This window comes from Shewanella marina JCM 15074 (assembly GCF_000614975.1).
Classification (GTDB): Bacteria; Pseudomonadota; Gammaproteobacteria; order Enterobacterales; family Shewanellaceae; genus Shewanella; species Shewanella marina.
In genome coordinates this window covers 1-57671 of record NZ_BALM01000025.1, presented here as the reverse complement: position 1 = coordinate 57671, position 57671 = coordinate 1, and the positions used below count along the sequence as shown (strand labels likewise).

The window sequence follows — 57671 nt, the reverse complement described above, 5'->3', positions numbered from 1 at the left end:
CATATTTTCACGGCACCCGCATTTGGGGTATATCAGATTGATGCTCGCTACGCGCAGCTCGCATGTGGTGTAAAATATTTACTGAGAATTGGTATTTCAATGCCAAATGCGACACCTCCTGGCGGAAATGCATCATTAGGACCGGTTAATTTTGTCAATGTTGATACAGGCTGTGCTATTCCAGGTATTGCCGCAATAAATGGCATGATGGAGTTAGAGCAAGGCGATCAAATATTTATTCAAGCCCGTTATCAACGCGCAATGTATGATATTTCACGTTGGAACTATAAAAATGAATATCAAAATCGCTTGGTTATCACCTACCTAGGTGAACCCACTTTCTATTAAATATAGTCATTAATAATAACGCCAGTATGCTTTCATACTGCGTTATTATTGTAAATTTCAGCGACGAACAATATTGCAATAATTAAACCCAATCACCGCCATATCACAACAAATCCAAAACCATTTCGCCACACATGATTAGATTTTACTCAATTAGTAGATAATTATAAAAAATAACCTTAATCCATTGTTAATGTGAAGCAGATCTCTATATACTCCGCCTCCGGCCAGAACATGTAATTAAATTTATATTTAGTTCAGCCACCTTATTTACAAGCTGTCACCTGGATAAGTGAACGACCCACGGAGTTGGACCGGCGTTAATATTAGCTTGTTAATTTAGGTGACTCGTATGTTGTTTCATTGGGCGGAACCCTCCCTACAGACTAAGCTCACGCGCTTAGCGACTTCCTATTTGCTTTATCCCCTAAAGCAGTTATCTCCAATGGCAACACACAGCAAAACCTTCATTATTCGACATTTATTTAATCAAATAGCAGGACGAAATAATGCAGTTGTTAGTTAGTTTGGCCGGTATTGTGGTACTGGTTCTTATCGCCATGGCTTTTTCAGAAAACCGTAAAGCGATTAATTGGAGAACCGTTGGCGGAGCCTTGTTAATTCAGGCGTGCTTCGCGGCTTGGTATTATATATTCCAGTTGGGCAAAAGATATTAGGTTCAATGAGTAATGGTATATCGAGTCTATTAAGTTTTGCCAATGTCGGTATTGAATTCCTATTTGGTAACCTCGTAAAAAATAATTTTATTTTCGCCTTCAAAGTATTACCGCTTATTATTTTTATTAGTGCTTTAATCGCCCTGCTTTATCACCTTGGTATTATGCAATGGGTTATTAAGATCATTGGCGGTGCACTACAGCGCATGCTTGGTACTAGCCGCGCAGAATCATTAGTGGTAACAGGTAATATTTTCCTTTCTCAGGCAGAATCTCCTTTATTAGTGCGCCCATTTTTATCAAGAATGACACGTTCAGAACTGTTTATGGTGATGACAGGTGGTATGGCATCCGTCGCAGGCTCAGTACTGGGTGGTTATGTCGGTTTAGGAGTTGAATTAAAATATCTGATTGCAGCGAGCTTTATGGCGGCGCCGGGCAGTATTTTAATGGCTAAAATCTTAATTCCTGAAACTCACAAAGCAGAAGAAACGACTGCTGAGGGGCATCTTGATCATATCGAATTAGAGAAGAGTGAATACAGCAACTCAATTGATGCCCTAGCGGCTGGCGCGATGAACGGTATGAAAGTCGCTGTCGCGATTGGTACCATGCTACTTGCCTTTGTCAGTGTGATTGCTGTTGCTAACGCAGGCCTAGAAACCGTTGGTCACTGGTTTGGTCATTTAGCTGGCGAGCTCGGCATGACTTCAACTGCGGATTGGTTTAAACACAATGCCTTTAGCATGCAATTAATCCTAGGTTATTTATTCTCACCAATTGCTTACATTATTGGTGTACCAACCCATGAAATGCTGCAAGCAGGTTCATTCATTGGTCAAAAGCTAGTATTAAATGAGTTTGTTGCTTTCCAAGAATTTGGGGCAATTAAAGATACACTATCGTCTCATACCCAAGTGATTGTGACATTTGCACTATGTGGTTTTGCTAACATTGGTTCAATTGCAATTCAAATTGGCTCAATTGGTGCAATGGCGCCAGAACGTCGTAAAGACGTTGCTAATATGGGTTTTAAAGCGGTATTAGCAGCAACACTGGCTAACTTAATGAGTGCTGCATTAGCAGGTATTTTCGTTACCCTTTAAGCTTATACATAAACTGGTGTATATATTGGTACACCAGTTTATCTCCTCCCATACCAACAATCCCCTCACTTATGCTTCCGACCTATTTCTCTTAAAGACTGTGTACTGTGTCAAACTTAACCAACCAGCAACGGCGTATGATAAATTGCTCAATGCACACTTTGGATGACCAACTTGGATCTCACACTCTATCTCACCTGCCTCGCTATATTTGCCTGCGCTTGTTTTTTACAAGGCTTAGTGGGATTTGGCATGGGCGTCATCGCCAGTCCATTACTACTGATTGTTGAGCCACGATTAATGCCCGGCGGCGTTATTTTTATTGGCGTGGTATTAGCGCTAATTACCACAATCCAATATCGAACCTCGCTGTCTCTCGCCATGCTCAAATCTGCATTTGTAGGGCGCATCTTAGGCACATTTCTAGCCGCTTACATCCTCATGATTATTTCACAGGCACATTTGGCCATCATTCTTGGGTTGAGTGTGCTGTTTGTCGTGATGTTAACCCTCACTAAATGGCAGTTAATGCCCACCCAAATTAATTTATTCTTTGGCGGTATGCTCTCTGGCATCATGGGCACAGCAACAGGTATTGGTGGGCCGCCATTAGCCATTTTATTGCAAAATGAAAATCCTGATGTTCTCAAAGCGAATCTTGCTGCATTCTTTACCATCACAGGGCTAATCTCTTTAGCCGCGCTCTATTTTGCAGGTCGCTTTAGTTTAGCTGATGTACAAGTGAGTTTGACTATGCTTCCAGCCCCTATTGTTGCCACCTATTTTGCCTATAAATGGCATTCAAAAGTGAAGCCACAATATATCCGCTATGCGGTCTTAATCTTATGTTCTATTTCGGCCATTATCTCTTTATCTGAAGGGATACATATGCTGTAGTCATTATGCTCAACATAGTTAAATATGACTTGCTTAGTTTAAGTACCTGACTAAAATACTCGGATAAATTATTGGAGCATCCGATGTATAAAAATACTCACGCGGCGACTCATTCTTCATGCTTGCCGTTCACGACACTTATAACTCTATTTGCTATTATTTTTTTAGGCTCGGCGGGATTCTTTATTACAATTCCGGCCTATGTTAGCTTATTTTTAACTGACCACTCTTTGCAAATTGCGCAAAATATGCCGATAGAAGAGCGCCGTACCTTGTTTGGTACCGTCATGTCTGCTGCACCATTTATCTCGATGTTTTTCACGCCATTTATCGCCCGCTTTGCCGATAGATTTAGTCGTAAATTGATCATTTCATTATGTTTAATTGTTGCTGCCATTGGTTTATTATGCCAGTGTATGCCATTGTCATTGGCTCAGTAGCACTGCTATTTGCAGGCAATATGATCAATAGTTTAGGCTCTGCCAGTCAACCCATTGCCCAAGCGATATTAGCCGATAATAGCCAAGGTAAAACCAAAGCTACGTTAATGAGTTTAGTGGCGGTGGTGATGACGGCTGCGATGTCATTTGGGCCAGCATTAGGCAGTAAATTAACCGAGATATATGGCCCACAAGCTCCTTTTTACGCTTGCTTATTAATTGCCATAAGCTGTTTATTACTACTCAACAAAGTCAAGCTACCAGCGCAACAGGCAAGCAAACAGGAAAACCCGTTATCATTTATTGAGCCAATAGCGCGTACTCAACCCGGCTTTATCGCGTGCTTAGCAATTGTTTTTATTTGCCAATTTAGTTGGAGTTTATACTTTCAAAATATCTCATTTATTTTGCCGCAAAAATGGGATATAGCAGTAGAAAGCCACTTCTACCAATACTTTATGATGGCCATTGGCGTTGTGATGATCACATCACTGTTGTTATTGCCACGATTGATTTTAGCTTATATGAATTTGCAACAAGCACTACGTGTTGTCACCTTGCTCGCAGCGCTAGGGATGGTAATGCTAGCCATTACCTCAACCCCAACAACCCATGTTATTGCCATGATCTTTACCGCGGTAATGGTGGCTATTTCATTTCCATTTTATATTACGGCACTGTCAAATCGAGCCAGTGATATAGACCAAGGCTGGGCGATGGCATTATCGAGTGCCATGGTTGGATTGGCATGGACATTAACAGGTTATCTCACTGCAGTATTAGTCAATATTCAACTGATATTACCAACGGTCATAGCGGCTTTTGGCTATCTATTGGCGATGTTGCTCGTTCCTAAGCCAGCATCTAAAAATGATTTAGTCACACAATCTAAAGAGACCACTCATGCACAATCATAAGCCATTAGTGCAACTTCTTGCCGAAACAGAATTTATGCCGCTATTGGACCGAAAACTCCAATTTGGCCCAGCATTAATTGTCGATCTCACCGCAACAGGGGCCATATGGCAACGAGTCACTCCCAACCACAGTTTTGCAGATGAAATAGCGCAACAAGCACAATTAATTAATGCTCAAATGGTTATTGGCCGCTATGCAGAGCAGCGCTTTATTTATCAAGATAAAGATAATTTTGCAGACAGTCAGCAACGAACGCTGCATTTGGGATTAGATTTGGGCGTCGCCGCTACAACCTCAATTTATGCACCATTAGATGGCAGCATCCATAGCATAGCCAACCATCAGGGAGATGGTGATTATGGGCCGACCATCATTTTGCACCATCAACTTGAAGGATACAGCTTTTATACCCTTTATGGTCACTTAGCCACGGCTTGCTTATCGCAGCATCAAGTCGGCGATAAAATACAGGCTGGAGAGCAGTTTGCTCGTGTGGGAACAACACAAGAAAATGGCGGCTGGGCGCCACACTTACATCTACAAATCATTAACGATATGGGCTCATATACAGATGACTATCCAGGTGTAGTTGATCCGCAAGAACAAACCTTTTACTTAAATAATTGCCCCAATCCAAATCTAATATTAAAACGACGAGATTTAGCTGAATAAATAAACAGCCATACGACTTTTTGATATAAATTAGCTAATAAATAACGCCAAAAAATGAATTTAATTCAATCTATAACGGGATAATGAATATTAGTTTATTATCCCGTATTATTTTGAATACTATTTAACAATAAAAAGTAGCCTTAAATGTCAAAAATATGTTCCACTTTAATTAGTGAGACTAAGTCAAATTAAAAATAAACCATATTAACTATTTGCCAGTAAAAATAGAACAAGCAGAATTCAAAGATAAAGAATATAATCCAAAATTGATGGTAAATAACTACCCTATTTATGTTTATAAGATGCTAACAGCCATGTTAATCAAAAGATGCTTACGTGTATTTTACAATTTGATTTTTGTAACACTGCTAGCCCTAGTTATAACATTTTCAGTTATAAGAACGATCGAAAATATACAAATTAAAAACATTTCCACCTTGCTTGATAAAATCATATATAAACAACAACTTATTATTGAAGGAAATCATAATTTAAATAACCAACATAATATGGATGTGTTAAAAAGCATTGATGTAAAAACACCTGAAATCATGGAAATTTCGTATATAGATAAAAGTATGTACAGCTATATTGCTGGCAATCAAAAATCAAAAATCCCTGATTACCTACAAAAAATCGTTAACAGTAATGTACCTTCAAAAGTGTTTGTAGATCCGACTAACAAAAATATCACTAATTATATTTTCAAATTTGGTAGTGGATACTATCTAATGAGCTTTTATTCAAAATTGCTCATTAATTATAGTCATAATTATATTACAAATTTCAAAATTGATGACTCAAGCATTTGTTCACATTTAATTAATTATCAGGATGACTTATATTTATCTGTTACAAAAAACATACAGCATTTAAATATTACAATTATGAGTGGGGTAAAACCAGTTAAGCTGTTCTGGCTTTTTTTATTTTGTCTGACTCTCTCTTTCATCTTAGTTAATAGCATCCGCATAGTGCTAGAGTCTTATTTTTCACAACAAAAAACCATGCTTCGCATGATAAAAAAAGCGGCACTGAATAATGAGTTTATCCCCTATTATCAAGGTATTTACTCACTACATCAGGATAAATTCATTGCCGCTGAAGTATTATGCCGCTGGCATCATAAAGGTGAAATATTGCCACCTAAAGCCTTTATCGAACAACTTGAGAGCATTGAAGAAATCAAGGACATCACTTTTAACTTTATCAAAAAGTCCTTTAGTACTCTTAAACTAAGCAACTTTGATAATGACTTTATGTTGAGTTTTAACTTTACGGTTAAAATGTTTCTTGATGAAGAGTTTATAAAAAAAGTCGTCCGGTTTGTTGATGAGACCCCTAATGTCAAAAACCATATCATTATCGAATTAACTGAAAGCGAAAATAGATTTACCCATTTAAATGAAATAAGAGAGATCATGTTGATGCTTAAGGCACATGGGGTGTTGTTATCCATTGATGATGTCGGTACAGGCTATTCAAACTTGATTACGATTCAAGAATTACCCTTTGATATTATGAAGATAGACCGCTGTTTTATTTCAAATAAATTTGCGGTTTCAAACAGTAATATGCTTGAGACCCTCGCTCGATTAGGTAATGCAATGAACTTAATGATTGTGGTAGAAGGGGTTGAAAATACAATAGAATTAGACAAAATCAACAACTTTAACCTCGACCTATGCCAAGCTTTTACTTCTCCATACCGAGTAATGCCAAAGAGTTTATCAAACTCAGCTATAGCCAATAACAAAATTCAACATAGGGAGGATATGCCTCCCTATGCTAATAACTATCTGCATATTACAAGGTTTTAAGCTGACCTTTCACTTCAGCAATGGTTTTATAACCCTTACGGGCCATTAATGTGGCTAGCTCATTACTGATCCGACTAAAGCACTCTACGCCCTCTTTCTCATAACAGGTCGCAACCTGCACCGCTGATGCACCAGCAAGTAAATATTCAAACGCATCGGTACCATTTTTAATACCACCTACACCAATAATATCTATATTTTCAGGTAATAAGGTACTAAACGCGCGCACATTAGCTAAACCAATGGGTTTAATATAATCACCACATAAACCACCGAAGCCACCTTTAGGTTTGATAATAGCTGATTCAGTTTCAGCGTCGATAACCAAGGTGTTCCCCACCGAGTTAATACAGGTAATAAAGCTTATCGGATACTGTTTAATGATATCGGCCATGGCACTAAAGTGAGAAAAATCAAAATAGGGCGGTAACTTCAAACCAATTGGCTTATCACCTAGCTGACACAATACTTTAAGCGCCTGATCTGTTTGCTCAAAATCGTATCCTAGCTGGGGTTTGCCCTCGATATTAGGGCATGAAAAATTAACTTCAATTAAATCGGCATCACTTTGTTGGAAAGCACTGACCATGGTTTGATTATCGGTCACACTAAAACCAGAAATACTCACCACAATCGGTTTATTTAATAATTTTAAGCGCGGTAACATGGCTAAATAAGCTTGATAGCCAAGGTTAGGCAATCCCATTGATTGCAGTGCACCTAAAGGCAAATTTTGGTATCTCGGCTCGGCATTACCTTCACGCGGCAGTATCGTACATGACTTAGTCATAATCGCCGCTGTGGCGCTATGACCAAGTTGGGTTAACTCAGCTTCACTAGTACACAGCGGCCCAGAAGCATTAAACAGATAGTTATCTAAAGCGATTCCGCCAATATGGGTTGTTAAATCGACAAATTCAGCAGTATTACGGGGACAAGCAGGAGTAGGGTCAGACATAAAATTAAACTTCCGTTGATAAGGGATAAATGAACTAAGTTCATCAATATAATTTGTGCCGACTAAGGCAGACCATTAAGTAATAACAAACAGTTAGGGTCAAGCAACTGCGATGAATTATTAGATCTATGCCGAATATTTTTTGTACAAAAGTAAGATTCTAAATACCCTATTTTATGAATTTAGAATAACCACTATTTTATTGATAGATATTGATGCGATGAATGTTAAAATCTCTACAAAGTTTGGCCCATATAAAATGAAGGTAAAGTGATGAACCCAATTCTTGCACTTTTAAAAGAACACAATATCAGTGATGTTCAAATTAAAGAGATTTTTCAAACGCTAACAGAAAACCCAATGATGGCAATGGCAACCATTAGTCAGTTAGGTATTCCACAAGAGAAACTACAGCAATTGATGATGATGGTGATGCAAAACCCTGATTTAATCAAAGAAGCAGTAGAAGAACTTGGCTTAGATTTTTCAAAAGTTGAAGCCGCTAAAGCGCAACTACAGAAATAAGCTAATGACCATTTTTGACCACAATTTTGTGGTCAAAACTTTCCACTTTCGTTACACAATTTATCCCTTCCATATTACTCATTGGTGCTTGACCTTTTTACATTAAGAGTTTGATCTGCAACTAATAAGCTAGCAGCCAGGTCTGCACTGTGTTGATCATACTGATTAGCCATAAGCTGCTTACCTAAACTTCGAGGTAATTTAAAAGGATACTGGCAAGTTTCACACACCAAAAAGTAATCCGGTGTAAAACGCCACACTGTGATAAAAAACAAAGAGGCTAATTCAGTTTCTTGATAAAAATGCCAATGTTTTTCTGCGCCGCACCACTGACAGTGACACTGAATAGTGTCATCTATAAACTCATATTTTTTATCCATTCCCATCAAAAAAACATATCTATCGTCCCCTATTTAGCAAAACCCGCTGCACTCACCTTGACCAAAAATGATCGCGATACTGGCACAGTAAGATCGTTGCTCAATATTAAGTGAGTTTTTCGGCCATCTTTAACGATTTTAACCACTGCATCATGAGCCACCCACCATGATCGATGTGTTTGCATGCCATCATAATCCCGCAGTAATACCATGGCATCTTTTAACCGCATTAACATAGTATGACGACCTTTATCAGTATGCACGGTTAGATAATGATCTGACATCTGTAAACATAATAATTGGCCCCGATATTCAAGCGGCAGCATCGTCATAAATTCTTGATAATTTAAATCAATCTCTATTTCAGGTGATAATTTAGCGACATTAAGCTGCTGCTCAGTTTGCGATAATTGCTCCTGCTGCGACTCAAAAACTTCTCGAAAAAAGGTTGCCGTAGTCAAAATGCCACCAATAAGACTGGTACGTGCAACGTTTTCCAAAAACGGCCAACCTAACGTGATACGAACATCAAAAAATAGCCAAGTCAGCACAGCAGCGGCAATGCTCATTAACAGACTCGCGGGAATACAGCCCAACCCGACTCGCAACCATTTACGTTTAATGATGTGCTTAAGTTTTATATCACTAAGATGAATACAAGGCAGATAAATAACAAAACCCACCAAGCAACTGATCACCCAATAGCTCACCGATGTCAACACAGGTATTTTATGCATACCAAATGGCGCCAACAATCCAATAACGACACCAAGCACAGCGACTATTAATGCGTTCTTAAGGATGTCGATTTTATTTAATGGCTTATCATCATTTTGTTTTTTCAGGGAAGTTTCACGATTCGTCAAAGGGATCCTTACCATTAAAAGTCCAAAATACGAAGTATTTGTCATCACTCACGAAGAACAGCTTGCTCGAGTACCGCAACTACCATGTACTTAAATTCAATCCCACAAATCAAGCTTAAAAATAGGAGCAATTTATGGCTGCCGATATTAAAAAGTATGTTCAAATCACTTCTTTTCTATTAACAACTATCATAACCACATCAACTCACGCTGCACAAATCGACTTTCAAATTAATGCCATTTCACCGCAACAAGGGACCATTTATATTCAACTATTTAAAGGTGAGCAGAACTTTACTGCAGGCATAGCTGAAAACTCTACAATGCAAAAAGTCACAGCAAGTAGTGCGCAATTTACTTTTCCTAACCTCACTGCGGGTGAGTATGCAATCCGCTATTTCCACGATGAAAATAATAATGGTAAGTTGGAAACTAACTTAATGGGTATGCCAACTGAGGGCTATGGGTTCTCAAATAATGCCAAACCCAATTATGGGCCAGTGAGCTATCAAGCGATTAAATTTACATTAGCAGCAGACCAAGCAATCGTACAAAACCAATCTCACGTCATTTATTAAGGGGCTGTCATGCTAAACAATAATGGATATGAGCGACGTCAATTTATTAAAGCGCTAACCGCGCTTGGTTTAGTGGGCGGGGCGAGTACGAGCCACTTATCGGCGAATGTGTTAGTGCCATCTGACACTAAAGTCTTTAACGCTAAACAACAATTTACCCAAGCGGTAAAACACAATCCAAACTTAATTGGTTTTCAAAGCGCACAGTCTAACTTCAATAAAGTAGCCCTTACCGTAGAAGGAGATATTCCTAAAGCATTAAACGGTTGGTTTATGCGTAATGGCCCCGCATGCCATGACCGCGGTGAAATACGTTACCAACATCTATTTGAAGGTGACGGCATGTTGCAGCGGTTTATCATTCAAGACGGCAAAGTCAGCCATGAGGGTAAATTTGTGGCGACACCTAAATTTCAGCAAGAAGCGCTCGCACAGCAATTTTTATTTTCAGGCCCCGCCACACAAATACCAAATAGTTTAGCCGTAACCAATGCCGACCAAGTTAACGTTGCCAACACCAATATCATTAAAGTGAATAACGAGCTGTGGGCGCTTTGGGAAGGAGCTCCGCCACAGCCATTAATAGTGATGATTTGTCGTTTAATCGCTTGGTCAATTTAGGAGAAAACAGCCATTACGACAACCAACTTAAAGGATTACCTTTTTCAGCCCATCCAAGAATAGAGGCTAACGGCGATATTTGGAATTTTGGACTGCATCCCTCCGGTGATATTGTACTGTACCACCTCACGGCAAATGGCCGCGCCAAACAGGTCAATATAGTAAAGAGCAATTTTAGCGGTGTGCTGCACGACTTCTTAATCACAGCACGTCATATCATTCTGGTTTTGCCGTCCCTAAAACGGGACATGACGATTGCAGGTTTATTTAACGGGATCTATTTCGACCCAAAGCTTCCCATGCAAGCATTAGTCATCGATAAAAATACGCTCACCTTGAGCCGCACTTATGAACTTCCGCCGGGGATGGTTTTCCACTTTGGTAACGCATGGGAAGATAACCAAGGTGATATTCACTTTGATGCCAGTCTTTATCAAGATTTTGCTGTAATGACTCAGTTATCCGACGTGATGCAAGGCAAAACCTTTGAACAATATAGTGATGCAAACACACATCTGTTTACCTTACATAAACAAGGTAAAGTGAGCCAACACAACTTTACTGACAGCAGTGAATTCCCGCGGGTATGCCACCACTTAATCGGCCAGCAAAACCACCTGTTATTCTATACATCCAACACCACCAATAGCGTGTGGAGCGATAGTGTTGTTGCGCGTAATCTCGATACAGGTAAAGAAGATAGGTTTGATTATGGGGCAGATTATTTAGTGGAAGAACATATTCCGATAAGTCCAAACCATAACGAAGACCAAGGTTATTTAATCGGTACGGCGCTGCACGTCCCCAGTAAAAGAACCTGTCTAAATATATTCAGCAAACATGATATTAGCGCCGGCCCCATCGCTAGAGCTTGGCTGCCCTATCATCTGCCATTAGGATTTCATGGTAATTTTATTGCCGCTTAACTTTGCCATTAATAGAAGTCGCAAGCCAAAGCGCTTGCCAGCGGCTGACTTTATCACTAGCGCTGAGCTGCTTAGGTGAAACAGAGATAGCCGGTTGTAAGAGCGCAGCATCCGATAACAAATGTGAATTTAGTGCGCCTTTAAGCTCATTTGCTCGCTTAAACGTGACCGCAATAACCGTGTCACATTCATGACAAGTCACAAATACGGCTTTATTAGAGCCCTGCCGTTGTAACTTAAAAGGCTGCAGGCCTTCAATTTCAAGCATCCCATCAGGATCTGAAAGATAACTCAGTTGTCTCGGTACACAAAAATTGCAATCACATGCTCGCGGGTGATATTTGTCCAAGGTTTGAGGAAGATAAACAGTCACCCGACTATTACCACATTCACAGTTACCGCTATATGCAATCAAAGTCATGCCTCCAAACGTTAATCAATAATCAACACCTTCATATAGCCACAAGCTCTAACGCTGAATAAAGATAGATACCATAAGGCTGTCAGCCAGATTATGCTAATATAACGCATCAGCTTTATAAATGTGTACCACTCTCATTTGTTTGACTGAAGGTAGCCACTCCTACCGCAAATAACTAATGAGGATATAAAAATATGAGTAGATTAAACGCAGAAGAACGTAAAGCCCGTGATAATGAACGCTTTTCACAACGAGTCGATGAGCGCAGAGTAAAAGGCGAAGACGTTGTCGCCTACGCGCTTGCCAATAATAAAGCCTTTAAATTTCTGACTAAACCAGAAAAACACGACTTTAAAGTAAGACAAGCTGAGCTTCAGCAAGAAGCAAAGAACAAATCTGAACAAAAGATGACGCTTAAAAATGAGCAAGAATTAGAAAAGGCTCAAGCTGCATTTACCGAGTAAAAATCCCCAGTAAAAGACAGTGTCAGTGAGTTCATTGGCACTGTTTATCGACCTTGATTTATCACATCAATAGCCACTTTCTTTTATTAAGCCACCCATTTTAAATCTAGTTAATTCAGCTAAAGTGATTTAATAAATATTTCTATTCATGCGGCACTGAACAATTATTTTTTTACTCACCCACCATCATAAAGTGAAGTATTTGTCGGATTTACAGACCATGAAATAATTTATACACAGCCTAAATCTCGAATCTTTAATTCGATAAATATAATGGTATTAAGTATAGAAATTAAATGGCTATCCCAACATCTGCTGGCACATTTGCGCACCATGCCGTCGTCGTTTTTCTAGATGTTCACAATACTGAGTCAGCTCTTGTAGCGTACCTACAGCACCTTTAAACAAGTCGTGAAATTCAGAGGTGATTTTAAGCCAATTTTCTAACGGAATATTGAGCCTTGAAAGAATATCAAGGGTACTTGTAGCAATTGCACCACATTTATCATCACGTAGTTGTCTGCCCGTGTCATCGACCAATTGTAGATAGTCTTGTACCGAAAACATTAAGCCATTGGGCATATTGGTATGTTCATTACCAATAAAGGGTAATAGTTCTGATGGTTGTTCGCCTTTAATGGCAGCTTTGATGCGGCGTTTAATACTGGTGTAATCTGAGGTTTCTGGTGTTTTGGCAATCTGCGCTCGAACAGGATTCAAATCCACGTATGCCATACAAGCAAGTATTGCAGCTTCATCAAGCAGGGCTTGAGATTTAAATCGCCCCTCCCAAAATCTACCTGTACATTTATCTTCTTTGTTGGCTTTACGAGCAATAGGCTCATTAAGACTGCGCATAAACCAACTGATATCGATTAATCGTTTACGGTATTCAGCGATAGTTTTATTTAAGGTTTCAAGTTCATGAACTTCAATCTTGTCGCCTTTTAATAGCTTCTGGGTCAACAAAGTCCCTTTAAACAGTTTTTGCCACTGCACTATCACGTCTTCATCAGACCATGCTTGTACTCGTTCAACATCAACCTTTAACACCACATGCAAATGATTACTCATCACAGCATAAGCACAAATGTCGATGCTAAATACCTGTGCTAATTGCAATAACCTTTCTTCTATCCAATCACGTCTATGTTCATAAGACTGCCCCGTATAGCTATCAACACCGCACAAATAGGCCTTACGAACACAACGACTCACGCAATGATAATAAGACGTATCTTCTAGACTCACTAACCGCTCTCTTGGTATCGCCATCACATGCCTCCCAAAATCCCAATTCAATAAGTCTAGTTCAAGACCAAAATATAACCACTATTATGGGTGGCTCGAATTAGTCCATTCGTTAAGACAATAATCACAATGTAAAGTCATTGTTCACGATACCTCTAACTTGCCAATATTTATTGATATTGCTTTTTTGTTCTCTTTTGCCTAGCAGAAATAGCCTTTGATATGATTGCAGAATAAGCAACCGCACCATTAACCCCTAAATCCGAATGCGAGATATCAATCAAATGTAACCCAATCATTTTCGGATCAAAATTCCCAGCAATAGCATCAGCGGTCAAGGAATCAATATCTAAAATACGCTGATTAGTTTGTTCTGTTAAATCTTGTGCGCCTTTATTTACCGATAAGTCTATTTCTAATTGGGGAATAGTTTTTTTCTCTTTTGCTTTAGGTTGAACCACACTTATCGATTGATGCATCTCAACAGACTTAATAGCTTCTCTATTTCTTTTTTTAACTAAAAAAGATTGTCCAATACTCGAAGATACCCATTGGTAGCAGTAATTATACGACTCAGTGTTATTACTACTAAATGGTTCTGATTGCTCAATAACTACACCGAAAGGAGGGAATACTAACTGACCTTCACAGTTGACTACATAGTCTAATGTCGAAGATGCTACTTTCCAATGCATTATGTCTGGGTATTTGTAATTATTAGATTCATTATTAATAGATATTCTATAAAGCCTTTGCGCATCATTAATAATATATAATTGATCCTGAACATCTTGCGGTGGGACTGAATCGTCAACAATACCACGGATTGCTCCAACCATAGTTGCAATAGAGTCTGTATCCGTACCTAAAACGTTCACTATTGAGACTAACAAGGTGGTTAAATCTTCTTCTATTGAGGCAGCAGCAGTTGCAGCAATAGCAGTTAAAGTTCCACTACCTCTAATTTGAACATTTTTCAAATCTAATATATCAACTAAGCTTTTATAAGATTTATCTTTACTGTTATTCCAGTTAGAAACAGAATCAATCAATTCTGATATTTCATAGTGTACATCTTCGTATGCTTCTTCAAGACTCTTACCAAATTGACCTTCAAATGTTGGAACCCAAGCAGTGCTTAAATTAATTTCTTGTCTAATAATTCTTGGAATTTCTCGAGTCCACTGATTGAAAACCTTTGCATCATTTATATTAGGTACTCTGTTCATCGTCATCGTATATGCTAACGAAAGCGCGTGAAAAACAGCTCCTGCAATAGCCCTAGGGTGACCGTGAGTGGTAAGCGAATTTTTTATTATATCACTTAAAAATGACTCTGGGTTTTCAGGTGTTCGGCATGCCCAAACGTGAGGCTGGATTCTAATTACAGCCCCATTACCACCAGAGTGAATGTATAATGACTTACCTTGATAAAAATTGTTATACCAAGCTACATTTTTTTTCGCTAAAGATGAGGCTGCTATTTTTGACCCAATCCCAGCTCCAAGAGCATATGCTGACCATATTGGTAGCTCAATCTTTGAAAATGCATTAATACTAAAGTAGCCGTCACAATTGATAGACCGAGAGGTCGCAAGGCGTAATTGAGTATCGTCAGAATATGTACCAACCGGCATGGAAACTGATGGTCCGTATGTACCACCTATTTTTCGTTTCCACTCCACCAGTTCAACAACTGTTACAGCACCAGTCCTTTTACTAACCATCCTTGAGTCGGCCAACTCTGTAATAAAGCCTAAGGCATCACCGTATGCAGCCCATAGAGCAGAGTTAACAGTATTTATTTCTTTTAATTTAATCATATTCTCAACCATTACCTCTTAAATACACTTGGATCAACAAGCGTCTCTATAGACTTATTATACAAAGACATCTGAGCCTTTACACAAGACTTGGAAGCTTCATCAGGAACATAGATCTTTTTAAGATACTCAAATGAAAGACCATCTGGGTATAATACCTCAGCCTGTTCGCAAGTAGTCCATGAAGGTAAATGTTCATCACTTCGATAATACTTAACTTGAAATTTTCCCTCTATCGGATTGTTAAACATATCAACAAATCCTTTATAGCCTTGTGAACGATTGCAAGAAGGATAAATATTGTTTGTTGTAGTAAAAAAAACACCTTCATGTTCAAGTATTTCAGTAGAAAATGAAAGGACAACCCAAAACATATCTACGCCACGGTGTATGTACTGTGAGTACCCAAAAAATTCATAATTTAGCTTTGATACCGACAAGTTAATGTAGTCGAGCCACTTTGGATTTTTTTCTTTACGAGATTCTGAATTTTGTTTGAATATAAATGCTAGAGTGTCTTCCTTATGAAGCTTTGAATTTGGTAATACTTGGGACTGAGCAAGCATCCCCAGAAAGCCACTATTCGTGGTGAAGTGTAAAACTTCAGTGATATCTCTTTGATTAACCTCGTCAATTATTATCATACTCTCACCATCTCATAAGTACTATCATCTAAGTGCTTTAAGAATGACGGTTTACTTGTATTGTTATAACTAATAATCACGTTTTCCTTCGCTCTAGTGATAGCCATCGATAATAATTTTATTACTGTTGAATAATCAACATCTTCATTATCATCGGAAGCAAAAGAAAAATGTCTATCCTCTAATCCCACTATAAACACATAGTCAAATTCCAACCCTTTAGCTGAATGAATCGTAGATAGCGCAATGTTGGTATCAGCAGGGGGCCAATAGCTTTCACCTGTAATTTCTACAAACTCTAAGCCTTTTCTTGTAAGCGTCTTTTTAAGCTCATCAAACCACCCCCCCCCTTTTGCATGAAGGAAGCCAACGCTTTCATTTGATAAATCAACATGGCTAGACAAATACTCAAACACATATTCCATCTGCCTTCTGAATCGTCCTTCTATCACTATTGGTTTAGGACCATTCCTTCTTATTTCATCCAATTTAGGTAAAGTACCATCATCATCAATGGTTATTAACGAGTTTTCTATCAATTTACTTGCAAATTTTGCAATTTCAATAGTATTCCTATAATTCCGTTCTAATCGAGCATAAGAGGTCTCTTTAATATCAATACCAGCCTCTCTCCATGTAAAACCACGCTTATATATTTTTTGATTCGTATCTAATACAATCGTTGTGAAATTAACATCTGCTAACTGTTTTGTTATAGCTTTTAGTTGGTTAGCTGAAAAATCTTGAGCCTCATCGACAATCGCAATGTTAATATCATCAAACTTCTCTTTTGAAAAGATTAAAGCAAGGTCATTCCAATCCAATGCACCAGCAACTTTTTTAGATTCAATATATGGATACACCACTTCATCGAGAATTTGCCTCCTAAGTTGCTTATCAACACGCGGCTTTCCTCCTCGACCAGTTCGTTCCATATCAATATAACTCTCTAAATCATCCCCATCTAAACGCCCCTGTAAATACTCTACTTCATCGGCTAAAAACTGAGCCGTTAAGGAGATTGACATACCTAGTTCTTTTATTTTTTCTTCTTGTACTTTTGCATTCCATATATTTGGACGATAATCCATACGTCTATACATATATTTAGATAAAGTTATAACTTCCACATCTAATTTTTTTTGTACGTCTGAAGGAATAATTGCTTCTTGGTTTACTAAATCCTCAATATAAGCAGCTAAAGTTCTATTGAAAGTAAATACTCTTATTTTGATGGGACTTTCATTATTATTTTGAGCAAAGTGGTCGACCAACCAACCTATTGATAACTTCATCATCAAAATTGATGTAGTTGTCTTTCCACTGCCTGCAGCACCTCTAATTATTTTTGTACCCGGTCTAGGCCAAACCATTAGCTTCATTTGCTCTGGTGTAGGAACCACAGTCTGTAGAGTTTTCATTAAGTTAGCTCTTTAATGCAAAATATTAATTCTTGTATCATAAAAGCAAATTTAAATCATTAACATAAAACCCATTACGTGATTCACAGTACTTTTATAGTAGCTACTTATTCATGTATAAAATCGGCACTTAACTATAAAAATTTTCATAGACAAAGACGACTTAATCTAACGGTTAGGATTTGCTTTATTCTAATACCCCTTAACCGTTGCAATACTAAGTTGTAACTCCTTCGCCATATTACTCTGTGACAAACCACTAGCTTTTTTAGCTTGCACCGCTATGATCGTCTTATGAGCTTCTAGCCTGCCAAGTTTTTTACCTTGAACTTTAGCGCGCTCAATCTCCTCTTTCGTGCGTACTCTAATTCGATTTCTTTCGAACTCAGCGAAGGCTGAGAACATCTGCAGCATCAGCTTACTCTCAGCACTTGAAAGGTCTGCTACAGGTAAATCTAAGCAAACGACTTTGATGCCTTTATCTGTAAGCAGGTTTATTGTGTTTTGTACGTCTATGTTGTCTCGACCTAATCAGTCTAGCTAAGACCACCAGCATATCGCCACTTCCCATCTAGTGATCAATTAATATCTTAAACTTCGTCAATTATTCAATTACCCGCAAAATACTCTCAAATTCCTATCCCCTAATTTCCTTCAAACCACAAAAAAGGGAGTCTTTCGACTCCCTTTCAGGTATAGCGTTAATAGCTGTATCAGCATTTTACGCAGGAAAAATCATTTTAGAGCAAGGCCTTTTGCTGCGACGTGTAGTGCTTTTCTACACGAGCAGCAAAGTAACGCCGCTATAAACGATTTTAACCAGTAAAATTACATCATACCGCCCATGCCGCCCATACCACCCATGCCGCCCATATCTGGCATAGCAGCTGAATCTTGTGGTACTTCACATACCATTGCTTCAGTAGTGATCATTAGGCCTGCAATAGATGCTGCGAACTGTAGTGCGCTACGCGTTACTTTAGTTGGGTCTAGGATACCCATCTCTAGCATGTCGCCGTATGTGTCGTTACCAGCGTTGTAACCAAAGTTACCTTCGCCTTTCTTAACGTTGTTTGCGACTACTGATGCTTCTTCACCTGCGTTAGTTGCGATTTGACGTAGTGGCGCTTCCATTGCACGTAATGCAATGATTACACCGTGCTTTTGGTCTTCGTTGATCACGTCTACGTTAGCAATCTTAGAAGCTACGCGTACTAGGGCAACACCACCACCAGCAACCACACCTTCTTCAACCGCTGCGCGAGTTGCATGTAGTGCATCTTCTACGCGTGCTTTTTTCTCTTTCATTTCAACTTCAGTTGCTGCGCCAACTTTGATTACTGCAACACCGCCAGCTAGTTTAGCCATACGCTCTTGTAGTTTCTCTTTGTCGTAGTCAGAAGTTGATTCTTCAGCTTGGATCTTAATCTGGGCAACACGTGCTTCGATTTGAGTCTGTTCGCCAGTACCATCGATGATAGTGGTGTCATCTTTAGTGATCACAACGCGCTTAGCAGTACCAAGATCTTCTAAAGTTGCTTTTTCTAGCTCTAGACCAATCTCTTCAGCGATAACAGTACCACCAGTTAGGATTGCGATATCTTGTAGCATTGCCTTACGACGGTCACCAAAGCCTGGCGCTTTAACAGCAGCAACTTTAACGATACCGCGCATGTTGTTCACAACTAATGTTGCTAATGCTTCACCTTCAACGTCTTCTGCAACGATAAGCAGTGGCTTACCTGTTTTAGCTAGACCTTCAAGGATTGGTAATAATTCACGGATGTTAGAGATCTTCTTGTCTACTAACAGAATGAATGGGCTATCTAGTTCAACGCTGCCAGTTTCTGGCTTGTTGATGAAGTATGGAGATAGGTAACCGCGATCGAACTGCATACCTTCTACTACGTCTAGTTCGTTCTCTAGCGCTTGACCTTCTTCAACAGTGATCACGCCTTCTTTACCTACGCGATCCATCGCAGTTGCGATGATGTCACCAATTGATTCGTCAGAGTTAGCTGAAATAGTACCAACCTGAGCAATCTCTTTAGTGTTAGCACATTCTTGTGAAAGTGCTTTTAGCTCGATAACGGCAGCAGCAACTGCTTTGTCGATACCGCGCTTAAGATCCATTGGGTTCATACCAGCTGCAACAGCTTTTAGGCCTTCAGTCACAATTGCTTGTGCTAACACGGTTGCAGTTGTTGTACCGTCACCGGCTGCATCGTTGGCTTTAGAAGCAACTTCTTTCACCATTTGTGCGCCCATGTTTTCGAACTTATCTTCTAGTTCGATCTCTTTCGCTACTGACACACCATCTTTAGTGATTAGTGGAGCACCAAAGCTCTTGTCTAGTACTACGTTACGACCTTTAGGGCCTAATGTTACTTTTACTGCGTTTGCAAGTACGTTAACGCCCGCTAGCATTTTTACGCGTGCGTCATTACCGAATTTTACTTCTTTAGCTGCCATGTCTAAGTATCCTTTAAACTTATTTAATTAATTGGAAAATCTGGGTAGCGAATCGACGTCTATGCGATTATTCAGCTACTACAGCCATTAGGTCAGCTTCTGATAGGATCAGAACTTCTTCACCATCGATCTTTTCTTTCTTAACGCCATAACCTTCGTTGAAGATCACAACATCACCCACTTTAACGTCTAGTGGTTGTACTGTGCCATTTTCTAAAATGCGACCGTTGCCTACCGCTAGAATTTTACCGCGGCTTGATTTCTCAGCAGCGCTGCCAGTTAGCACGATGCCACCAGCTGATGTTGATTCAACTTCTAAACGTTTTACGATAACGCGGTCATGTAATGGACGAATGTTCATCTAAGCAGTCTCCTAATGATCTTTTGGGCCAACGAATGCATGTGGCTGGTCAATTTACTATTTGAACCTTTCTGGTTCGCTCTGTTTTGATATATGGGGGAATTTTTAGGAGACTCAAGGGTCATTGATAAAATATTTTTCACTTTTTTTTGACCTAGCTTTTATTTCTGACACGCTAAGCTGTTAGAATTTATTCACTATTAGCGAATTAAGGCGAATCTAATACATGAAAGACAGACACGGGTTGTTAACTCAGCCGATTGGTCGTGTGCTGCTCAACATGAGCCTCCCCAACTTGATTGGTATCTTAACTATTTTGGCGTTTAACCTCGTCGACACCTTTTTTATCAGTAAATTAGGCACAGACGCGTTAACTTCAATTAGTTTTACCTTTCCGGTGACTTTGGTGGTTTCAAGTATCGCTATTGGTATTGGTGCCGGGGTCGCTACCCGTTTAGGTCGCCTAATTGGTGGCGGACATGCCCAACAAGCTAAAGTCTTTTTAGGGGATAGCCTGTTACTCACGGTATTAATGGTATCGGCCATTGCCATTATTGGTAGCCTTTGCATTAAGCCGCTGTTTTTATTATTAGGCGCTGAACCGAGCCACATTCCGCTGATCCGCCAATATATGTCGATATGGTTTTTAGGGGTGCCGTTATTGGTGCTACTGATGGTGGGTAACCAAGGTTTACGTGCTACGGGTAATACTCGCGCCCCTGCGGCGATTATGTCGCTGGCGGCGATCATTAACCTAATTTTAGATCCCTTGCTTATTTTTGGTATTGGCCCGTTCCCACAGTTAGGTATTCAAGGTGCCGCAATCGCCACCGTGATCTCTTGGTTAACAGCATTTTTATTATCCGCTTATCTGTTGTTGCTTAAGCATAAAATGTTGCAGTTTGGCAGCATTGATTTGAGTCGCTACCGTGAAAACTGGAAGCAACTAGCTCATATTGCCCAGCCAGCAACCTTGATGAACTTAATTAACCCATTAGCTAATGCGGCCATTATGGCGCTACTGGCACGGATGGATCATGATGCGGTGGCCGCTTTTGGTGCCGGGACGCGAATTGAATCTATTATGCTGATTGTGGTGATGGCACTGTCTTCTAGCTTAGTGCCTTTTGTGGCGCAAAACTTAGGTGCTGGCCAGCAATATCGTGCACGCCAAGCGCTCTTATATTCAGTCAGTTTTGTACTGATATTCCAAACGGTTTTGTATCTACCACTCGCCTACTTTGCCGAACCCATTGCCCATCTATTTAGCCAAGACGCCAATGTAATTGAGTGGTTATCGTTTTATATTTTGGTATTGCCTATCGCTTATGGCCCACTTGGAGTGGTGATTTTGGTGGCAACGTCACTCAATGCTTATCACCGCCCTATGGCCTCGCTATTATTAAATGTGGCGCGTCTATTTGGCCTAATGTTACCGCTAGCGGCGGCTGGTGCTTACTTCTTTGGTGTTGCCGGCGTATTTGTGGCGCTGCCTATCAGTAACGCCATTGCCGGTATTGCCTGTTTAATTATTGCGAAGAGCATTACTGAACCAAGCAATGCCACTGACGATATTGTGCCGATGACCGAGCAATAATCAGCATGGTTATTGAGTAACAAAAAGGCGACCTTAGGTCGCCTTTTTTTTCGCTATGATTAAGTTAATCACGCTTATTATCTTTATCATCAATTTGATGTGTCTCTGGACGCTTATCACTTGCATCTGGCTTGCGTTCAAAGTCGCCATCAAAGGTATTCCCCTCTTGCTGGTCAAAAGGATTGTTATTAAATGGGCCTTGCTGACCAAATGGATTTTGACCTTGGCCGCCAAAACCTGCACCAAATTGTCCTTTTGCCACCATTTTTAGCTTCATTCGCTTAAACACGTAAGCGGCAACGGGTTTACGGGTAAATGGCGTCAGTAACAGTAAACCAATAAAGTCGGTGACAAAGCCTGGGATCACTAACAACACACCCGCCATTGCTAGCATCATACCTTCAACAATCTCTTGCCCAGGTGCTTCACCTCGTGCCAGCTTTTGCTGCACGTCCATTAAGGTACTGATACCTTGGCTACGCACCAGCGATGCCCCCACAACCGCAGTAAATAAACATAATGCGACGGTAGTCCACACGCCTAGCACTTCACCAACGCGGATCAATACTGAGATTTCTATAGTTGGGATCACAATAAATATGATCAATAGCGCAAAAAACATGTTTGCCTCAATTTTTTGTAGGGTTATTGAAAACTAAATATGGGGTCAACGGTCTATTTTCAAGTATTTGCTCACTATTTTATGGTTCGATTAATGCATCAAACCGAGAAAACACGTACAGTAGCAACCCTATTCATTCATTGCTGAGGTTAATGTGTCTAGCAACAATCAGTTTTCGATGGTGATCACCACCTGCCCGACAACCGAGAGTGCCAAACTCATCGCACAATCTCTGGTGAACGATAAGCTTGCAGCTTGTGTTCAAATAATGGCACCGATGACATCTTTCTACCACTGGCAAGACCAAATTTGTCAAGACAGTGAAATTGCGCTGCACATTAAATGCTGCACTCAAGATTATCAAGCCATAGAGCAACGCATTTGTGAGCTACATCCTTATGACGTACCACAAATTATCGCCCTATCAATAACCGATGGACTTCCACGCTATTTAGATTGGATTAAACAAACGTGCCAACGATGAAAAAAATTATTACCCTGTTTCTGACTGCACTGGTGTTAATTGCACCAGTGGCTCACAGCGAAGGTTTACTGAGCTCAAAAGGCTTTGACTTTCTAGGCAGTGAACCGCAACTCATGCCTGTTGACCAAGCTTTCGTATCTGACTTCAAACAAGAAGGCAATCAGCTCAAGATTAATTGGGTAATTGCAGACGGCTACTACATGTACCGTGACAAGCTCAAATTTGAAGCCAATGGCGCAACCATCGGTGAAATAGCACTACCGCAAGGTAAGATGCACCACGATGATTACTTTGGTAATCAAGAGGTGTATACCACTTATGTGGATATTCCATTAGCCCTAAAGTCGGCTCAAGCGGACTCAACCTTAACAGTGACCTTTATGGGCTGTGCTGAAGGTAAGCTATGTTTTCCACCAACTAAGCGCTCAGTCACACTTGAGCCAGTGGCAGACAATGCTGGCATAGTAAGCCAAGCAACCCAAAAGCAAGTACAAGCTGAGAACCAAGCCCAAGGTAATGCGAGCAGCGTTGTCAGTGAGCAAGATAGCTTAAGTAAAATGCTGTCTGGCAATAACATGTTTTGGACCTTATTAATCTTCTTCGGCTTAGGTGTTGGGTTAGCATTAACCCCATGCGTATTCCCAATGTATCCTATTTTGTCTGGCATTATTGTCGGCCAAGGCCAAAAGCTGTCAACGGCTAAAGCCTTTACACTATCAATGGCTTACGTACAGGGCATGGCAATCACCTACTCGATTTTAGGTTTGATTGTGGCTTCTGCTGGCATGAAGTATCAAGCAGCATTACAACATCCAGCCGTATTGATTGGTCTTGCCATTCTATTCTTAATCTTAAGCTTAAGTATGTTTGGCGTGTATGAGCTACAACTACCATCACGTTGGCAGCAAAAAATGAACTCGGTGTCGAACAACCAAAAAGGTGGCAACCTGATTGGCGTGTTTATGATGGGGGTCATTTCTGGCTTAGTGGCTTCACCTTGTACTTCGGCGCCACTGTCTGGTGCGCTGATCTATATCGCCCAGTCAGGCAACTTATTAATGGGCTTCTTAGCCTTGTATATTCTGTCTATGGGTATGGGCTTGCCACTGCTATTAATCGGTACCTCCGGTGGTAAGTTATTGCCACGAGCAGGTAGCTGGATGAATATCATTAAGACAGTATTTGGCTTCTTGCTGATTGCGGTTTCTATCGTGATGATCAGCCGTATTTGGCCGGGTGCAATTACCGATATTCTTTGGTCAGTTTGGGCGATTTGTTTAGTGGGCTACTTTATGCACCAAAACAAATTGACTGAATTTAACTGGAAGCAAACTGTGCGTTCAGTGGCCTTGATTCTTTGTCTACTAGCCAGCTTCTCGTATGGCTTCCAAGCGGCGATGAGTGCACTTGGTTTCCAATCATACGCGAGCACGTTTAACGGTCAAAACACTGCCCCAGTAGATGCGCCTAAGTTTAAGTTAATTAAATCGGTAGCCGATGTTGAAGCAGAAGTTGCCGCCGCCAAAGCCGCAGGCAAACCTGTATTAATCGACTTCTACGCTGACTGGTGTGTAGCTTGTAAAGAGTTTGAAAATATCACCTTTAAAGACAAGCAAGTACAGCAGCGCTTAAGCCAATATGTATTGTTAAAAGCCGATGTCACTAAAGGCGATGCGACCGATAATGCCCTCCTTGAGCATTATAAGGTACTCGGCTTACCGACCTTGCTATTGTTTAATCAACAAGGTGTTGAAAACAATAACTTACGTATCACCGGCTTTATGGGCCCAGAAGCATTTGCCAAACATTTAGATGTGTTACTGACCAAGTAATCCATAACACGCTAAATTAGCACCCCATTCTTTGGTATTAAAAACGAACTTTTTATTAAAAAAGTTCGTTTTTTTGTCGATAAATCAATATTATTTATTCACTTAATAGGCTCTTGCATCCGCAAATAGCCTCAGCTATAGCCATACACTATAATTATTGTTAGCTGTATTTTAGCGTAAAGGGATCATATGGAACCGGCCATTCTTGTCATTACTCTCGTCTGCGGCATGCTTGTAAACCGCATAGGATTACCGCCACTTATAGGCTATTTAGCCGCTGGATTTGCACTTTATTTATTTGGCATTAATGAACAAAGTTTGCCACTGCTAGAGTCGTTAGCCAACCTTGGTGTAACCCTACTTTTATTTGTTATCGGCCTCAAATTAGACTTAAAAAGCTACTTAAGGCTGAAGTGTGGGCGGGTTCGAGTCTGCACTTGATGATCTCCATGCTGCTGTTTGTGCCGCTGCTGAAACTGCTGGCGTTTATCGGCCTTGATCAACTCACTGATTTAGACTTCAATCAACTGTGTTTAATCGGTTTTGCCTTAAGCTTCTCCAGCACCATTTTTGCAGTAAAGGTGTTAGAAGACAAAGGTGATATGCAAACCCTTTATGGCCGCGTATCTATCGGTATTCTGATTATGCAGGATATCTTTGCGGTAGCGTTCTTAACTATCTCTAAGGGTGATTTCCCAAGTATTTGGGCACTGGGATTAGTGTTACTACCACTGGCACGCCCTCTATTATTCCGCGCCTTAGACAAGGTCGGTCACGGTGAGTTGTTAGTACTTTTTGGGTTAGTGATGGCCTTGGTACTCGGCGCGTGGTTATTTGAGATTGTAGGACTAAAACCTGATTTAGGCGCACTGATTATTGGTGTATTAATGGCAGGGCATCCCAAATCATCTGAGCTGGCTAAATCACTGTTCTACTTTAAGGAGCTATTCTTAGTCGCCTTCTTCTTAACGGTTGGTTTAAATGGCCTACCAAGTGTTGATGACATGATGCTGGCGCTGATTTTAGTCGCCTTAGTACCACTTAAAATTGCCTTGTTTATCGGCTTATTAACCCGCTTTAAGTTGCGTTCACGTACCAGTTTAATGGCATCATTTAACTTGGGTAACTACAGTGAATTCGGCTTAATCGTAGCCGCAGTTGCCACTCAAAAAGGTTGGTTACCTGAGCAATGGCTGATTATTTTAGCGGTGGCATTAAGCTTTAGCTTTGTATTAGCCGCGCCACTTAATATGTTTGTTAGCCAAATTTATCAACGTTTCCAACCAAAATTAAAACAGCTTGAGCGCTTTCCTCTGCATCCTGAAGACAGACCGATACAGGTGGGTAACCCTCGCTTCTTAGTACTGGGAATGGGCCGTATTGGCTGCGGGGCTTATGATGAACTACGTCAACAATTTAATGCCGAAATACTGGGTATTGAACACAAACAAGAGCTCGTTGATTTCCACCGCCAGCAAGGGCGTAATGTGGTACAAGGCGATGCGCTTGATACTGACTTTTGGGAAAAGTTAGAACGAGCCCCGAGTTTAGAAATCGTGATGCTGGCAATGCCTAATCATGCAGGTAATGCCTTTGCTGTTGAGCAACTGAAAAAGCTTGAATACCAAGGTAAGATTTGCGCTATTGTGCAATATGCTGAAGATGGTGACGCATTAAAAGAGGCTGGCGTACATACGGTATTTAACCTATATGAAGCAGCAGGCACTGGTTTTGTTGATCATGTAGTCAGTGAGATGTGTGAACAGACGAATAGCAGCCTGCAAAACGATAAAAATGAAGTAAAACACGCCATTTAATCCATTAGTAACTGCTAACATTTTATAAATGAAGCGTTTGGATTAAAATAGCAATAGAAAGCTTATAAAACATAAGCTTTCTTAATAAAAAACCGCGCATTTGCGCGGTTTAATTTTTAATCGTCGTAATCATCGCCCCAGTCATCATCAAAATCATCACTGATTGATTCTAACTCTGGCTCTGGCTCTAACTCTTCCTGTTTAGGCTTGCGAACAGGCGCAGCACTTGGACTTTCTAAGTCTAAACGGGCACGATGTTTTGCCATAAATTCTGCACGAGCTGCTTTCCATGCCGCACCATATTCGGCTTCTGCAGCAGCGACTGCTGCATCATCAAGTTCATGCAAATTAACGTTAACAATGTCTTTAACGAACTCAATAATCGCGCCACGACCCGCATGGTAGAAGTATACTCGACCCGGTTGAGCTTCAGGCAACTGATTATCATGAATAACGATGGTATCACCACGAGCCGTTTTTAACTCGCCGTACCAAACTTGTTTCTTTGTCGTGTTATACATATATGCCAATACCCTTAAATCAACACATACAATTAAAAACTCTCGGTCACAAATGTTTTACGAAAACACTTGGCCAACCATATTCAAGAATAGCTAAGTCTATTTAGGGGCTATTCTTACAGAAACATTTTCAGAATCAAGACTTGTTGTCATATTTTTTTACTAGATTAAGCCAAATAACTTGCTCAAGCGCACAAAACCAACAATAAACTAAGCAAGTGACAGCCAGCAATTGTCATTTTAACTTTTACAACACAATCACGATACAGGACAGCAGCATTATCTAATGTAGCATATTAAGGATTATCTATTTTAACAAAGACACCCTATTAGCACCTGTCTTGAAACTCACTTGCTCGTTAATGCATAAATAGCGCTTGTTTGCGATTATTGTCAAGCATTAATCAACAAAATATATAACGTTAATAACAACCAACTTATCGTGACAATAACGATGTTATTATGCACAAAATTAAATCTTGTTTGAGCGATAATAAACAGCATAAATTGATTGTCATTAACCAATATAGGTCAGATTTAACGCAATTGCTAAGCCTGAGATTATTGTTTTTATCAAGCACAGTTTAGTGAACTGTTAATATAACTATGTGACCAAGTTAACACTATGAAAATATTGAAATTAGTACTTGTACACAGGCAGTCTTTGACATATTATCAGCGCCGATATTTGGAAGAACGTCGTCTCCGGTGAGGCGTCCGGACTTCAAATCCGGGTAGGGCTGCCAGCAGTCCTGGGTAGGTTCAACTCCTATGTTCTTCCGCCAAATATCTTCTGCCAATCTTATCTTGTTTACCACTCCATTTTAGTCCAAAAAAATGCCCGCATTAGCGAGCACTTTCGATGATGTTCTATGAACAATAAACCTGTGATAACGATGTCTGCTTTGGCAATATCTGTTCTGCCGCGTCACAATCAATACGTTCGCCATGGCTGTAAATTGTAGCGCGATTATTACGACAAAATCCCACCAGCGTAATGTTACATTTTTCGGCAAGCTCGACTGCTAGGCTGTCGCCGCTGAAATAGCAAAAATAATTTCGATATTGGCACTAGCCGCTTTTTGTACCATCTCAAAACTGGCACGACTGGTCAGCAAAATCGCTTGCGGTACGGGGCAATCATGACGAGCTACAGCCCCAATTAACTTATCGAGTGCAATATGACGTCCCACATCTTCAAAGGTGGCACAAATATCTCCCGTACGATTAAGCACCATTGCAGCATGAGTTGCACCAGTCTCATTGAATACACTTTGCTGAGCAGCAATAGCATCAAGTGTGGCGGGTAAGTAATTGATATTGAAGCGACGCTGCATGGATACTTGTTTAACCGGCTTCATTGCATGTTCAAGTTGGGCAACACCACATAGACCACAACCAGTACGGCCAGCCATACTGCGGCGTTGTTCTTTAAGCGCCATAAAGCATCGATTAGTAATTTCGATATGAATTAAGATGCCGTTATCGACCTCTTCAATATCGACCCCTTTAATCTCAGTTAACTGATCCACAATCCGTTCAGATAGCGTAAAACCAATGGCAAACTGTTCTAAATTGGCTGGGGTTGCCATCATCACAGTATGGGAAATACCGTTATAGATAAGTGCAACGCGCACCTCATTGGCTAAGGTTTCAGTAATATCACTGGTATTGGCACTGCGATATAAACTCACGCTTTTGCTACTGGTAATCTGATTGCTATTTAGATCCATTTTACTTCTCTTCAATCACCATAATGGATGGTGTACTAATAATCGATTAATGTTCGCTATACAGCTCGGCGTCACGAATAGTGCGGCAATTGTCGCCATAGCAGCGACGAGTAAAACCGCTACGGTCAAACAGTTCTAACACTTGAATACTGACTTTACGGCCAAGGTTAATGAGCTGTTTAAAATCTGCGGTCGCCAATACCGTGTGATTGCTCATGTAATCACGGATCAAAGCGGCATATTGGTACACTTGCAGACTCAATAAATAACGATCTTTAACCACTGCCGTCAGTTCACCAATTTGCACTAACTTGTAGCACAGACTACGAATGGTTTGCGGCTCACAGTTAAGCTGTTTAGCAAAATCTGTAACCCATAATGGCTGCTGTTGCTCTAGCAATAATGTTTGCATCTGCTGCCATAGCGGTAGTTCTTGCGCGGTTAAACTGATTTGATGTTGTGGCAAATGGTACAAGCCACGTGAGCTTTGCAATTGAGCTTGTTCACATAGCTGTTTTAAGAGATGGAAAATCACATTATCAGGCACGGTTAAGTGACTCATACGCGCGAGACGACTGCGACCTAAACCTAATTCATCTTGGTGAGTTTGATGATATTGTGCAATCACCTGATATAAGCGCGTTGCCATCTGTTGATAACGTTCAGGATCAATCAATTGATCGTCGATCTGCTGTAGCCCAAGTTCACTAGCCATCTGCTTAATTTGCGCGGGCAATAACTGCCATGCCCAGCAGCAATCTGCTTGGCTTAAACTGGTGTGACGGCAGCTAACTTGCAGTGCGGCAAGCGGAGTAACGCTTTGCGCAAGCTGATTTAGATAAGCAATGCGTTCTGGTTTACGCTTACCACGGTTTGGCGGCACTAATTCTAATACTTGTGCGCCCCCCAGTGTCAGTTTTGCACCTGCATCACGGATCACTATGGTATCTAATTGGGTCAGTAACAGCGGCTGCTCAAATTGCAGCTCGACCAAATGCCCTTGCTTATCGGCTGCTGCCAAATAAGCAATACGACCAATACAGTGTTCTCCACCATGATGAAAATGCACGCTTTGCCAATGTGTCGGGGTAATCTCGCCTTGAAAAAGTGCGGTCACCCGCGTTGATTTTTCAATTTGTGGCAACTGGGTTAACCAATCACCACGCTGCGGTAACTGGTGGTTATCAATACCCGTTAGGTTAAGAGCGACTCGTTGTTGGGCACTGCCCTGCTCGGCTACTTGTCCTTGTGCATGAATGCTACGCACTCGTAATGGTTGCGACTGGCCACTGCAATAGAGTTTATCGTCAATATGCACTGTGCCACTGATCACTGTGCCCGTTACCACCACACCGGCACCTTTCACACTAAAGACGCGATCTATGGTCATTCTAAAGGCACTGTCAATCTCATTTTGGCGAGCAAGTTCTGTCATCGCGAGCTGACAAAGATGTTGTTTTAATGGCTCAATCCCTTGCATGCTGATAGCCGATACCGCAAAGCGATATTGGCAAATATCGACATTGGCAAGTAACAGATCAATTTGTTGCTCCACAGACTCTAATTGGCTCGGTTCAACTTTGTCACACTTACTGATAACGATGGTTAAGCTGGCTAGATTAAGCAGTTGTAAAATCGCCAAATGTTCGCGGGTTTGTGGCATTACGCCATCATCGGCGGCAATAATTAATAAGGCATGTTTGGCATGTGATACGCCCACCAGCATATTATTAATAAATTTTTCATGGCCCGGTACATCAACAAATGCTAAACGCAATTCACGGCTGACATTCATAAAGGCATAACCTAAATCAATGGTCATGCCGCGACGTTTCTCTTCCGGTAAGCGATCGGTATCAACTCCGGTTAGCGCCTGAATCAAGGTCGTTTTACCATGATCAACATGGCCTGCGGTAACCATGATCATAGGCGTGTCTCCAATTGCTTAACGCTATGATTTAATCCTTGTTGCAGTAACTGCTGTAGCTCATCAATATTGTCGCAACCTCGCAGATCTAACCATAACAGATCACTATGAATACGGCCGATAATCGGTTTCGTTAATTGTTTGAGCGTCTTATCTAACTGTAGTAATTGGCTGGAGTTAGCCGCTTTAATACAGAGAGCGATTGATTCAAGTAGTTGATCGGGCTGCGAACCACTGCCCACTTGGGTAAAACAAGGTTGAATACTGATCCTAAAATAGGCGGAAACAGGTAATTGACTGATGAGTTGCTGCGCCATATTGGTGAGTTCTGAGACTGGCTTGGCAAGTTTCGCTAACATAGGTAATTGTTGCGGTAATTGCTCTGGTTGACGGTATAAACGCAGCGTGGCCTCTAACGCAGCAAGGGTCATTTTATCACAGCGCAATGCACGTTTAAGTGGATGAGATTGCAGTTTATCAATCATTTTTTTATCGCCCACCACTAAGCCGGCTTGCGGTCCACCGAGCAGTTTATCACCTGAAAAACTGACTAGATTAACGCCATCTTTGAGCATTTGCTGTGGCATCGGCTCTTTGGTTAAACCAAATTGAGATAAGTCTGTTAAAGCACCGCTGCCTAAATCGGAAAGTAGCGCAATCCCTTGCGCATGGCATAGCGAAGCTAACTCGCATTCATCTACCACCGCCGTAAAACCACTAATGTGATAATTACTGGTATGAACTTTCATAATAGCGGCGGTGTTATCGGTAATGGCCGCCTCATAATCACTTAAATGAGTGCGATTGGTGCAACCGACTTCGACCAGAGTACAGCCCGCTTGTCGCATGATATCGGGAATGCGAAAAGCGCCGCCGATCTCCACCAATTCTCCGCGTGAAACAATCACCTCTTTACCCGGTGCAATAGCGGCTAACATCAGTAATACTGCGGCGGCATTGTTATTCACAATACAGCAAGCTTGGGCGCCGGTAAGTTCATGGATCAACTCGCCAATATGTTGATCGCGGTGACCGCGTTGCCCTAAGCCCATATCAAACTCTAATGGGATGGGTTCTCGCATCACAGTAGTTACCGCATCAATTGCAGCTTGGCTCATTTGCGAACGCCCTAAATTGGTATGCAAAACTGTGCCAGTTAAATTGATCACGGCTTGCATACTGTGGCGATCTTTATCTTGTAATTGTTGCTCAAGCTTAGCCACAATCGCTTGCGGATCTCGGCACCATACTGGCAAGCTGGCTTGACTGGCAATCATATTACGGGCTTGATTGAGCAACTCAGTTAGCTGCTGTTTGACCCATGCTTTACCATAAATATCGCTAAGGCCGATCACTTGAGGTATCAACAGTAAACTATCCATCGCAGGTAAGTGCCGATATAACGCCTGTGGATTGTTGATAACTTGAGTCATGGGTCTTTTATTTCCTTATCTTATAAATAACAAAAAAAGCAGACCACCAATGTGGTCTGCTTATTGAACAATCTTGATTATTGCTCGTGCGCTAATACAAATGGATTCACGGTTGTTGCTGTAAACCCTTGCTCAACCATATTTGATCAAATACATGGTCGCTAAGTCATCGACTGCAGCCTCTAGGCTTGGGTCAATATCAGTAAACAACATCTTGGTATAGCCATGGCAGTGATCGCAGCTTTCAATCCGTACGCTAGCTTGCTTTTCTTGCTCTGCCCATAGGTAAATTTTGTCGTCCTTGTCGCATACTGTGCAGGCAGCCCGCACCATATGCCACTCGGTTTCACACAAACTACAGTGCAAATAACGCAAACCTGTACGTGGTTTATCTTTGATCATGCTCACCACAGGATGGCTACCACAAACAGGACATAGCTGTTTGTGATCAGTCACTTGATGCGTAAGCTCAGGGATTGGCTTAGCCGCCCAATGCGACCAATACACGCTCATTGCCGCCCAAATAAATAGGCTATATTGAGCTGGTACTCGGCTAAATTCACCGCGGCGTAGTGCATTGCCATAATCCGCTAAAATAGCTTGATCCAATTGTCCTAACGTTTGCAGTACCTCGGCAATTTGCTCTGATACTACTGGCAATAACCCACTAATAAGCTCAAGCAATAGCACTTGCCAATATTGATTATCACCACAATGCTCAATTGAAAATGGCATCTCTTGGCCTGATACAAAACTTGGCATCGCACCAAAATCTGCATTTTTTGCAAGGCTTACCTGCATATTAACTAACTGCTCTAACAGCGTTAAGTAATCGACCATAGGTGAATCAATCGCAAGCTTTGCTAATCGCTCAGCGCGCTTTTGATAAACCGCAATCGGTGCAGGTGCTAAAATCGGGATAATCGCCAAATTCTGTGTTGGAATTTGATCAGCTTCGAGTATTGCTTGAGTCATAATTAATGTTTTTCCTGCTCTGATTCGTCTAGCATTAATGGATGATGTTTACGTACCCAAGCACGTGACACCTTGCCATACAACATGCCGGCAATAGAACCTTCAATCCAAGTTGCCATCCATACGTGAACGATTAAGCCCAGTAATAAAACGATGGCACATAGTGCATGGAAGAAGATCGCCCATTGCACAACTTCAGGGCTAAAGTGTGGCGCGAAATAAGGCTGCCACATAATGAAACCTGTCACAGTCAGTACTACTGAGGTCAAAATAAACATGCGAAATAGCATTTTTTGACCTGCGTTATAGTGACCTGCAGGCGGAATTTTATCTTCGTTGTCTAGCATCACATCTTTCATGTGAGCCATCCACGCCGCATCTTGCTTCTGGAACTTGTTATGCTTGTAATAACGAATTAGCAATAACATCCAAGTGAAGCACATTAAGACACCTGTAAATGGGTGTAAAACACGTGCAAGCTGTGGTGAGCCAAGTACCGCCCCCATCCACTGAAATGATGGATATAGGAACGAGAAACCAGACAAAATAGTGAAGAAAGCCGTTACCACAATAAACCAGTGACATAGGCGATCGAATAAACGATGACGCACAATCATTGATGACTTTTGCATAATCAATTACTCCTCGCTGCCATTGTTTTGTTCATCTTCTTGCACACGGTTACGACCGACAGCAATACGATGTACCAGTGCTAAACCGGCCATACCGATAATACCCGCAGTACCCAGTGGCTTTAACCAATCCTGTTTCAGGGTATTTGGTTTACTCACAACTGGATCTTTTGGCATACCATAAGCTTCTGGATTAGTGATATCTTCAAAGATCATGATCATGCCTGTACCACCAACACCTGCTGGGTTATAGATACCTGCTTTGGTTTTACCGTTAGCATGTAGCTGCGCCACACGTTGCTCGGCCAAAAATAGCATATCTTCTCGGGTACCAAACTTCAGTGCCCCAGTCACACATGTTTTCACGCATGACGGTTCCAAACCTGCCGCTAAACGATCGCTACACATAGTGCACTTGTAAGCTTTATGATCTTTTGGCGATAGCTTAGGCACACTAAATGGACATGCTGTGGTGCAATAACCACAACCGATGCATTTGTCTGCATCAAAATCCACAGTACCGTCAGCACGCTGGAAAATTGCACCTTCAGTTGAACATGCCATTAAGCATGATGGCTCATCACAATGCATACATGCAGTGTGAGTGAAGTTCCAATGGAACTTGTTATCATCCATCACTTCATGGAACTGCATTAGCGTCCAACATTCAGATGAAAGATCCATCGGGTTTTGGTAGCTACCTTGGAAGGTTCCTACTTCAGCACGTAGATCGTTCCACTCACTACATGCCACCTGACAACCTTTACAGCCTGTACATAAAGTCGCATCAAATAATTTTGCTACCTTATCTACCGCATGACGCGCTTGAGCTGGCGGCGTTAGCTCAGAGGTACCTGAGCGTAAAATAATATCTCTTGCAGACATAACTTAGATTGCCTCCGCCTTTTCGATGTTAACCAAGAATGCTTTGTACTCAGGAGTTTGCGTATTCGCATCGCCCACATATGGGGTTAGCGAGTTAATTTCATACGCTTCGCGAGTTAGGCCTTCATAGTTAGCGTGTAGCGGAATACCAATCGTATGCAACGTTTTACCATTTACAACATATGGTTGCAGACGCTTGGTCACTAAAGCTTTAGTCACAATATAGTTACGCTTAGAGCTCACCTTAACCCAGTCACCATTAGCGATGCCTTTCTGCTTCGCTAGCACTTCATCCATTTCGATAAAGTGTTGTGGCTGTGCAATCGCATTTAAGCGCGAGTGAGTCGTCCAGTTGTTAAAGTGCTCAGTTAAGTGATAGCTCGTACCCACATATGGGAAATCTTCAAAATCACCTAATTGCGCTTTATCGTCAGCAAAAATACGTACCGCAGGGTTAGTAATCACCTCTGGGTGCATAGGGTTGGTGCCGATTGGGCTTTCCATTGGCTCATAATGCTCAGGGAATGGACCCTCAGCCATTAAGCGGTTAGCAAATAAACGTGCATGACCTTCTGGTTGCATTAAGAAACCAGTTTTAGCACTCGCTTGTGGATCAAGCTTGCTATTGAAGTCAGGTACGTCAATACCGGTCCACTTACCGTCAGTCCACTCCATTAAGGTGCGGTCTTTATCCCATGGATTACCATTTACGTCAGCAGAGGCGCGGTTATAAAGGATACGGCGGTTTGCAGGCCATGCGAATGACCAACCTGGCGTAATACCTTTACCTGATGGATCAGCGTTATCACGACGTGCCATCATGTTGCCTTGCTCTGTCCAGCTACCGGTGTAAATCCAGCAACCACAAGCGGTACTACCGTCTGCTTTTAGCTCACCAAAGCTGCTTAACTGACGACCTGTAGCCACATCTTGACCGTTTAGCTGCTTAGCCACTTCTTCTGCAGTTGGGTTAGCAGGGTTAACGTATTGCCAATCTAACGCAGCAACTGCTTCTGGTAGTGCACCACCTTCTTCAGCATATAAACGCTTAAGTTCAGCAAGGATACCTGCCCAAATTTCGCCATCAGCCTTAGCTTCTTTTGGTGAATTTGCGCCCTTCCAGTGCCACTGCATCCAACGACCCGAGTTCACAATCGTACCTTCTTCTTCGGCAAAACAGCCGGTAGGTAGACGGAACACTTCAGTCATGATGTTAGCAGTATCAACTTCGTTAAATAGCTTCTTGTTACGCCAGAAAGTTGCTGTTTCAACCGCTAATGGATCAACCACAACAAGGAACTTCAGCTTAGCTAATGCTTCATTAATTTTTGCTTTATTTGGTAGTGAGCTTAGGACGTTAAAGCCCTGCACAATATAACCATTGACCTTACCTTGCTTCATCATCTCAAAGTAACGTAGTACGTCGTATTGCATGTCCCACTTTGGCATCCATTCATAACCGAAGTTATTTTCTGGTGTTGCAGCTTCACCCCAGAAAGACTTCATTAATGAAACGAAGAATTTAGGGTAATTTTGCCAGTAGTTAGTTTGACCAGGACGTAGTGGTTTAGGCGCGTGATGTTCAAAGTGCGCTTGTAAATCTACATCTTTATCACTTGGTAACTTCAAGTAACCAGGTAGGTTCTGACATAGCAGACCCATATCGGTAATACCTTGAATATTTGAGTGACCACGTAGCGCGTTAACACCGCCACCTAGCATACCCATGTTACCCAGAATTAACTGTACCATTGCCATAGAGCGAATGTTTTGTGCGCCCTTGGTATGTTGAGTCCAACCTAATGCATACAAGAAAGTTGCGACTTTATTATTTGCATGAGTGGCACCAATCACCTGACAAACCTGCTCATATTGAGCTTTAGGAGTACCGGTAATATTGACAACTTTGTCGATGGTATAACGATCAACATGTTGCTTTAATAAGTTCCATACACAACGAGGGTGTTCTAGGCTTTCATCAACCATGGCATAGCCTTGGTCATCAAGCTCATAGAACCATGACTCTTTGTCATAACTACCTGTTTTAGGATCGTAGCCGGTAAATAAACCGTCTTCGTAACCATAATCTTCACGCACGATAAAGCTCGCGTTAGTGAAGGTTTTAACATAGTCATAGTTAACTTGGTTGGTATCGATTAAATAACGAATTAGACCAAGGAAGAATGCAATATCAGAACCTGAACGTAGGTTCGCATAATAATCAGCTACAGCAGCACTGCGGTTAAAGCGAGGGTCAACCACCACAAGCTTAGCGTTATTATGTTGCATGGCTTCTGTTACCCAGCTAAAACCAACCGGATGGTTTTCTGCTGCGTTACCGCCCATTACTACAACTACATCGGCATTTTTAATGTCGATCCAGTGGTTTGTCATCGCGCCGCGACCAAATGTTGGAGCAAGACTTGCTACCGTTGGTGCGTGTCAAATACGAGCTTGTGTATCTACGGCAACTAAGCCTAGACCACGAGCGAATTTTTGCGTTAAGAAACCAGCTTCGTTACTTTGTGCAGATGCAGTTAGCATACCCGTTGTCATCCAACGGTTAACAGGAGTACCTGCAGCGTTGGTCTTGATCATGTTTTGATCACGGTCGTCTTTCATTAGACGAGCAATACGGGTAAAGGCTTCTTGCCAGCTGATACGCTGCCAAGTTGCAGCACCAGGTGCGCGGTATTCAGGATACTGTAGGCGGTTAGGGCTGTTTACAAAATCAAGTAGACCAGCACCCTTTGGACATAATGCGCCACGGCTGACTGGATGATCTGCATCCCCTTCGATATGAAATAGTGATGGCTCAACATTCTTGCTCACATCACCACGGCTGTACATCAACAAACCACAACCTACTGAACAATAACAGCAGTTGTTACGAGTCTCTTTTGCTCGTATTAGTTTGAATTCACGAGGCGCAGCAAAAGCAAGAGTAGGCATTAAACCTAGTCCTGCAATTGCCGAGGTCGCAACCCCACCTGCGCACAGTTTAAAAAACTGTCGTCTATTCATTATCCGATAACCCTCAAGTTTAAAATCTTTATTGAGCTGCCAGTACTCCTACCTACCAACATAATCATGCCAAGCTCTCTACTTCCCAGCACAATCAACTCAATTCACACGACATTACAGCTAAACTAGCCATAAAACGGCGCGAGTATCTTAAAAATGACTTCAAATAACAAATAGCCTTATGTGATCCAGATCAAATTTGATATTAGTTTTTTCAAATTCACTGCAATTTAAATAATAAACAGTTTAATTAGCTATTTAAATCACAAAAAACAACAAAAACCTCTGTTAAATCACATAAAAACAGATAAGGACAATATGTCTATATTGTATTGGTACATTTTGACACATTTTACAACGAATTACAGATGAGTCTCATTGTCATTCATCGCTATTAACAAGCAATAAAGCCCGTAAATAGGCGTTTATGATAACGACTAAAAAGATTGTAGTCCGTGATTACGACAACAAAATGCATATAAAAAATTAAATAAGGACATTTTGATACAGTTTTTTATATTGACCTACTTGTCATTATCAATTACCAGCTTACAAGCTAGATACAACTCAGGTACAAATTGAACAATTAAACAACATAAAGGTGGGACATAAAAAAAAGGCCACTGTAAGTAACAGTGGCCTTGAGTTATTTTAATACTTACTTGGTAAATAACATTAGTTTGCTAAGCGCCAAACGCCCCATTCACCTGTGATACCGGGTTCATCACCTTTAGTCCACCAATGCGCTCGCCACGTTTGGTTATTGTGAGTCACTACGTCATTCTCAGTGTATTCAGCAGTTGCATTCCACGTTTGCCCTGTTGGCGGCTCTGGTAATTCGGGTTCAGGCAATTCAGGATCAACCGTACCCGCTACTTCACGCCATACGCCCCACTCACCTGTTGTGCCCGGCTCATCACCTTTGGTCCACCAATGAGCACGCCAGTTCTTGTCTTGATGAGTGACAATATTGCCTTCTATATAAGTGGCATTCTTATCCCAACTACCTTGTGGTAACTCTGGCTCAATCGGTGGTTCTACTGGCGGCTCTACCGGTGGCACTTCCGCTTCAATGATAGATAACACAAATGACGCATTGGCTTGCTTAGTCAATACTTGGTTTGCGTGTAGATTATTACGATCATACATATAGTGCGACATTTCGGCATGCCAGATACCGATAAACCAATCTGGCTTATGCTTATCTGATACTTGCAATGCTAATTGCTCTTGCCAGCTATAACGATTATCTGCAGTGATCAATACTCGCTCTTCGAGTACTTCGTCACCTTGTTCGTTAAAGCCGCGTAAGCTGACATAGTCCCCTTCATCTGGGGTTGGATAGCCCACTGGAATATAGTAGCCCAAAGCATTTAGGTATGGCTTATCTGGATCTGGCGTTTCACCACCATCGCCACCACCACTTTCACCGTCGTAGCTAAAACTTATATCACTACAGTTATAGAAACCTTCACCTGCGGCATCATCACGCTGCCAGCGGGTGTATAAAATCGCATCGCCGCTGCGATCATTTGGCAAACTGACTTTAATGCGGTACTTACGATCACTATCCACAGGCACATTACCAGCGGTATCAACGAGCTCAAGATCATCCCAGGTTAACGGTTGGCTATGATCATAATCAGGCTTAGTAATATAGAACTGCCAAAATGACGGATTGTGTGGCGCAGTCGCATGAAACACCATCTCAATTTGATCGTTTTGATCTAGCTTAATCTTAGTTTTTTGCCACTCAGGTGAGGCAATGCTCATACCTGCTTTAGGCTGATTACCTGCTGAACATAATTGACCATCAGGCACTTGGCGCTTGACCGCATCCATGTTGTTGTAGTCTTTAGTTAACGCAGCAAATTCATTCTTTTGAATAAAGGGATAAGTACCCGACATATCAAATGCAGCTTTACATGCAGAGTTGGGAATATCTTGACCATCAACAGACCAATAACCGCCGTCATCATAACAAATGACTTGCCTTGCCGCCGGAAACTCGACCCACCCATGAGCTGATACCGTATGTGAAATAGTGGCACATGCCAATAAACCTAATGCCTTACTAATACTATTTAATCTAGACAAGATACTTCCTCTAAAACTGCCTAATAACGACTTTATTTACTATAGTCGGCATAGTTTTATAGAGCAATATCTTGATTTAGATCAAGTTAGCCATTTTTCACCACAAGATATTTTTATATTATATTTTTCAATAATTTAGACTTTATTAATTTATATTAATGATACAAAATGAAGCATTTAATCGATTAGATAAGTGCTTAAATGTAACGAATAATCCCTATATATTGATACAAGTGTTTGTATTTACACTACTTCATAAATTCGACCCAATAAAAAGGGCTAACCTAGGTTAGCCCTTTGTGGGGAATGTAGCTTACTTAATACGAGGTAAGTCTAAGTCAGCTAACCAGTCGTTCAATTGCATATCGTTAAGACCGTAGAAACCTTTAGATGGAACGGCTTTTCTAGCTAAAGTTGCATAAGGTGCAACAGTCACTGCAGTACCAATTTCACCTGGTTTCATAATTGAATATGAGAAAGCAACATAGGTACGGTCAAATACAACATGGGAGTCATTACCACATTCAGTTACTGACCAAACTACAGCTTTACGATGTGCTTCTAAGAAGGCTTTTAAATCTTCTTCGCTATCATTCTTCGTCCATATACCCGCATCCTCAATAAATAAGTCTGAGCAATGATCACGGTCTGCAGAAAGTGAAATGGCAATAAATGACCATACACCGTAACCTTCACCCTCTTTTAAAGCTTCATCAGCTTGTGGGCGATATGCAGTCACACTTTTGTTAGCACAAATGACATGTGAACCTGGTAAAAGTGGGAAACGGCGATTACTTTCAGTACCAAATAAGTTTTTACCGGCTTCAATTAATGGGGCTGCATCGTATACATCTAACATAGAACCATTATATTGCTCTACACTAAACAAAGGTTGAATTTTGTTGTTGTAGATATCTTCGTGAATAGCAATATCATGACCCCACACTTGACCTGCTAAGCCACAGAAGCTTGATGCAGTTAGCATGTTAATTTGACCAACGTATGCGTCCGCACACTCACCTTTGTCATAAGTAACAATACCATCAAGTAATGTATCATCTGTTTTTTTAACAGTACCAGTAGATACTTTTAACACTGATACATAACCAAGACCTTGGGCACCGGGGCAGCCATAACCGTCACAATAATCATCAAATGGGCTAATCGCTGTTTTATCAATTTTTGGTGCTTTCATACTAACCTCTGCAGTTGACTAAGCGATTGAGATAGTTTCGCTAGTCGTCAATTTTAAATTACTAAATTTCAGCATAAATATGTTAGTTACCGATAAGAGCAATCTCATCACTCTTACCGCTAACCAATAGCTTTCGTATGTAGAGTTGGTTTATCTTTCGACATTTATTTCACTTACGTCCAATTGTCACGACAGCAACTGGAACGGATTAAACACTAATAATCACAACATCTTGAGAATAACTCCGTTTAATCTTTCACTATTATGCTCAGATAGGTGCGGCCTCAAATGTGACATAGATCACACTTTGTCTTGTATAAACTTTCATTAAGAATGACATCATTTATATGTCTTTTTTGAGTCGGTTATGTTGCATAAACATGCAAAAAATAACAGCAATAACAAATGAAATTTGCATGCAACAGGTGGCTGTAAATCATATTCAGCAAACTTGAAATGGTGCAGATTGATGAAGCTAACATGGTGAGAGTAAAGCAATATAATTTGTATATTTTTGTATCAATTTGTCATAATAAAAAACAGTAATGCACTGATTAGTAAGTAAATATATTAATATCTATCGATTAATATTGTGCTCATTCAAAATTAGTTAATAACAACGCTTTTATTCAATAAATTTTATTCTATAATCGGCCACTTTTTGAATTTAGGCTCGAATAATTTATGAAAATAAGCACATTAATAGCAGGCTGTTTAATGGCTATTGGTTTAACAGGTTGCGTCACTTTTCCGACGGACGAATCAAATCAAGTACGCGTAATTTGGGATGAAACAGCGCGAGTTGCTCAATGCGAGCCTAAAGGTATTGTTTATGGTTCTGAAGGTCATTTTTATGATTACTGGTTACACAGTGATAGTGACATGGTATGGGGGACAATTAACCAAATGCGCATTAAAGCCGCGGCATTAGGTGCAGATACCATTTATTTATACCGTCCATTTGGCTTTTTAAGTTCTGTAACCATGATGGCAAATACTTATGATTGCAGCAAAGTTAACTCGGTGATGACACCAGAGGCCCAAGCTGAAGCCGTAACAGTCATTGAACAATCACAACCTATGATAAAAAAATAGCCGACTGATTAATCGGCTATTTTCTTAGTTTTACGAGTTAGTCTCATCTGGGTGGTAGATCAAAATATCACCCGGCTGGCATTCCAGTACTTCACACAATTTTTCTAATGTCGAAAAACGAACTGCTTTGGCTTTACCGTTTTTAAGTACTGATAAGTTAGCTTCTGTAATCCCCACCAGCTCTGATAAGGTTTTTAAGCGCAATTTACGTTTTGCCATCATCACATCTAAATCAATTTGAATTGTCATGTTATATCCCTATTGATCAAATGGTATGTGTATTTTCATCAGCAATTCGATAACCTTCTTGCATCACCCACGAAATCATTACAATTAAAAATCCAATCAATAATCCCAAAATATCAATGCCTGATACACCTATCGCAAGTACACGTTGTCCCGGTGGATTATTAAAAGATAACACCACAGTCATCACGGCATGATAAATCACACCACCGATCACCCAATAAAACACACTATAACCTAATTTTTGATATAACTTGGTATTTTGCAAAGTGAAAATATCACCTTTTTGATAATTTTTAAACAATGTAATCAAATAGTTAAGTGCAGATATTAAAATCAGTGAATAAGCTAAACTCACAATAATTGAAATGACCCGAGTTTGCATTGATAGCGGCGTCTGGGTTAATTCATGAATATTCATATCAAATGGTGCAACGCCAGTCATAGAAAGGTAATCGTAGGGCGTCTGTACTGACAACCATGAATAAATAATGCCTATCGGCAGTAAAACCAAAAATAATCGACAAATCAATGCCACACGGTAACTGTATGTTTGTAAACGTGTCATATCTGTTCCCCATAATAAGATGACAGCGCTACTATTGATCGAATTAGATCGTTTTGCAATTAAAATTTATCGATATTCGATAAATTTTAATTGTTATAAATGATGCAATTTCTACCATAATCGTTTCAATTTATAGACTATGTGAACTGACTAACGGTCTAGAGCCCCATTAAGGCGCACGATTAACAGCTAACTAAAATCACCTTCTGGGGAGTCTAAATGGATATTTATCAGCAACTCGACAACCTTGCGATCCCTTACCAAAAATTCGAACATCAAGCAGTGTTTACTTGTGAACAAGCCAGCGCCTTACAACTTGATATTGAAGGTATTCAAACCAAAAATTTATTTATAAAAGATAGGAAAGGGAAACGTCACTTTTTAGTGGTATTGCCGGATGAGAAAAGCTTAAACTTAAAAGAATTATCACTATTATTAGAGGTCAACGGCTTAAATCTAGCCTCACCCGATAGATTGGCCAGATACCTCGCTACAACACCTGGCGCAGTATCGATTTTAGATATTCTGAAAGATACGGATAACAATGTCGAATTAGTGATTGATACCGATGTCTGGTTAGCAGATGCCATTCAATGCCACCCTTACACTAATACTGCGACCATTTCGATGACATTAGCGAATATGCAAAAACTATTACAGGCCTTTAATAAAGTCCCCAAGCTAATAATCATCTAATTTAATTTATGGGCGCTAATGTGAATATTAACGCCCTATAACCCCTGCATAAGCTCACTTAGGTGAGTAATTTTGATATTGGATAATTGCCGATAATCAAAATAAGGACAAACGATAACTCTATCATGCCGATTAATCGCAAACTCATTATCTAGCCAAGTGAGTGGCGAGCTAATTAACCCTTGGTCAACGAGCTTTTTGGCATAGGTTCGTCCCATAATCAAATGATATTGCTGGCGTTCTGGCGTAATCACTGGCGGACTAAACAATAATGCCGTTTGACTACCGCTTTGCAGTAATAGCTCATCTCGATAAGCTTGCCAGCTTGTTTGTTGCTGCCCTAAATTGAATGTGGTTAATGGCAAGGTATCGATTAATTTGGCATAAACATTAAACACCTTACGCCAACCATTACCGCAGGCCTGACCAATAGCACTAATCTCACCAGCCACTAGCGGTTGGCATGTTTGTAACTGGGCTAACCCCATAAACGCTGGTCGATTTTCTATATAAGCTGCAAGCATAAAATCACGTTCGCCAAGCCCTATACTTTGCTCACTCTCCAATTGTTCATCCTTTAAGCATTATTAACTTTTGATTTGATGTCGGTGCTTAGCATCAGGTTATTGAAGTAGACCTATTAACTATATCAATAATCCATAATTCTAATTTATACTTTCTAACAAACGAGCTATCAGTCTGAACATCGCTAAGCTCAAGTAGACAAAGGAACTGTCATGCTTTCAAATATCAAATTTAGCCGTTTATCTAATTATGTAAGTCTCCTATTTTTTTCCTTATTATTACTCTCTGGCTGCGATAATAGCGGCTTTCTTAAAGAGCAAGCTAAGTTTTCATCTAAACTACAAATCATTCCAATCACTGCAGTAACAGGGACAAATGACACGCTTACCCAAGTGGACTTACCATTTCAATTTTTAGCCGTTGAGCTCATTGATGGTGAATATAAAGATGTCACCGCTCAAGTCGTTTGGAATAGCTCAGCAACTCATATTGCAAGTATTAATAAAGGTGTGGCGCTCGGGATACAAAAAGGTAAAACGCAAATTCAAGCACAGTCTGGTAACCGCTTAAGTAATATCATTGAGCTAGAAGTTCGCGATGAACCCGTTCTGGTATTACAAATAAAAACCAGCGACAACGATCACCCAATGGGGACATTGTTTAATAAACTACCTGTTGGAGCAAAACAAACCTTAAAAGCTATCGCAACTTATGATGACCGTACAAGTTTCGAGGTAACTCATCTTGTTGAATGGTTTAGTAGCCATTCTAATAATGTCTCTGTAAACAATAAAAATGCAGTAATGCTCGCTATCGGCACAAGTGAAATCCATGCAACTTTTTTAGGGCATAAAAGCAATACACTTCCTTTTACTGTATCAGATGCTACCCTTACTAATTTGAAAATCAGCCCAGCTTATGCTTCAACAGCAATAAATACACAAACTCAATTTACGGCAATTGCCAACTATTCTGATAACACAAGCCAAAATGTCACCAATCAAGTCTCTTGGCACCATAGCAATAACCTTGTAAAAATAGAAAATGGCCAAGCAACTGCACTGACCGCAGGGACAACTCAGCTCACGGCGACATTACAAGATATTGAAAGCTCACAGGCCCAATTATCGATTACAGATGCAAAATTAATTGATTTACAAATCACCCCAACAACCCCCACTCTAAATCAAAATAGTGCGCTATTTTATCAAGTAAAAGCCATATATGATGACGGCTCAAGTAATGATATTAGCCAGCAAGTGCTTTGGAAAAGCACCAACCCAGAAGTAAGCAATGTCATCGCATCTTATGCAAAAGGAACCCAAGCAGGGCAAACAAAAGTTACTGCCCACTATCAGGGGATTGAAAGTAATACATCGACATTAACGGTAGTTAGTCGGCAGTTGACCTCTTTACAAATTACACCATCTCTCATTGAACTTGCCCAAGGTACTCAGGCGAAATTAACCGTCATTGCAGCCTATGATGATGGCACTAATTCAGATGTAACTGATAGTGTAACTTGGCATACTAACAGCCCTGAAATTGCCTTAATGACTCATGGTAATGTCGCTGCTATAAATACCGGTGATACCACTATAAATGCAATATTTGAGGGAATAGAAAGTAATGAAGCACAAGTCTCAGTTATCGATTCAATTATTACGACATTACAAATTACCCCTGCAATTAAAACGACTACAGTTGGCAGTAAAGTTAATTACCAAGCCCAAGCAACCTTTAGTGATGGCACTACGACGACTACCCAAGACGTCTCTCATTTAGTTGGTTGGGTAAGCCTACATCATAATATTGCCTCCCTACTCCATACAGAAGCTATTGGGGTAACACATGGTGAAACAACAATATTAGCGGTACTTAATAACACTCAGCAAAAGGCTCATTTAACGGTCAGCGATAAAGTCATTAATTCATTACAGATCACGCCAGCTCAACAAACTCTTGCCCAAGGCGCGCAATACCAATATAGCGCAGTTGCAAACTATAACGATAACAGTAGCGAGGATATAACAGAGCAAGTCAACTGGAGTACTAGCAACAACAATATAGCAACCATATATAAAGGAAAAGTAGAGGCAGTAAGTACTGGTAGTGTTGAAATAAAAGCACACTATCAAGGTGTTAATAGTAATACTGCAAAACTAACGGTGGCGGATATTGAACTGATAGAAATTCAAATCACCCCAGCAGTAGCGGAAATACCAATTAGTACCTACCAAACCTATCGTGCTCTAGGGATATATTCAAATAATACGACTTACGACATTACTGATATCGTTCATTGGCGGAGTAATAACAGTGATGTAGCAACAATTGTGTTAGACACAATAACACTAAACCAAGATGAAAATACCCACTCAATAAAATCTGAAACGAGTCAGTCAGCATCAAATATATTCGCGATTGCAACAGGCGTGAACACAGGTACAGCCAGTATTACAGCAGAATATAATGATATTAAAAGCAATCCGGCGACTTTGACCGTAAAAGCTGCGACATTACAAAGTCTGCAACTAACCCCAAGTAACATCGAGCTTGCCAAAGGCACTCATATACAATATCAAGTCGTCGGTATTTACTCTGATGGAAGTAACCTTGATCTCAGTAATAGGGTTCACTGGGTTAATAATCACCCTGAAGTTGCAACAGTCCTAAAAGGAAAAGCGACGGCTGTCACCCAAGGTGATGCTAGAATTTATGCAACACTGCAAGAAATAACCAGCAATCCAGCTAATTTGACAGTAACAACAGCAAACTTAGCATCTTTACAAATTACACCAGCCAATATTGATCTCGCCAAAGGGGGAGAACAGCAATATAAAGCAATTGCCACATACTCAGATCAATCATCGCAAGATGTGACTGAACTAGCCTCGTGGTATTCAGCTCATACCCATATTGCAACGATTGATCGAGGCTTAACTCATGCCATTAATGTCGGACAATCCGAAATTTCAGCGCACCTTGACAGTCATACCAGTAACAACGCCATACTCAACGTGAGCAATGCAACGCTACAGGAGTTAGTATTAACGCCAACAAATAGCACGATCGCCAATGGCACAACACAAGAATATCAAGTTATTGGTTATTTCAGCGATGGGTCGACTAAAGATCTTAGCCAACAAGTAAATTGGCATAACCAGCAGTCTAATATTGTTTTTATGGAAGGGAATATTGCAACGTCATTAGCCTCAGGAAAAACCATAATCACAGCAAGCTTAGGTGACATCAATAGTAATACAGCAGATTTAACGGTATCTGCGGCCCAAATGACGGCTATTCAGGTCACTCCAGCATACATTCAAACAGCTAAAGGTACTGATGTTCAATATCAAGCCGTAGCAATTTATAGTGATCAATCAACTCAAGACATTACGACAGATGTTGCCTGGGTCAGTTCAGACACAACGATTGCAATACTTAATAGCCAAGGCTTAGCCTATGCTCAACATTCTGGATCCGCACAAATTCAGGCAAGTATAGACAATATAAATAGTAATCTAGCCGAGCTAAAAAGCACGGCAGCAACGATTAAAAATATTCAAGTTACGCCAGCGGTGCAAACAATAGCGCTTGGAACGGAGCAACAATATACTGCTACAGCCATTTACACTGACAATACAACACAAGATATTACGGCTCAAGCAGCATGGCAAAGTAGTAATACAACCAGTGCAACAGTAATAGATGGATTAGCCGCAAGCTTAGCTGTGGGTAATACTGATATTAGAGCAAGTTTCAGTGGTGTTCCGAGTAACTTAGCGCAATTATCCGTTAGTGATAAGCAAATTACGAAGCTGCAACTCAGTCCTAGTATTATAGAGTTAGCTATAGGAACCTCAGCTGAACTACATGTACAAGCTACATATACAGATGGTAGTAGCCAAGATGTCACCAGTAGCGTCAATTGGCAGCTATCAGATAATAGTTATGCCGCTATAGACACAACAACCAATACTGTTACAGCGACCAAACAGGGACATATCACACTTAAAGCACTTTTGAATAATGGCAGAATCCAAAGTAACAGTGCGAATTTAACCATTACTGCCGCACAATTAATGTCATTAACAATTGCCCCTGAAATTAATGAACTTATCGTACACAATAATGCTAACGTTACTGCTTACGGATACTACTCCGATAATAGTAGTCAAGATCTATCAAGCCTTGTTAACTGGAGCAGTAACGCCCCTACAAAGGCAACAGTTATTGCTGGTCACATTGAAGCATTAACCGCTGGTACAGTGGAAATTATGGCTAGTTTCCAAGGAGTAAATTCTCCTGTTATGCCAATAACGATTATTAAAGACACTTTACAGAGTATTTCACTCGCCCCTGATAACCGCAATATCGCTAAAGGAACAACACAACAATTTACACTAACAGGTCATTACATTAGTGGTTATATTGAAGATATAACAGCCAATGATAATATTCATTGGCAATCAAGCTCCCCCTTATTAACCATAGAAAAAGGGGGGTTAGCAACAGCTATTGATGAGTCTCAAAATATTGTAATTACAGCAACTAAATCTCCTGAAAACAAAAGTGCACAGGTCATTGCAAACATTACAGCCCCAGTTATTACAAAATTAGAGGTTAAACAAAGAGTTAGTCATACAAGTAATAAGTTAACCCCGCAAAGTCTTCGTCAATTGTTTGCTTATGCAACGTTTAGTGATGGCTCAATGCAAGATGTGACCACTATTGCGAGTTGGAATGAAGATAGTCAATCAACTATTGCAACGGTATTAAATGGGAAGGTTGCAACAGTTAGTCCAGGCAGTGTACAAATTAGTGCTCATTTTCAAGGTAATATTTCAAATAACTTTATCATTGAAGTCCGTCAACCAGGTAACTACTCTTGCGCAGAAAATGATATTACCATCCCATTTGAAAACAAAATGCTTACATTCATGTGCCCACTGAATACTAATGAATATACGACGGCGACTCGAACACGGGAGGTTCTTGGCAAGAATGGAAATTACGGTACAATCTTGCCGATGATATCTTATTACGATGCAAAAGCGTATTGCGAAAGCAAAGGTTATAAATTGCCTAGCATTGATGAACTTCAAGCATTAAGAGCTTTTTCTTATCAAACACTCCAGTCAACTTATCATCTTTACGAACAATATGGCTGGCCAACAAATGGTTGGTTTATAACCTCTACAACGTTACCCAAGAATCAGTTCTATTTAGGGGCTCTACAAGAGAGCGCAGGCGCACCAATAATACGCTCAATAGATAATCAACAGCAGTTGTGGACCTGTATTAAAAATTAATAAAAAGTGGGTAAGCTTAATTAATTGCTTACCCACTTTTAATTAATATTATCTAACCGCGCGCTAAACATAATACTGTAGTCGCATCCGCTGACAATACTGCACCAGATTAGTATGTAATTTAGCCCGTTGATTATAAGAATTATCTAACTCACTCAACATAAACTGGCTTAACGTACCGTATGCAACCGCATCAAGTAGACTCGGTTGTTCGCCAAAAAAGTAAGTTTTATCGGATAATACTTGTGATAATGCGCTTAGGTTTTTATCCAGTAGTTCGTGAATTTGTTCACTGCTGAAATCAAATAAGCCAATATTCGCCATGCGCTTATGCACTTTTTTACGCACTACGATTGGCGCAATATATTTAATTGGTATCGGCATTTTTCGTGTGAGTTGTTGCTTCATGGCTTGAAAGCTTGGTTCATCAATCCAGCGAGAATAGACTAATAAATCACATAACTGGCCATCAATGGCCTTCCTCAATAAATATGACTGACCACGCTGCTCTACCGTTAAATGCTGCTCTAAATCGATATGATATTGCTGGCATATATAGTCAATAATGATATCTGATTCACCAATGCTATTCGCCCCATCAGTAAGGTAAGGTAATTTGCCTTTAGGGGCGTGTTTTAAATATTTGGCACCGCGCTTCATCTCAAATTCAACATCAGCTATTTTTAAAAAGGTCATCACTTTTGCGACAAAAGGACTGCCCTCTTCACTACCAAATAAGCCACCAAAACCATACAGTGTGATCATCGCTATTCACTCCATTTTTTATCCAACATACCTGCTGCTCATTTGATAAGCAAAAAGATATCGCATATAAATAACATCCATGTGTCAGATCTCTCCCAAATAACTAACGTTGTTTGAAAATAGTCATTAGAACAACCACTGATACAGGTAACCAGCGCCTACAGCCATACCTAAAATAACCACTAAAAACGCAATAATCATTTTGTTTTTAAAGATTGATTTAAGCAAAATTACTTCGGTCAGACTTGCACCAGCACTGCCGATAATTAACGCCATTACCGCTCCTAAGCCCATACCTTTTGCCGCTAATGCCGCACTTAACGGGATCACGCTTCAGCGCGAATGTACAACGGTATACCAATCACCGCCGCAACAGGGATAGCAAATGGATTATTGTCACTCGCCACACTGGCAATAAACTCCGTTGGGATAACCCCATAAATAAGCGAACCAACAGCAATACCGAGTAATAAATAAGGCATGACCTTTTTAAAGTCACTCCATGTACTAAGCCAAATTCGATACCACTTATTGATTGGCTTAGGTCGACTGCCACATGAACTGCCACAGCAAGTTTTTGGGGCTTCATAAGCTTCTGCTTTTATGTAACGTTCAAAGCCAAGTTTCTCTAACAGATACCCTGCTAAAACGGATACCCCCATGGCAAACACAAAATAAAATACGGTAACTTTAATACCAAAGGTCACGGCAAATAGACCAATAATAATTGGGTTAAGTAATGGACTTGCAAATAGGAATACCATCATGGTGCCAAAACCTGCTTTTGCTCTTAATAAGCCTTTTAAAAAAGGAATAGTTGAGCATGAGCAAAATGGTGTAATCGCCCCAAGGAAACCAGCAATAATATAACCTTTGCCTTTTTTGGCGCTCAAAATAGCTTGGATCTTTGAGGCGGGAATATATTCTTGCAAAACCCCGACTAGGTAACTGATAGCAAGGAATAATAATGTTAACTCCACCGCTAAAAAAGCAAACATTGATAGCGTTTGCTCTATCATTTCAGATGTAATTGTCATAATAAAACCTATATTTCTAGAATAATCGAAATATAGTGACATTTTTTTCTCAGATCAAGTTATTTCTGTTATTATCGAAATGTTTTTATGCTTGCAGTCAATGAGGAATATTACGATGGAACTAGAGCAGGTCGCTAAAGCACTGAAAGAGTTAGGTCACCCTACTCGTCTTGCCATTTTTAAACGATTGGTTAAAGCAGGCTATCAAGGTATTGCCGTCGGTGATATTCAACAGCAATTAGCCATTCCAGGCTCTACACTCTCACATCATCTCACCAGTCTTGCATCTGCACAGCTTTTGACTCAACGACGAGAGGGACGCACCCTATTTTGTGTGGCGCAATTTGATCAACTTGAAGCTGTTATTGCATTTTTACAAGATGAATGCTGCGCCGACTCGTTACGATAAAAAACGCAATAGATCGTTTTAACCTTATAAAACGATCTACTGCGCCCATCGCTATTGACGTTCTTTATCTGATTGAGCCAAAACACTGGCTGCAAACTCTTTCGTTTTAGCGCTATATTTACTGCTTGATAATGCCTTAGCTGCTTTTGTCTCCATTGCGCTACTCGTCTCTTTTTGGCTATGTGATTGAGATAACGCCGATGCCGCTAGTGACTTCTGAATTTTAGAGGCATGTGGATCATGTAAAACTTCGGCAGCATCATGTGCTACTTTTGCTGATGTTTGTTTATTGTTCATAATCATCTCCAAATATTTCACTTCATCATAGGAAGATAACCCATCTTAAAACAATAATGTTTTCGTGAAATATTGTTAATTAACAATAAACTATCACTAACCTATTCTTATAAACGATTGCACTCGATATCTAAAGAAGCTTCATATTTAAATAGTAAGATAAGATATTGAGGATTCACCAGTTCACTACGAATTTATCTCATTTAACACGCAAACTAAGCAGTATTTTATTTTACAAATACAATACAAACCAGCATCTAATTTAGGTATTTACCGTTTTAAAAGAGGTTCAAACTTTAACGTGTACAATATGATACGTTTATTCTCTTAACCTAGTGTACAAAGCCAGTTAAGATAAGCCCGTTTTTTAATACACAAGCTAAAGTAGATAAAATGAATATTAAAACATTAGTGACCAGCTTAGTTATCGGCGCAAGCCTATTTGGCGCAACAACCACTATGGCACAAGCTGATGAGCGTATTACTCTAGGCCGTACAATTTTACTTGAAGTTGGCAACCATGCCGCGAAAATCCCATTATTAGTCTGCCGTAAAGCCAATGCGATTAAAGTAAAAGCTGAACGCGATTTACGCATTGAACATATGGTGATTAAATTCCGCAATGGCGAAACCAAACGAATCAACTTCTATCGCGATCTGAAGAAAGGTCAAGAAACAAAGTGGCGTCCATTTGCGTACCAACGTTGCGTAAAAAATATCGAAGTTTACGGTAACTCTGAAGGCACTCGTGCAGGTCTTAAAGTTTATGGTAACCAAAAATAATTAGTCACGTCTTTAATTAAACCGTTAATAAAAGAAGACTAACCATTAAAACGAGCATTTTAATCATGCTCGTTTTTTATATCTAAATAAATGCGCCCTATTTCTAATATATAAGTCATTAATTTAATAATTTTTAATTTATATAATTTTCTGTGACCATCACTCCAATTATCACCTAATTTAAAATTGCACTTATCAAAATTGTGATATTTATAACAACTAAGCTGTTATGAATATCGTAATTAATACTAGCGAGTATGTTGTATATACCCACATGAGTTTATGGTACAGGAATCAAGCCTCTCCTCTTCTGTATCGACTGACTTGACTCGGGATCACCGTTACTACTCTCAATCACTGTAAATATCATTTTTCAACGCATATTCTCTTTTATGCGCTAATTAAGAAGCATATTTACAATTTAATGATCTCCACTTGAAGTAGTACGCAGCCGTCTCAAGTAGGAAAACAGAGAAGAGCAATACCATGATAGATTTAAGGATAGATAATACTGTAATTACAGTCGCAGAAGGGAAAACGTTATTAAGTATTGCAACGGAAGCCGGCATCAATATTCCGCATATCTGTAATAGCAGTTCTCATAAAAAAGGTGAATGTTATACCAATTGCAACTTATGCGTTGTTGAAGTCAACTTTAATGATGAAAAAAACTGTGTAAGATCCTGTGAAACTATCGCCCAAGCAGGCATGGAAATCACCACTCAATCTGCAGTACTTAGCCAATGGCGTCAACAAGCATTACAAGCTATTTTACAAGATCATTTTGCTGATTGTGAGGCTCCTTGTCAGCAAGCTTGCCCTGCAGGGGTTGATGTTCAAAGTTACCTTTATCATATCGCTCAAGGCAATCACACTGAAGCGGTAAAAGTCATTAAACAAAAACTCCCATTACCGCTCTCTATTGGTCGCGTTTGCCCTGCATTTTGTGAGGCTGAATGCCGCCGTTCATTAATTGATGAACCTTTAGCAATACGCCAATTAAAGCGTCATGCCGCAGATTTAGATCTACAAGACAGCCAAAGTTACGTGCCACCACGTAAGCCTGACACAGGTAAAAAAGTCGCTATTATCGGCGCGGGACCAGCTGGATTAACTGCGGGCTATTTCTTATCCAATAATGGCCATCAAGTCACTATTTTTGACTCCATGCCAAAAGCAGGAGGATGGTTAAGATATGGTATTCCTGAGTACAGACTGCCAAAGGATATTCTTGATAAAGAAATTGAATTATTAAGCCGTAATGGCCTATCGATTGTCACCAACACCCACCTTGGTAAAGATATCTATTTTGAGCAATTAATCACAGACTATGATGCAGTATGCTTAGCAATTGGTGCTCAAAAAGCCGTACCAATGGATTATCCAGGTAGTGATTTAGCAGGGTGTTATCTAGGCGTTGATTACTTAAAAGATTATTGTACCGAGCAGCGCTTAGTCACGGGCAAAAAGGTAGCAGTTATTGGTGGTGGTAATACGGCGATTGACTGCGCTAGAACAGCGTTAAGAGCTGGCGCAGATGTAACACTTATTTATCGCAGAACAAAAGCTGATATGCCTGCTGAACCTTATGAAATTCATGAAGCAGAAGTAGAAGGCGTAAAATTTCACTTCTTAACCAACCCAGCTCAAAATCATGCAGATGCTAATGGCCAAGTATATCAAGTCACATTTGACAAAATGGTACTTAGCGAACCAGATGAGTCAGGAAGACGTAGTCCTGTTGTCAGTGGTGAAACCTTTACCGAAGCATTCGATACCGTTATCGCCGCCGTATCTCAACAGACTGATTTATCATTTTTAGCGCATCCTAAGAATCAATTATCAACAGGACAATTGGCATTAACACGCTGGAATACCATTATTGGTTGCGACCATACTATGTCCACTGGCGTTGATAAATTGTTTATTGTGGGTGACTCACGCCGTGGCCCTGCAACTGCAGTAGCTGCGATCGCAGATGGCCATTTAGCGGCAGAAGCGATAGAAAAACTGCTTACTAGCGGCTTAACTTGCGAACTAAACCCTAAACAGTTTAATTCTCGTAAGGCTGAAAAGACCAAGCAATTGGATGCATCCCTCTACCCAACAGACAGCATCAAACCACGGATAAAAATGCCTGAACTGGCAGCATTACAGCGGGCACTCAATTTCCATGAAGTGGAGTTAGGCTATTCAGATAAACAAGCGGTTGCAGAAGCCAATCGCTGCCTTGAATGTGCATGCCAAGCCAATATGGAATGCAAGCTAAGACAGTATGCGACGCAATACAAAGTTAACGAAACTATGCTAGATACCTCTCATGCACATCGTTTTGCAATTGACCGTTCTGCGCCGCTAATCACCTTTGATGCCAACCGTTGTATCAGTTGTGGCTCATGTATTAATGTCTGTCAGAGTAATGGTCGTAATGCTATTAGCTTTACCGAAAACCATTATAGCGCGCTGCCACTAGGCGAAATACCTACCCGTAAAGCACCTCGGGCGGGATTTAGAGTATCAATGGGCGACAGTAACTGTATTCAATGTGGTAACTGCGTGCAGGTTTGTCCGACAGGGGCATTAGTTAATAAATTAGATAAACGTCTAGGCTTAATTCGTAAGCGCAGTGCGGGATTATATCAAGACGACAAACAAGCAGAGATTAGAATGAGTCATGCAAGTCCAGCCGTACAGCTGTTTTATGAGGACTTTGCACATTCTCCACTGAGTGATATCGCCCATGAATTATTACATACTCACTATGTTGACCGCACATAATCGATAACTTGGAAGTGACTATTTCTAAACTAAATAAGGGCGCTAATGCGCCCTTATCATTTATCAAACTTATACTAAAAGCTGGATTAAATACTAGGATTGAGTCGCCATCGAAAACAAGATAGCTGAGATGGCAAGTGCCCCCATTAATAACACAAAAATAGTACTCGTTTTACCTCTATATTGTTTTAGCGCATCCACCTTATAAACCGCAACCATCGGCATAATAAATAAGATCATCGCAATAATAGGACCCGAGATCATCTCGATCATTCCCAAAATACTAGGGTTTAATACTGATACTAACCAAATAGAGAAAAACATCACCACGACACCGATGCGATCAATCTTGCGCACAGACCAGCCCGTTTGCTTATGCATTAGCCCATTAAAGCTCTCACGCGCCCCCATAAAGTGGCCTAAAAATGATGAAGTAATAGCAATAAACGCAATAAATGGACCTAAAATCATAATAATATGATTGTTATGAATATTTGCCAGGTATGACAAAACTGACACATTTTGTGCTTTAGCCTGATGTAATTGCTCTGGTGTTAAGCTCAACACACATGAGAAAACAAAAAACAATACAAATAAAAGCAACATAACTGAAGTTCGCTTTAAGATCTGCTCTGTTTTGTGAGTGGCTAAATTACCATGTATACGGCGCTGTGCATTAGTAAATCCAGAAATCACAGGGGTATAACTAAATGCGAAAACAACAACGGGTAACGCTAACCATAAGGTTGAAATAAAATCTTTAGTATCAGGCACAATAGAAAAATCAGGCGCCTTCCAGCTTGGGATCAAATAAATAGATAAGCCAGCAAGAATTAAGCTCAATGGATAGACGATAATTTCAAACGCACGTAGCATCGCCTTTTCACCGGCCATCATTACCGTAATCATACCAAACACTAATATGCCTGAAAGTAATACCCGAGATGGTTCAGCCATATGCAACTGATGCACAATAAAGCTATTGGTGGTGTTAGTTAAACCAACACCATATATCAACAAAATAGGGAAAATAGATAAGAAGTAGAGTAATGAAATTAAGCGACCCGCTTTAGCACCAAAATGCTCTTCTACTACGTCGGTAAAATCACTGCTTTTATTAGAAGATGATAATACAAAACGAGCTAAACCACGATGTGCCCAATAAGTCATTGGACCCGCGATTAACGCAATAATCACCAATGGCCAAAAACCACCAATGCCAATATTAATAGGTAAAAATAAAATACCTGCCCCAACTGCAGTGCCAAACAAACTGAGCATCCAACTCATGTCTGTCGCAGTCCAGCGAGATGTGCTTACGGGGTCGATTTCTAAAGTGATATTTTGCGATGCAGACACAGTGTTAACTCATGTAAATCAAAAATTCGCGAGGAGTATGCGACTTAGTAACAAAATACTCAAAGCGACTTAGGCACACGTATGACCTAATATAAACAGTCCTGTTTCACTCATACACTAAAAACATACACCAAAACAAGATATAACACTGTTATGGCGCTTAATTTTGAAGTTATAAATTGTTTTTTTACAATTTTTGATTTTTTCTAAAAACAGACCCATTAAAGCCGATGAAGTGAGGACAATTGCTCTGCAATCAGACTGCATGATGAGCGCTTATGGTGCTTCCCTCAAACTTAACCTGTTATGTCTATATATATCCATGCTGTGTAAATGAGCTATAACACGGATCATATGCCTAATCAAAAATAAACCTTAAGTTTCTCGATAAGACATAGATATAAAATATTATTCATATAATAAATAATATTT

At 40.4% G+C, this 57671-nt stretch carries 48 protein-coding genes, 1 tRNA gene and 4 pseudogenes (1 of these 53 running past the window's edge); 24 read left to right on the top strand and 29 right to left on the bottom strand.

Annotated elements, in window-relative coordinates; translation table 11 throughout:
• The 8 genes and pseudogenes from JCM15074_RS15995 to JCM15074_RS15970 form a co-directional block, all read left to right on the top strand.
• Nucleotides 1–348, top strand: the 3' portion of a protein-coding gene (locus JCM15074_RS15995; RefSeq protein ID WP_025822380.1) for a hypothetical protein. Its footprint begins 216 nt before the window's first position; only the last 348 of its 564 coding nucleotides appear in the window; its start codon lies beyond the left edge, outside the window; it ends in the stop codon at nucleotides 346–348.
• A 509-nt stretch (nucleotides 349–857) separates the two neighbouring features.
• Nucleotides 858–1039: pseudogene (locus JCM15074_RS25675) on the top strand (Na+ dependent nucleoside transporter N-terminal domain-containing protein); the annotation flags it as partial.
• On the top strand, nucleotides 1031–2131 hold the full coding sequence (locus JCM15074_RS22645) for a NupC/NupG family nucleoside CNT transporter (RefSeq protein ID WP_373278914.1): 1101 nt from the start codon (nucleotides 1031–1033) through the stop codon (nucleotides 2129–2131). The pseudogene JCM15074_RS25675 and the gene JCM15074_RS22645, both read left to right, overlap by 9 nt.
• Nucleotides 2132–2305: 174 nt before the next feature.
• Nucleotides 2306–3028: a sulfite exporter TauE/SafE family protein gene (locus tag JCM15074_RS15985; protein ID WP_159105306.1), complete on the top strand. Its 723-nt coding sequence runs from the start codon at nucleotides 2306–2308 to the stop codon at nucleotides 3026–3028.
• 83 nt (nucleotides 3029–3111) lie between these two features.
• Nucleotides 3112–3468, top strand: coding sequence for an MFS transporter (locus JCM15074_RS24615; RefSeq protein WP_199899822.1), 357 nt, complete (start codon nucleotides 3112–3114; stop codon nucleotides 3466–3468).
• Nucleotides 3435–4385 carry an MFS transporter gene (locus tag JCM15074_RS22640; RefSeq protein WP_199899821.1) on the top strand — a complete coding sequence of 317 codons (951 nt, stop codon included), beginning with the start codon at nucleotides 3435–3437 and terminating at the stop codon, nucleotides 4383–4385. The genes JCM15074_RS24615 and JCM15074_RS22640 overlap by 34 nt, the downstream gene beginning before the upstream one ends.
• Nucleotides 4372–5058 (top strand): peptidoglycan DD-metalloendopeptidase family protein, encoded by a 687-nt coding sequence (locus JCM15074_RS15975; protein WP_025822376.1) that lies wholly within the window; start codon nucleotides 4372–4374, stop codon nucleotides 5056–5058. Before JCM15074_RS22640 ends, JCM15074_RS15975 begins: the two co-directional genes overlap by 14 nt.
• A gap of 215 nt (nucleotides 5059–5273) precedes the next feature.
• A complete protein-coding gene (locus JCM15074_RS15970; protein WP_148300821.1) occupies nucleotides 5274–6881 on the top strand; it encodes an EAL domain-containing protein in 1608 nt (535 codons plus the stop codon).
• On the opposite strand, the gene JCM15074_RS15965 is transcribed toward JCM15074_RS15970, so the two are convergent.
• Nucleotides 6868–7839: a dihydroorotate oxidase gene (locus JCM15074_RS15965; protein ID WP_025822372.1), complete on the bottom strand. Its 972-nt coding sequence runs from the start codon at nucleotides 7837–7839 to the stop codon at nucleotides 6868–6870. The two genes, JCM15074_RS15970 and JCM15074_RS15965, sit on opposite strands and share 14 nt — an antisense overlap.
• Before the next feature lie 273 nt (nucleotides 7840–8112).
• Between JCM15074_RS15965 and JCM15074_RS15960 the strand changes: the two genes are divergently transcribed.
• Complete coding sequence (locus JCM15074_RS15960; protein WP_025822370.1) at nucleotides 8113–8364, top strand: DUF2999 family protein; 252 nt, start codon at nucleotides 8113–8115, stop codon at nucleotides 8362–8364.
• Nucleotides 8365–8438: 74 nt separating this feature from the next.
• Here the strand turns inward: JCM15074_RS15960 and JCM15074_RS15955 are convergent, their stop codons facing one another.
• The gene (locus JCM15074_RS15955) at nucleotides 8439–8744 is read right to left on the bottom strand and encodes a zinc-ribbon domain-containing protein (RefSeq protein WP_025822368.1); all 306 of its coding nucleotides are present in this window, start codon (nucleotides 8742–8744) and stop codon (nucleotides 8439–8441) included.
• A 29-nt stretch (nucleotides 8745–8773) separates the two neighbouring features.
• The gene (locus JCM15074_RS23775) at nucleotides 8774–9610 is read right to left on the bottom strand and encodes a LytTR family DNA-binding domain-containing protein (protein ID WP_025822366.1); all 837 of its coding nucleotides are present in this window, start codon (nucleotides 9608–9610) and stop codon (nucleotides 8774–8776) included.
• Between the two features lie 134 nt (nucleotides 9611–9744).
• Here JCM15074_RS23775 and JCM15074_RS15945 point away from each other — a divergent pair, with 134 nt between their 5' ends.
• Genes JCM15074_RS15945 through JCM15074_RS23765 form a run of 3 tightly spaced genes read left to right on the top strand, consistent with a single transcriptional unit; the run spans nucleotide 9745 to nucleotide 11735 of the window.
• On the top strand, nucleotides 9745–10188 hold the full coding sequence (locus tag JCM15074_RS15945; protein WP_025822363.1) for a DUF2141 domain-containing protein: 444 nt from the start codon (nucleotides 9745–9747) through the stop codon (nucleotides 10186–10188).
• Nucleotides 10189–10197: 9 nt separating this feature from the next.
• Nucleotides 10198–10809: a carotenoid oxygenase family protein gene (locus JCM15074_RS25295; RefSeq protein ID WP_051536927.1), complete on the top strand. Its 612-nt coding sequence runs from the start codon at nucleotides 10198–10200 to the stop codon at nucleotides 10807–10809.
• Nucleotides 10782–11735, top strand: coding sequence for a carotenoid oxygenase family protein (locus tag JCM15074_RS23765; protein ID WP_159105305.1), 954 nt, complete (start codon nucleotides 10782–10784; stop codon nucleotides 11733–11735). Before JCM15074_RS25295 ends, JCM15074_RS23765 begins: the two co-directional genes overlap by 28 nt.
• On the opposite strand, the gene JCM15074_RS15935 is transcribed toward JCM15074_RS23765, so the two are convergent.
• Nucleotides 11722–12156, bottom strand: a complete 435-nt coding sequence (locus JCM15074_RS15935; RefSeq protein WP_025822361.1) for a hypothetical protein — start codon at nucleotides 12154–12156, stop codon at nucleotides 11722–11724. The genes JCM15074_RS23765 and JCM15074_RS15935 overlap by 14 nt on opposite strands.
• A gap of 194 nt (nucleotides 12157–12350) precedes the next feature.
• Here JCM15074_RS15935 and JCM15074_RS15930 point away from each other — a divergent pair, with 194 nt between their 5' ends.
• Nucleotides 12351–12620, top strand: a complete 270-nt coding sequence (locus JCM15074_RS15930; protein WP_025822359.1) for a hypothetical protein — start codon at nucleotides 12351–12353, stop codon at nucleotides 12618–12620.
• Nucleotides 12621–12920: 300 nt separating this feature from the next.
• Here JCM15074_RS15930 and JCM15074_RS15925 read toward each other — a convergent pair whose 3' ends face one another.
• The 7 genes from JCM15074_RS15925 to JCM15074_RS15895 all read right to left on the bottom strand — a co-directional run bounded on the left by JCM15074_RS15925 (nucleotide 12921) and on the right by JCM15074_RS15895 (nucleotide 20592).
• Entirely contained in the window at nucleotides 12921–13895 is a 975-nt protein-coding gene (locus JCM15074_RS15925) for a transposase (protein ID WP_025822357.1), read from the bottom strand.
• A 146-nt stretch (nucleotides 13896–14041) separates the two neighbouring features.
• A complete protein-coding gene (locus JCM15074_RS15920) occupies nucleotides 14042–15694 on the bottom strand; it encodes an ADP-ribosylglycohydrolase family protein (RefSeq protein ID WP_148300820.1) in 1653 nt (550 codons plus the stop codon).
• 11 nt (nucleotides 15695–15705) lie between these two features.
• Nucleotides 15706–16338: a DarT ssDNA thymidine ADP-ribosyltransferase family protein gene (locus tag JCM15074_RS15915; RefSeq protein ID WP_025822354.1), complete on the bottom strand. Its 633-nt coding sequence runs from the start codon at nucleotides 16336–16338 to the stop codon at nucleotides 15706–15708.
• A complete protein-coding gene (locus tag JCM15074_RS15910; RefSeq protein ID WP_025822352.1) occupies nucleotides 16335–17759 on the bottom strand; it encodes a 3'-5' exonuclease in 1425 nt (474 codons plus the stop codon). Before JCM15074_RS15910 ends, JCM15074_RS15915 begins: the two co-directional genes overlap by 4 nt.
• Before the next feature lie 192 nt (nucleotides 17760–17951).
• Nucleotides 17952–18233: a recombinase family protein gene (locus JCM15074_RS22625; protein ID WP_234400257.1), complete on the bottom strand. Its 282-nt coding sequence runs from the start codon at nucleotides 18231–18233 to the stop codon at nucleotides 17952–17954.
• A 354-nt stretch (nucleotides 18234–18587) separates the two neighbouring features.
• Complete coding sequence (groL, locus tag JCM15074_RS15900) at nucleotides 18588–20231, bottom strand: chaperonin GroEL (RefSeq protein WP_025822350.1); 1644 nt, start codon at nucleotides 20229–20231, stop codon at nucleotides 18588–18590.
• Nucleotides 20232–20298: 67 nt separating this feature from the next.
• A complete protein-coding gene (locus tag JCM15074_RS15895) occupies nucleotides 20299–20592 on the bottom strand; it encodes a co-chaperone GroES (RefSeq protein ID WP_025822348.1) in 294 nt (97 codons plus the stop codon).
• Between the two features lie 226 nt (nucleotides 20593–20818).
• On the opposite strand from JCM15074_RS15895, the gene JCM15074_RS15890 reads away from it, so the two are divergent.
• On the top strand, nucleotides 20819–22189 hold the full coding sequence (locus JCM15074_RS15890; RefSeq protein WP_025822346.1) for an MATE family efflux transporter: 1371 nt from the start codon (nucleotides 20819–20821) through the stop codon (nucleotides 22187–22189).
• 64 nt (nucleotides 22190–22253) lie between these two features.
• Here JCM15074_RS15890 and JCM15074_RS15885 read toward each other — a convergent pair whose 3' ends face one another.
• On the bottom strand, nucleotides 22254–22811 hold the full coding sequence (locus tag JCM15074_RS15885; protein ID WP_025822344.1) for an FxsA family protein: 558 nt from the start codon (nucleotides 22809–22811) through the stop codon (nucleotides 22254–22256).
• 154 nt (nucleotides 22812–22965) lie between these two features.
• Between JCM15074_RS15885 and cutA the strand changes: the two genes are divergently transcribed.
• From cutA to JCM15074_RS25290, 3 genes and pseudogenes are all read left to right on the top strand, one after another.
• Nucleotides 22966–23295, top strand: a complete 330-nt coding sequence (cutA, locus tag JCM15074_RS15880) for a divalent-cation tolerance protein CutA (RefSeq protein WP_373278913.1) — start codon at nucleotides 22966–22968, stop codon at nucleotides 23293–23295.
• Nucleotides 23292–25127, top strand: a complete 1836-nt coding sequence (locus JCM15074_RS15875; protein WP_025822340.1) for a protein-disulfide reductase DsbD — start codon at nucleotides 23292–23294, stop codon at nucleotides 25125–25127. Before cutA ends, JCM15074_RS15875 begins: the two co-directional genes overlap by 4 nt.
• A gap of 189 nt (nucleotides 25128–25316) precedes the next feature.
• Nucleotides 25317–26944, top strand: a pseudogene (locus JCM15074_RS25290) (cation:proton antiporter domain-containing protein).
• Nucleotides 26945–27060: 116 nt separating this feature from the next.
• Here the strand turns inward: JCM15074_RS25290 and JCM15074_RS15865 are convergent.
• Nucleotides 27061–27465 (bottom strand): hypothetical protein, encoded by a 405-nt coding sequence (locus tag JCM15074_RS15865; protein ID WP_025822338.1) that lies wholly within the window; start codon nucleotides 27463–27465, stop codon nucleotides 27061–27063.
• A 690-nt stretch (nucleotides 27466–28155) separates the two neighbouring features.
• On the opposite strand from JCM15074_RS15865, the gene JCM15074_RS24230 reads away from it, so the two are divergent.
• Nucleotides 28156–28250: transfer RNA gene (locus tag JCM15074_RS24230), tRNA-Sec, on the top strand.
• An 85-nt stretch (nucleotides 28251–28335) separates the two neighbouring features.
• On the opposite strand, the pseudogene fdhD reads toward JCM15074_RS24230, so the two are convergent.
• The 9 genes and pseudogenes from fdhD to hdcA all read right to left on the bottom strand — a co-directional run bounded on the left by fdhD (nucleotide 28336) and on the right by hdcA (nucleotide 41366).
• A pseudogene (gene fdhD, locus JCM15074_RS22615) lies at nucleotides 28336–29198 on the bottom strand (formate dehydrogenase accessory sulfurtransferase FdhD).
• A 46-nt stretch (nucleotides 29199–29244) separates the two neighbouring features.
• A complete protein-coding gene (gene selB, locus JCM15074_RS15855) occupies nucleotides 29245–31125 on the bottom strand; it encodes a selenocysteine-specific translation elongation factor (protein ID WP_025822336.1) in 1881 nt (626 codons plus the stop codon).
• On the bottom strand, nucleotides 31122–32558 hold the full coding sequence (selA, locus tag JCM15074_RS15850; protein WP_025822333.1) for an L-seryl-tRNA(Sec) selenium transferase: 1437 nt from the start codon (nucleotides 32556–32558) through the stop codon (nucleotides 31122–31124). The genes selB and selA overlap by 4 nt, the downstream gene beginning before the upstream one ends.
• Before the next feature lie 132 nt (nucleotides 32559–32690).
• On the bottom strand, nucleotides 32691–33533 hold the full coding sequence (gene fdhE / locus JCM15074_RS22610; RefSeq protein ID WP_234400253.1) for a formate dehydrogenase accessory protein FdhE: 843 nt from the start codon (nucleotides 33531–33533) through the stop codon (nucleotides 32691–32693).
• Between the two features lie 2 nt (nucleotides 33534–33535).
• Entirely contained in the window at nucleotides 33536–34165 is a 630-nt protein-coding gene (locus JCM15074_RS15840) for a formate dehydrogenase subunit gamma (RefSeq protein WP_025822331.1), read from the bottom strand.
• Between the two features lie 6 nt (nucleotides 34166–34171).
• The gene (locus tag JCM15074_RS15835; protein WP_025822329.1) at nucleotides 34172–35050 is read right to left on the bottom strand and encodes a 4Fe-4S dicluster domain-containing protein; all 879 of its coding nucleotides are present in this window, start codon (nucleotides 35048–35050) and stop codon (nucleotides 34172–34174) included.
• Between the two features lie 3 nt (nucleotides 35051–35053).
• A complete protein-coding gene (fdnG, locus tag JCM15074_RS15830; RefSeq protein WP_148300819.1) occupies nucleotides 35054–38074 on the bottom strand; it encodes a formate dehydrogenase-N subunit alpha in 3021 nt (1006 codons plus the stop codon).
• Nucleotides 38075–38749: 675 nt separating this feature from the next.
• On the bottom strand, nucleotides 38750–40171 hold the full coding sequence (locus JCM15074_RS15820; RefSeq protein WP_234400252.1) for a lytic polysaccharide monooxygenase: 1422 nt from the start codon (nucleotides 40169–40171) through the stop codon (nucleotides 38750–38752).
• A 313-nt stretch (nucleotides 40172–40484) separates the two neighbouring features.
• Nucleotides 40485–41366, bottom strand: a complete 882-nt coding sequence (gene hdcA / locus JCM15074_RS22605; RefSeq protein WP_037469844.1) for a histidine decarboxylase, pyruvoyl type — start codon at nucleotides 41364–41366, stop codon at nucleotides 40485–40487.
• A 717-nt stretch (nucleotides 41367–42083) separates the two neighbouring features.
• Between hdcA and JCM15074_RS22600 the strand changes: the two genes are divergently transcribed.
• A complete protein-coding gene (locus JCM15074_RS22600; RefSeq protein WP_234400251.1) occupies nucleotides 42084–42461 on the top strand; it encodes a DUF4156 domain-containing protein in 378 nt (125 codons plus the stop codon).
• 30 nt (nucleotides 42462–42491) lie between these two features.
• Here the strand turns inward: JCM15074_RS22600 and JCM15074_RS15805 are convergent, their stop codons facing one another.
• Both JCM15074_RS15805 and JCM15074_RS15800 read right to left on the bottom strand, forming a co-directional pair.
• Nucleotides 42492–42710 carry a helix-turn-helix domain-containing protein gene (locus JCM15074_RS15805; RefSeq protein ID WP_025822320.1) on the bottom strand — a complete coding sequence of 73 codons (219 nt, stop codon included), beginning with the start codon at nucleotides 42708–42710 and terminating at the stop codon, nucleotides 42492–42494.
• A 16-nt stretch (nucleotides 42711–42726) separates the two neighbouring features.
• A complete protein-coding gene (locus tag JCM15074_RS15800; protein WP_025822318.1) occupies nucleotides 42727–43275 on the bottom strand; it encodes a DUF2975 domain-containing protein in 549 nt (182 codons plus the stop codon).
• Between the two features lie 219 nt (nucleotides 43276–43494).
• Here JCM15074_RS15800 and JCM15074_RS15795 point away from each other — a divergent pair, with 219 nt between their 5' ends.
• A complete protein-coding gene (locus JCM15074_RS15795; protein ID WP_025822317.1) occupies nucleotides 43495–43971 on the top strand; it encodes a YbaK/EbsC family protein in 477 nt (158 codons plus the stop codon).
• 35 nt (nucleotides 43972–44006) lie between these two features.
• On the opposite strand, the gene JCM15074_RS15790 is transcribed toward JCM15074_RS15795, so the two are convergent.
• Entirely contained in the window at nucleotides 44007–44537 is a 531-nt protein-coding gene (locus JCM15074_RS15790; protein WP_025822315.1) for a DUF6942 family protein, read from the bottom strand.
• Between the two features lie 171 nt (nucleotides 44538–44708).
• On the opposite strand from JCM15074_RS15790, the gene JCM15074_RS15785 reads away from it, so the two are divergent.
• A complete protein-coding gene (locus JCM15074_RS15785; RefSeq protein WP_025822313.1) occupies nucleotides 44709–49811 on the top strand; it encodes an Ig-like domain-containing protein in 5103 nt (1700 codons plus the stop codon).
• Between the two features lie 63 nt (nucleotides 49812–49874).
• On the opposite strand, the gene JCM15074_RS15780 is transcribed toward JCM15074_RS15785, so the two are convergent.
• Both JCM15074_RS15780 and JCM15074_RS22595 read right to left on the bottom strand, forming a co-directional pair.
• Nucleotides 49875–50576: a glutathione S-transferase family protein gene (locus JCM15074_RS15780; protein WP_025822311.1), complete on the bottom strand. Its 702-nt coding sequence runs from the start codon at nucleotides 50574–50576 to the stop codon at nucleotides 49875–49877.
• Between the two features lie 126 nt (nucleotides 50577–50702).
• Nucleotides 50703–51613 (bottom strand): annotated as a pseudogene (locus JCM15074_RS22595) (permease).
• 115 nt (nucleotides 51614–51728) lie between these two features.
• On the opposite strand from JCM15074_RS22595, the gene JCM15074_RS15770 reads away from it, so the two are divergent.
• Entirely contained in the window at nucleotides 51729–52022 is a 294-nt protein-coding gene (locus JCM15074_RS15770) for an ArsR/SmtB family transcription factor (protein WP_025822309.1), read from the top strand.
• Between the two features lie 51 nt (nucleotides 52023–52073).
• Here the strand turns inward: JCM15074_RS15770 and JCM15074_RS15765 are convergent, their stop codons facing one another.
• Entirely contained in the window at nucleotides 52074–52319 is a 246-nt protein-coding gene (locus JCM15074_RS15765; RefSeq protein WP_084267040.1) for a hypothetical protein, read from the bottom strand.
• Between the two features lie 393 nt (nucleotides 52320–52712).
• Here JCM15074_RS15765 and JCM15074_RS15760 point away from each other — a divergent pair, with 393 nt between their 5' ends.
• Both JCM15074_RS15760 and JCM15074_RS15755 read left to right on the top strand, forming a co-directional pair.
• Complete coding sequence (locus JCM15074_RS15760; RefSeq protein ID WP_025822305.1) at nucleotides 52713–53102, top strand: DUF2541 family protein; 390 nt, start codon at nucleotides 52713–52715, stop codon at nucleotides 53100–53102.
• Nucleotides 53103–53588: 486 nt separating this feature from the next.
• A complete protein-coding gene (locus JCM15074_RS15755) occupies nucleotides 53589–55880 on the top strand; it encodes an FAD-dependent oxidoreductase (RefSeq protein ID WP_025822303.1) in 2292 nt (763 codons plus the stop codon).
• 93 nt (nucleotides 55881–55973) lie between these two features.
• Here JCM15074_RS15755 and JCM15074_RS15750 read toward each other — a convergent pair whose 3' ends face one another.
• Nucleotides 55974–57239 (bottom strand): aromatic amino acid transport family protein, encoded by a 1266-nt coding sequence (locus JCM15074_RS15750; RefSeq protein ID WP_025822301.1) that lies wholly within the window; start codon nucleotides 57237–57239, stop codon nucleotides 55974–55976.
• Nucleotides 57240–57671 lie beyond the last annotated feature (432 nt).

What these genes read in the sequence shown, in the direction of transcription:
- JCM15074_RS15955 (WP_025822368.1), bottom strand. Translation starts at nt 8,744, where the DNA reads ATGGATAAAAAATATGAGTTTATAGATGACACTATTCAGTGTCACTGT.
- selB (WP_025822336.1), bottom strand. Translation starts at nt 31,125, where the DNA reads ATGATCATGGTTACCGCAGGCCATGTTGATCATGGTAAAACGACCTTG.
- JCM15074_RS15805 (WP_025822320.1), bottom strand. Translation starts at nt 42,710, where the DNA reads ATGACAATTCAAATTGATTTAGATGTGATGATGGCAAAACGTAAATTG.
- JCM15074_RS15765 (WP_084267040.1), bottom strand. Translation starts at nt 52,319, where the DNA reads ATGAACAATAAACAAACATCAGCAAAAGTAGCACATGATGCTGCCGAA.
- JCM15074_RS15780 (WP_025822311.1), bottom strand. Translation starts at nt 50,576, where the DNA reads ATGATCACACTGTATGGTTTTGGTGGCTTATTTGGTAGTGAAGAGGGC.
- JCM15074_RS15795 (WP_025822317.1), top strand. Translation starts at nt 43,495, where the DNA reads ATGGATATTTATCAGCAACTCGACAACCTTGCGATCCCTTACCAAAAA.
- JCM15074_RS22600 (WP_234400251.1), top strand. Translation starts at nt 42,084, where the DNA reads ATGGCTATTGGTTTAACAGGTTGCGTCACTTTTCCGACGGACGAATCA.
- JCM15074_RS15890 (WP_025822346.1), top strand. Translation starts at nt 20,819, where the DNA reads ATGAAAGACAGACACGGGTTGTTAACTCAGCCGATTGGTCGTGTGCTG.
- JCM15074_RS24615 (WP_199899822.1), top strand. Translation starts at nt 3,112, where the DNA reads ATGTATAAAAATACTCACGCGGCGACTCATTCTTCATGCTTGCCGTTC.
- JCM15074_RS15840 (WP_025822331.1), bottom strand. Translation starts at nt 34,165, where the DNA reads ATGCAAAAGTCATCAATGATTGTGCGTCATCGTTTATTCGATCGCCTA.
- groL (WP_025822350.1), bottom strand. Translation starts at nt 20,231, where the DNA reads ATGGCAGCTAAAGAAGTAAAATTCGGTAATGACGCACGCGTAAAAATG.
- JCM15074_RS15760 (WP_025822305.1), top strand. Translation starts at nt 52,713, where the DNA reads ATGAATATTAAAACATTAGTGACCAGCTTAGTTATCGGCGCAAGCCTA.
- JCM15074_RS15770 (WP_025822309.1), top strand. Translation starts at nt 51,729, where the DNA reads ATGGAACTAGAGCAGGTCGCTAAAGCACTGAAAGAGTTAGGTCACCCT.
- JCM15074_RS15975 (WP_025822376.1), top strand. Translation starts at nt 4,372, where the DNA reads ATGCACAATCATAAGCCATTAGTGCAACTTCTTGCCGAAACAGAATTT.
- selA (WP_025822333.1), bottom strand. Translation starts at nt 32,558, where the DNA reads ATGACTCAAGTTATCAACAATCCACAGGCGTTATATCGGCACTTACCT.
- JCM15074_RS15930 (WP_025822359.1), top strand. Translation starts at nt 12,351, where the DNA reads ATGAGTAGATTAAACGCAGAAGAACGTAAAGCCCGTGATAATGAACGC.
- JCM15074_RS15965 (WP_025822372.1), bottom strand. Translation starts at nt 7,839, where the DNA reads ATGTCTGACCCTACTCCTGCTTGTCCCCGTAATACTGCTGAATTTGTC.
- JCM15074_RS22645 (WP_373278914.1), top strand. Translation starts at nt 1,031, where the DNA reads ATGAGTAATGGTATATCGAGTCTATTAAGTTTTGCCAATGTCGGTATT.
- JCM15074_RS15885 (WP_025822344.1), bottom strand. Translation starts at nt 22,811, where the DNA reads ATGTTTTTTGCGCTATTGATCATATTTATTGTGATCCCAACTATAGAA.
- JCM15074_RS22640 (WP_199899821.1), top strand. Translation starts at nt 3,435, where the DNA reads ATGCCAGTGTATGCCATTGTCATTGGCTCAGTAGCACTGCTATTTGCA.
- JCM15074_RS15895 (WP_025822348.1), bottom strand. Translation starts at nt 20,592, where the DNA reads ATGAACATTCGTCCATTACATGACCGCGTTATCGTAAAACGTTTAGAA.
- JCM15074_RS15800 (WP_025822318.1), bottom strand. Translation starts at nt 43,275, where the DNA reads ATGACACGTTTACAAACATACAGTTACCGTGTGGCATTGATTTGTCGA.
- fdhE (WP_234400253.1), bottom strand. Translation starts at nt 33,533, where the DNA reads ATGACTCAAGCAATACTCGAAGCTGATCAAATTCCAACACAGAATTTG.
- JCM15074_RS15755 (WP_025822303.1), top strand. Translation starts at nt 53,589, where the DNA reads ATGATAGATTTAAGGATAGATAATACTGTAATTACAGTCGCAGAAGGG.
- JCM15074_RS15875 (WP_025822340.1), top strand. Translation starts at nt 23,292, where the DNA reads ATGAAAAAAATTATTACCCTGTTTCTGACTGCACTGGTGTTAATTGCA.
- JCM15074_RS15920 (WP_148300820.1), bottom strand. Translation starts at nt 15,694, where the DNA reads ATGATTAAATTAAAAGAAATAAATACTGTTAACTCTGCTCTATGGGCT.
- JCM15074_RS15915 (WP_025822354.1), bottom strand. Translation starts at nt 16,338, where the DNA reads ATGATAATAATTGACGAGGTTAATCAAAGAGATATCACTGAAGTTTTA.
- JCM15074_RS15835 (WP_025822329.1), bottom strand. Translation starts at nt 35,050, where the DNA reads ATGTCTGCAAGAGATATTATTTTACGCTCAGGTACCTCTGAGCTAACG.
- JCM15074_RS15865 (WP_025822338.1), bottom strand. Translation starts at nt 27,465, where the DNA reads ATGTATAACACGACAAAGAAACAAGTTTGGTACGGCGAGTTAAAAACG.
- hdcA (WP_037469844.1), bottom strand. Translation starts at nt 41,366, where the DNA reads ATGAAAGCACCAAAAATTGATAAAACAGCGATTAGCCCATTTGATGAT.
- JCM15074_RS15935 (WP_025822361.1), bottom strand. Translation starts at nt 12,156, where the DNA reads ATGACTTTGATTGCATATAGCGGTAACTGTGAATGTGGTAATAGTCGG.
- JCM15074_RS15910 (WP_025822352.1), bottom strand. Translation starts at nt 17,759, where the DNA reads ATGAAAACTCTACAGACTGTGGTTCCTACACCAGAGCAAATGAAGCTA.
- JCM15074_RS15945 (WP_025822363.1), top strand. Translation starts at nt 9,745, where the DNA reads ATGGCTGCCGATATTAAAAAGTATGTTCAAATCACTTCTTTTCTATTA.
- JCM15074_RS15785 (WP_025822313.1), top strand. Translation starts at nt 44,709, where the DNA reads ATGCTTTCAAATATCAAATTTAGCCGTTTATCTAATTATGTAAGTCTC.
- JCM15074_RS15925 (WP_025822357.1), bottom strand. Translation starts at nt 13,895, where the DNA reads ATGGCGATACCAAGAGAGCGGTTAGTGAGTCTAGAAGATACGTCTTAT.
- JCM15074_RS15960 (WP_025822370.1), top strand. Translation starts at nt 8,113, where the DNA reads ATGAACCCAATTCTTGCACTTTTAAAAGAACACAATATCAGTGATGTT.
- JCM15074_RS25295 (WP_051536927.1), top strand. Translation starts at nt 10,198, where the DNA reads ATGCTAAACAATAATGGATATGAGCGACGTCAATTTATTAAAGCGCTA.